This window comes from Pseudomonas putida, from assembly GCF_003228315.1.
Lineage (GTDB): Bacteria > Pseudomonadota > Gammaproteobacteria > Pseudomonadales > Pseudomonadaceae > Aquipseudomonas > Aquipseudomonas putida_S.
On record NZ_CP029693.1, the window covers coordinates 3147116 to 3204786 of the forward strand.

Sequence of the window (57671 nt, forward strand, 5' to 3'; positions counted from 1 at the left end):
TAGCGATACAACTCGCTGAGGGTCGGGTTGTGCGCGGCGTCCACCAGGCGGCGGTGGAACACCAGATCGCAGGCGATGTAGGTATCGAGATCGCCGTGATAGTGACTGCCGCTGACACCCAGCGCCTCGCGCAAGGCCACCAGGTCTTCCTCGGTTCTGCGCAAGGCAGCGAGTCCGATCGCCTCGACCTCAAGGATGTGCCGGGTCTCGCGGGCCTGCTCGAGGGAGCACTGCGACAACACTTTGAGGGTATCCAGTGGATCGACCACCGCCCGCAGGTAACTGCCGTCGCCCTGACGGATTTCGATCAAGCCGGAAAACGCCAGCACCCGCATGGCTTCGCGCACGGTGTTGCGGCTGATGCCCAGTTCGGCGGACAGCTCGGGTTCGGTGGGCAGGCGCTGGCCGACGACCCATACACCTTTATTGATGCGCTGACGCAACTGATCCAGGGCCTGATCGACCAACGATCGTTTCACTAATGGAGAAATGTCTGACATGGAATTCGCCCTTTCATCCAATCATAGGATGAATTTTCTGACATGTTAGTCAACATGATCCAGGACGGCAACCATCCCCGTAGGAGCGAGCATGCTCGCGATGGTCGTTAACGATAACTCTGGGCAACTGACACCCAGCGGCGTTCTTCAGTCCATCGCGAGCATGCTCGCTCCTACAGGGGGGCGTGTGCTTTTTCGGGCAAAAATAAACCCGGAACACAGTCCGGGTTTATTTCACTGCCGAGTTCAGATCAATGCAGGATCTGACTCAAGAACAACTTGGTCCGATCATTTTGCGGATTATCGAAGAAGTCGTTCGGCGCGGCCTGTTCGACGATTTCGCCCTTGTCCATGAAGATCACGCGGTTGGCAACTGTGCGCGCAAAGCCCATTTCGTGGGTGACGCAGAGCATGGTCATGCCGTCTTCGGCCAGGCCGATCATGGTGTCCAGCACCTCTTTCACCATCTCCGGATCGAGTGCCGAAGTCGGCTCATCGAACAGCATGATTTTCGGTTTCATGCACAGTGCGCGGGCAATCGCCACACGCTGTTGCTGACCGCCGGACAGTTGCCCCGGGTACTTGTGCGCCTGCTCCGGAATGCGTACGCGCTCCAGGTAATGCATGGCGATTTCCTCGGCCTTGCGCTTGGGCATCTTGCGCACCCACATCGGCGCCAGGGTGCAGTTCTGCAGGATGGTCAGGTGCGGGAACAGGTTGAAGTGCTGGAACACCATGCCGACTTCACGGCGGATCGCTTCGATCTGCTTGAGGTCGTTGGTCAGCTCTGTGCCATCGACCACGATGCGGCCCTGCTGGTGCTCTTCCAGGCGGTTGAGGCAGCGGATGGTGGTGGACTTGCCGGAACCCGACGGGCCGCACAGGACGATGCGCTCGCCCTGCTTGACGTTGAGGTTGATGTCTTTCAACACGTGGAACTGGCCGTACCACTTGTTCACGCCCTGCATCTGAATAATGCCTTCAGGGTTCACAGGCTGTTTGATTGCTTCGCTCATCGGAAAACTTCCTAAATTAGGTAGCGACTTAGCGCTTGTGGCCTGTGTCCAGCTTGCGTTCCAAATGCATGGAGTAGCGGGACATACCAAAACAGAAAATCCAGAACACCAGGGCGGCGAACACGTAGCCTTCAGTGGCCATGCCCAGCCATTTCGGATCGGCGGCGGCTTGCTTGACGCTGTTGAGCAGGTCGAACAGGCCGATGATGATCACAAGGCTAGTGTCCTTGAACAGCGCGATGAACGTGTTGACGATGCCGGGGATCACCAGCTTCAGGGCTTGCGGCAGAATCACCAGGCCCATGCTGCGCCAGTAGCCCAGGCCCATCGCCGCGGCTGCTTCGTACTGACCTTTTGGAATCGCCTGCAGACCGCCACGCACCACTTCGGCCACGTAGGCCGACTGGAACATGATCACGCCGATCAGCGCCCGCAGCAGTTTGTCGAAGTTCATGCCTTCGGGCAGGAACAGCGGCAGCATCACCGAGGACATGAACAGCACCGTGATCAACGGCACGCCGCGCCAGAACTCGATGAAGGTCACGCAGACCACGCGAATCGCCGGCATGTTCGAACGACGACCCAACGCCAGGACGATACCCAGCGGCAACGCACCGGCAATACCGACGGTGGCGATCACAAGGGTCAGCATCAGGCCGCCCCACTGGCTGGTCGCCACTTGCGTGATGCCGAACACGCCGCCGTGCAACAGGCACCAGGCGATGATCGGGTAGATCACCAGGAAGCTCAGGCCATACACCGCTTTGCGCGGGAAGCGCTTGATGAACAACGGTGCCGCGCCGAGGACCGCCAGCCACACGGTCAGGTCCACGCGCCAGCGCAGTTCCGGCGGGTAGTAGCCGTACATGAACTGGCCGAAACGCTGCTGGATGAACACCCAGCAGGCGCCTTCCTTGGTGCAGTCGGCGCGGGTGGTGCCGACCCAGTTGGCGTCGAGAATCGCCCAGTGAAGGATGGGTGGAACCACCAGGTAGATCAGGTAGAACGCGAACAGGGTCAGCAGGGTGTTGAGCCAGCTGGAGAACATGTTCGCGCGCATCCACGCCACCACGCCGATGCTGCTGCTCGGTGGGGGCATGTCGGGTTTGAATGTATGAGTGCTCATGCGCTTTTCCTTACCGCTCGATCAGCGCAATGCGCTTGTTGTACCAGTTCATCAGCAGGGAAATGCTGATACTGATCGCCAGGTACACGCTCATGGTGATCGCAATCACCTCGATGGCCTGGCCGGTCTGGTTCAGCACGGTCCCGGCGAACAGCGACACCATTTCCGGATAACCGATACCGGCGGCCAGCGAGGAGTTTTTCACCAGGTTCAGGTATTGGCTGGTCAGCGGCGGGATGATCACGCGCAGGGCTTGCGGGATGATCACCTTGCGCAGGGTCGGACCGTTGCGCAGGCCCAGCGAGTGCGCCGCCTCGGTCTGGCCGTGGCTGACCGACTTGATGCCCGAACGCACGATCTCGGCGATGAACGCCGCGGTGTACACGGTCAGGGCCAGGGTCAGGGCCAACAATTCCGGGATCAGCACCCAGCCACCAACGAAGTTGAAACCCTTGAGCACCGGCATTTCCCAGTGCACCGGCGCGCCGAAGATCAGGACGCACAGCGCCGGGATCACCAGGAACATCGCCAGGCCGACCCAGAACTTGTGGAACGGCTCGCCGGTTGCCTCGAAGCGCTTGGTCGCCCAGCGACTCATCAGCACGATGGCGACGATTGCCACGACGATGCTGACCACGAACGGCCAGAAACCGTCGGCCATCAGCGCGGCCGGCATGTTCAGGCCGCGGCTGCTGACGAAGAAGGTATCGCCGAAGTTGTGGCTGTTGCGCGGCCCCGGCATGGTCAGGAACACCGCGAAATACCAGAACAGGATCTGCAGCAGTGGCGGGATGTTACGGAAAACCTCCACATACACGGTCGCCAGTTTGGCGATGATCCAGTTCTTCGACAGGCGGGCCACGCCGATGATGAAGCCGAGGATGGTCGCCAGAACCACGCCGATGAAGCTCACCAGCAAGGTGTTGAGCAGGCCGATGACAAACACGCGGGCATAGCTGTCCGCTTCGGTGTAGTCGATCAGGTGTTGAGCGATGCCGAACCCGGCACTGCGCTCCAGAAAGTCGAAACCGGAGGTAATGCCCCGGTGCTGAAGGTTGGTCTGGGTGTTGTCGAACAGGTACCAGCCCATCGAGACCACCGCGACAATGGTGATGATCTGGAAAAGCCACGCACGCACTTTGGGATCGCTGAGGCTGAGCCTCTGCTTTGGTGCGCCGATTGAATTTTGCATGAAGTGCCCCGGAAATAATGGAACAGAACATCACCCGGCAGTTGGCCTGCCGGGTGATAGAACCATCAGCGCACTGGTGGTGCGTATTGAATGCCGCCGTTGTTCCACAGCGCGTTCAGGCCGCGGTCGATTTCCAGCGGAGTGCTCTTGCCGAGGTTTTTCTCGAACACTTCACCGTAGTTGCCGACCTGCTTGACGATCTGCACAACCCAGTCTTTCTTCACTTTCAGGTCTTTGCCGTATTCACCGTCGGTACCCAGCAGACGAGCGACGTCCGGGTTCTTGGTGGACTTGGCGTCGGCGTCGACAGTCTTGGAAGTCACACCGGCTTCTTCGGCGTTGAGCATGGCGTAGCCAACCCAGCGCACGATGGCCAGCCACTCGTCGTCGCCGTTACGCACGACCGGGCCCAATGGTTCCTTGGAAATGGTTTCCGGCAGAACGACGTAGTCCTTCGGCGCGGCCAGCTTGCTGCGCTGGGCGAACAGCTGGGATTTGTCGGAGGTCAGCACGTCGCAACGACCGGATTCCAGCGACTTGGCGCTTTCATCGGAGGTGTCGAAAGTGATCGGGGTGTATTTCAGGCCGTTGGCGCGGAAGTAGTCCGACACGTTCAGTTCGGTGGTGGTACCGGCCTGGATGCAGATGGTTGCGCCATCCAGTTCCTTGGCACTCTTCACGCCCAGCTTGTTGTTGGCCAGGAAGCCGATGCCGTCGTAGTAGGTGATGAAGCCCGGGAATTTCAGGCCCATGCCGGCGTCACGAGAGCTGGTCATGGTGGTGTTGCGCGACAGGATGTCGATTTCGCCCGACTGCAGCGCGGTGAAGCGCTCTTTGGCGTTCAACTGACTGAACTTGACCTTGGTCGCATCGCCGAATACGGCAGCGGCCACAGCGCGGCAGTAGTCAGCGTCGATACCCACGATCTTGCCGGTGGAGTCCGGAACCGAGAAGCCTGGCAGACCATCGCTGACGCCACACTGCACGAAACCTTTCTTCTGCACTGCATCCAGGGTTGCACCCGCCTGAGCGAACCCGCTGACACCGAGAACTGTTGCTGCAGTCACGATGGCCAGGGTGGATTTCAACATCTTCATTCAAACCTCCAGTTTTGCTCTTGTTGTGTCGGAGCGTGAGTCCTGCCGCACCCTTTTGAGGCGTTGTCGACCCGAGTTGGCTTGTTGTTGGGTCAACCGACGTAGAGACCGTAGCTATGAGTCTAGTAGGAGAAAATCCACATAATGGACAACTCACTTCTCACCAATCGGCCGAACGGGCTGTAGCCCTTTCACGTTCGCGAAGCCCGCAGCGGCCACTGGCGAACATCCATCACCGGATTCCTTGCTATCCCACCGCCACGAATGGCCTGATAGTGTTACCGCCAGATGTGGGATCGTCGTACCAGCTCCCCTATAGCAAGGCCCGTACCACACCGACCGTTTGCGCGAGAAAGCGACAGGTCAATAGCAAAACTTGTAACCTTGCGACATCTTCGTAACTGATCAACCAGACGCGCACTCAAGGCCCGCACTCAATGAGAGCGCACGCACACAATTGGAGCAGACATGACCGAGCCCTTGATTCTTCACCCCGCCAAGGCAGAAGACGCCTGCGTCATCTGGCTGCACGGCCTGGGCGCCGATCGCTATGACTTCCTGCCGGTGGCCGAAGCCCTGCAGGAAAGCCTGACCACCACCCGCTTCGTACTGCCCCAGGCACCGACCCGCGCCGTGACCATCAACGGCGGCTACGAGATGCCGAGCTGGTACGACATATTGGCCATGAGTCCGGCGCGGGCGATCGACCGCGATCAGCTGGAAGCCTCCGCCGACCGCATCATCGAACTGATCGAGCAACAGCGAGCCAGCGGAATAGACGCCTCGAGGATTTTCCTTGCGGGCTTTTCCCAAGGTGGTGCTGTGGTTCTACACACCGCGTTTTTGAAATGGCAGGGTCCATTGGGTGGCGTACTTGCCCTGTCGACCTACGCACCGACCTTCAGTGATGACCTTGAACTGTCCGCCAGCCAACAGCGTATTCCGGTGCTGTCGTTGCACGGCCAGTACGATGACGTGGTGCAAAACTCGATGGGACGGACCGCTTACGAGTACCTCAAGCAACATGGTGTCACCGTGACATGGCAGGAGTACCCAATGGCCCACGAAGTGTTACCCGAGGAAATTCGCGACATCGGAATCTGGCTTGCTGAACGTTTGCGTTAAACGTTTTACCGGCATTTTCCTGTTTAAAAGCGCCCTTTGATCCATCCCCCTACGCCGCGCCCGTTTCTTGCATTACACTGGCCGGCGTACATTCCTTAACCAATTGATGAGATGACCGTGCTCAAAGCACTCAAGAAAATGTTCGGTAAAAGCGAGACTGAGCAACTCGCGCCAGTCCCCAGTGTGCCGTCGCCCTCCCACGGCCATCGCGGTGACGCCAGCCAGGCCGGGCAATCTGCTCCCGCCGCCACACCGAAACGCGAACCTGAACCGGCGCCTGCCACCCCCGTAGCCGAACCGGCCCGCAACGAAACCCCGAAACCTGCCAGGCCGCGTCGCGAACCCAAGCCCAAGGCACCGGTCATTCCATGGAAGCTCGAAGACTTCGTCGTCGAACCCCAGGAAGGCAAGACCCGCTTCCACGATTTCAAACTCGCCCCGGAACTGATGCACGCCATCCAGGACCTGGGCTTTCCTTATTGCACGCCGATCCAGGCTCAGGTGCTGGGCTTCACCCTCGCGGGCAAAGACGCCATCGGCCGCGCCCAGACCGGTACCGGCAAGACCGCGGCGTTCCTGATTTCGATCATCACTCAACTGCTGCAGACCCCGCCGCCGAAAGAGCGCTACATGGGCGAGCCGCGGGCGCTGATCATCGCGCCGACCCGCGAACTGGTGGTGCAGATCGCCAAGGATGCCGCGGACCTGACCAAATACACCGGCCTGAACGTCATGACGTTCGTTGGCGGCATGGACTTCGACAAGCAGCTCAAGTACCTCGAAGCCCGTCACTGCGACATCCTCGTGGCCACGCCGGGCCGTCTGCTGGACTTCAACCAGCGCGGCGACGTGCACCTGGACATGGTCGAAGTGATGGTGCTGGACGAAGCCGACCGCATGCTCGACATGGGCTTCATCCCGCAGGTGCGCCAGATCATTCGCCAGACACCGCCGAAGTCCGAACGCCAGACCCTGCTGTTCTCCGCGACCTTCACCGACGACGTGATGAACCTCGCCAAGCAGTGGACCACCGACCCTGCCATCGTCGAAATCGAAGCCACCAATGTGGCCAGCGACAACGTCGAGCAGCACATCTACGCGGTGGCCGGCGCCGACAAATACAAGCTGCTCTACAACCTGGTCAACGACAACGGTTGGGAACGGGTGATCGTGTTCGCCAACCGAAAGGATGAAGTGCGCCGCATCGAAGAGCGCCTGGTGCGCGACGGCATCAACGCCGCGCAGCTGTCGGGCGACGTGCCGCAACACAAGCGCATCAAGACCCTGGAAGGTTTCCGCGAAGGCAAGATTCGCGTGCTGGTAGCCACCGACGTGGCCGGTCGCGGCATTCACATCGACGGCATCAGCCACGTGATCAACTTCACCCTGCCGGAAGTACCGGACGACTACGTGCACCGCATCGGCCGTACCGGTCGCGCGGGCGCTGACGGCGTGTCCATCAGCTTTGCCGGTGAAGACGACTCCTACCAGCTGCCGTCCATCGAGGCGATGCTGGGCAAGAAGATCAACTGTGAAACGCCACCCACGCACCTGCTGCGTGCGGTGGAGCGCAAGCGTCCATAACGGACCCGATGTGAAAAGAGGCGCAGCCGGAAACGGACTGCGCTTTTTTTTTGCCCGGCTATTTATCGGCAAGCGCTTGCGAGACAGAACTAAAAGTCCATAATAGACAAATTAGTTTATTCGCCGCTCCCGGAGCCGACCATGTCCAGCACCCCCTACGTGATCACCCAACCTCAGGCCCGCGAGCTATTGGCCCAGGTCGACGTGCCGCAGATCCTGCGCAAACTGTTCCGCGACCTGGCCGCCGGGCAAGCGGTACAACCTGCGCAGCAACTGGTCGAGTTTCCACAGGGCGCTGGCGACTTCATCAACTACTTGGGTGTACTGGCTGAAGATGGCGTGTACGGGGTCAAGACCTCGCCGTACATCGTGCGTGAACAGGGGCCGCTGGTCACCGCCTGGACCTTGCTGATGTCGATGCAGACCGGCCAGCCGCTAATGTTGTGCGATGCGGGCGAGTTGACCACCGCGCGCACCGCCGCGACCACCGCCGTGGCCGTCGATGCCCTGGCGCCGCTGAAAGCGTCTCGCCTGGCGATCATCGGCAGCGGCAAAGTGGCCCAGGCCCACGTGCATTACGTGAAGGGCCTGCGCGACTGGCAGAGCATCAGTCTGTACTCGCCGGGCCTGCGCGAAAGCAGCGCCGAGGAACAGGCCCACATCACAAGCCTCGACCCGCGCATGACCATCGCCGACAGTCGCGAGGCCGCGATGGCCGACGCCGATGTGATCATGCTGTGCACCTCGTCCGCCGGCCCGGTGATCGATCCGTCCACCTTGAGCAAACCGGCGCTGATCAGCTCCATCAGCACCAACGCCCCGCGCGCCCATGAAGTACCGCCCCGGAGCCTCAACGACATGCAGGTGTTCTGCGACTATCGCCTGACCACCCCAGGCTCGGCCGGTGAAATGTTGATCGCCGGCGAACAGCATGGCTGGAATTCGAGCGCCATCGTCGGCGACCTGCCCGACCTGCTCAGCGAAAAAGTGCAGCGTCCGGTCTACGACCGCCACGTGTTCTTCCGCTCGATCGGCCTGGGCCTGGAAGACATTGCGCTGGCCAATGCCATCTATCGCCTTCAGCACTAACGCCTCCCCTGTAGGAGCGAGCCTGCTCGCGAAACCGGTTCTTCATTCAACATTGATGTTGACTGACACACCGCCATCGCGAGCAGGCTCGCTCCTACAAAGGCATCATCTACATTGGTATTTGCGCTCTAAAGGAGACGTTCATGAGCCAGGCAGACTTCATCATCATCGGCGGCGGGATTGCCGGCGCTTCCACCGGTTTCTGGCTATCGCAGCACGGGCGCGTAGTCGTGCTCGAGCGCGAGTCCCATCCGGCCTATCACTCCACCGGACGCTCGGCGGCCCTGTTCACCGCAGCCTATGGCACCCCGCAGGTGCGTGCACTGACCCTGGCCAGCCGTGACTTTTTCGACGCCCCGCCCGAGGGCTTCTGCGAGCACCCGCTGCTGACCCCGCGCGGCGAAATGACCGTGGACTTCACCGGTGATCCGGATGAACTGAACAGCCAGTACCAGAGCGCAAAGTCCACGGTGCCGGAGATGCAACTGCTCAGCGCCGACGAAGCCTTTGAGCGCATGCCGATCCTGCGCCGGGAAAAAGTCCATGGCGCGCTGTACGACCCCACCGCCAGCGACATCGACACCGACGCCCTGCATCAGGGTTACCTGCGCGGTATCCGCCGCAATAAAAGCGAAGTGCATACCGACTGCGAAGTCCTGAGCCTGGCCCGCGATGCCGAGGGCCTGTGGCAAGTCAAAACCTCCACCGGAACCTTCAGCGCGCCGATCATCATCAACGCCGCCGGTGCCTGGGCCGACAAGATCGGTGAAATGGCCGGCGCCCGACCGCTGGGCCTGCAACCCAAGCGCCGCGCGGCGTTCATCTTCGCCGGCCCCGAGGGTGTGGATATCCACCATTGGCCGATGCTGGTCAGCCTCGATGAGTCCTTCTACATGAAGCCCGACGCCGGCATGTTCCTCGGCTCGCCGGCCAACGCCGACCCGGTCGAACCCCACGACGTGCAGCCTGAAGAGCTGGACATCGCCATGGGCATTTACCAGATCGAAGAAGCCACCACCCTGACCATCCGCCGTCCGACCCGCACCTGGGCCGGCCTGCGCAGCTTCGTCAGCGACGGCGACCTGCTGTCCGGTTTCGATCAGCAGGTGCCCGGCTTGTTCTGGGTCGCGGCGCAAGGCGGCTACGGCATCCAGACTTCGCCGGCCATGGGCCAGGCCAGCGCCGCTCTGGTGCGTGGCGAAGCCCTGCCCGAGCAACTGGTACGCTTCGGCCTGAGCCGCGAGATGCTCTCCCCTGCCCGCCTGGGTTGATTATCCCCCCGCGTGACGTGTCGACACGATTGCGTCACACTTTCAGAGCCCCGTTATCCGGGGCGCTGAAGCTGCCCGGAGCCCGCCGTATGAACGCCCCCGAAAAAGACCCGTACCAGAGCGATGTATCCCTGGATAACTTCCGGGCGATCGCCGATGCCATCGCCACGTTGTTTTTCCCTCACGCCGAAGTGGTGTTGCACGACCTGCGCACGCAAAAGGTCGATTACATCGCCAACAACCTCTCCAAGCGCGAAATCGGGGACGACTCCTCGCTGGAAGACATGCTCAGCGAAGAGGTCAGTGAACGAAACATCGGGCCGTACGAAAAGCTCAATTGGGATGGTCAGAAGATTCGCAGCGTCAGCACCGTACTGCGCGACGGCGAAGGTCATCCACTGGGCGTGCTGTGCATCAACCTGAATATTTCGCTGTTCGAGAACGCCAAGGCCGCGCTGGACCTGTTCCTCTCGCCAACCAAACTGATCCCGCAACCGGACTCACTGTTTCGCGACGACTGGCAGGAGCGGATCAACACCTTTCTCCACGCCTGGCTGCGCGAGCGGCAACTGAGCCTGAACCTGCTGACCCGTGATCACAAACGGGAACTGGTGCTGGCACTGCATGCGGAAGGGGCATTCAAGGGCAAAAGCTCGTCGAACTACGTGGCCAACGTGCTGAACATGGGGCGGGCGACGGTGTACAAGCATTTGAAGGAATTGAAGGGCTGAGCCTTTGGATTTCCATAGACGGGTCCGGCCTCATCGCGAGCAAGCTTTGCTCCCACAGGTTTTATGCCGCTCACAAAACCTGTGGGAGCAAAGCTTGCTCGCGATGGCGGTTGATCAATCGCCGTAGATATCAGACTTGAAATACTTCTCGGAAATCTTCTGATACTCGCCATTGGCGCGAATACCATCAATGGCCGAATTCAACTGGCTCACCAACTCGGTATTGCCCTTGCGCACTGCAATCCCGGCGCCCTCGCCCACGTACTTCGGATCCTTCAACTCAGGCCCGACAAAGGCATAGCCCTTGCCGCGCGGCATCGACAAAAAGTCATTGAGCGGGATGGTGTCGGCAAATACCGCGTCCAGACGGCCGGCCGCCAGGTCCATGTAGATCTCTTCATTGTTGCCGTAGCGCTTGACGACGACGCCCTTGGGTTCGAACACCTCGGTGGCGTAACGGTCGGTGGTGGTCGCACGCTGCACGCCGACGGTCTTGCCCTTGAGGCTGGCGTACTGGTCGTCCACCACCGCGCCTTCCTTCATCACCAGGCGCGAAGAGGTGAAGTAGTACTTGTGGGTGAAGTCCACCGACTTCTTGCGATCGTCGTTGATGGTCATGGACGACAGCGCCATGTCGATTTTCTTCACCTTCAGGGAAGGAATCAGACCGTCGAACTCACCTTCGACCCACACGCACTTGACCTTCATCTCGGCGCACAGGGCATTGCCGATGTCGTAGTCGAACCCGACGATCTCGCCCTTGTCGGTCTTGGAAGCAAACGGTGGATAAGCGGCCTCGATACCGATACGCAAGGTTTTCTCGGCGGCATACAGGCTGGAGCACGCCAACAGGCTCAGGGCCAGACCGGTGATGAGGGGGAACTTCTTCATATTCGTTCTCTCGCGGGTTGTTGTTGGTTTGGCAAGACAGAAGAAAAAGCGAAAACGGGGGAAAGGCCTTTTTTTGTACTTATAAATCCATATTGGACTTTTATGTATAAGGCGTCAATGAGGCAAATGCAGCCCGTGCCGGCCGATGGTCGGGTGGTGAGTTTTCAAGATATTTGGTGATGCAGATGACGCCATCGCGGGCAAGCCTTGCTCCCACAGGTTTTGAGTTGTTCCAAAAATAGGGAACGACGCAAATCCTGTAGGAGCAAGGCTTGCCCGCGATGGCTTACTTGAGAGCGATACAGGCCTTACTGCTTCCAGCGATCCGCCGCCGCATGATCACTGTCACGCCCTTCAACCCAACGCGGCCCATCGCTGGTGTTCTCTTTCTTCCAGAACGGCGCGCGGGTTTTCAGGTAGTCCATCACGAAGGCGCAGGCATCGAAGGCGGCCTGACGGTGGGCGCTGGCGGCACCCACGAATACGATCGGCTCGCCCGGCTCCAGGGCGCCGATGCGATGCAACACTTCCAGTTTGAGCAACGGCCAGCGCTGCTCGGCCTCGGTGGCGATCTTGCCGAGGGCTTTTTCAGTCATGCCCGGATAGTGTTCGAGAAACATCCCGGCCACATCGAGGCCGTCATTGAAATCACGCACGTAGCCGACAAAACTCACCACCGCGCCGACGCCGACATTGGCGGCGTGCATGGCGTTGACTTCGGCCCCTGGATCGAACGGCTCGGGCTGCACACGGATCGCCATGGTTCAGCCCCCGGTCACGGTCGGAAAAAAAGCCACTTCATCGCCATCGACCACCGGCTCGTCGAGCTGGCACAGGTCTTCGTTGCGCGCGCACATCAGGTTCTGCTCGCTCAGCACCTCGGCACCCTCTCGCCGGGCCAGCAGCGCCCGCACGTCGTCGACGGTGGCGAACGGGCCTTCGACCCTCACCGAATCCACACCCAGGGCTTCACGGTAACGGGCAAAAAACTTCACGGTGACGTTCATGGCTGCTCCGCCTGGAAATGGCCGCTCTTGCCGCCGAGCTTTTCCAGCAGCTTGACGCTTTCGATGGTCATGCCGCGATCCACGGCCTTGCACATGTCATAGATGGTCAGGGCCGCGACGCTGGCGGCGGTGAGGGCTTCCATTTCCACTCCGGTCTGTCCGGACAACTTGCAGCGCGCCACGATGCGCACGCTGTCGTCACCTTCGGCACTAAGCTCGACCTTGACCCCGGTCAGCATCAGCGGATGGCACAGCGGAATCAGATCACTGGTTTTCTTCGCCGCCTGAATGCCGGCAATGCGCGCCACGGCAAACACATCACCCTTGGGGTGACCGCCGCTGACGATCATCTGCAGGGTTTCGGGCAGCATGCGCACCAGCGCTTGGGCCGTCGCTTCACGGAACGTCACGTCTTTATCGGTGACGTCGACCATGTTGGCGCGACCTTGGGAATCGAGATGAGTCAGCACGGGATTACTCCTGATCAGGAGCGTCGATTGTAAACCTGCGGGTCAATTTTCCGCACGCGCGATTATCGGGTCACACATCCCCCTGTAGGAGCGAGCCTGCTCGCGAAAAACGTCCAGACAACACGGGCATCCAGACAGCACGCGTTATCGTTGACGTCCATCGCGAGCAGGCTCGCTCCTACAAGGGTTTTATGTCGGGCACAAAAAACCGGGCGGTTTTGAGGCCGCCCGGTTCTGATGAAGCAGTTACAGATGCGATTCGGCGTATTCGGCCAGAATCGAACGAGGCACCCCTTGCAGGGTGATGTGCACGCCGTTCGGGAAGTCCTTGAAGCGTTCGGTCAGGTACGTAAGCCCGGAGCTGGTCGCGGACAGGTAAGGGGTGTCGATCTGCGCCAGGTTGCCCAGGCACACCACTTTGGAACCGGCGCCGGCACGGGTGATGATGGTTTTCATCTGGTGCGGTGTCAGGTTCTGGCATTCATCGATCAGGATCAAACTCTGCTGGAAGCTTCGGCCCCGGATGTAGTTGAGGGATTTGAACTGCAACGGCACCTTGCTGAGGATGTAGTCGACGCTGCCATGGGTGCTTTCGTCATCCATGTGCAAGGCTTCGAGGTTGTCGGTGATCGCGCCCAGCCAGGGCTCCATTTTTTCCGCCTCGGTGCCGGGCAAAAAGCCGATCTCCTGGTCCAGGCCCTGCACGCTGCGGGTAGCGATGATACGGCGATAACGCTTGCTGACCATGGTCTGCTCGATCGCCGCAGCCAGGGCCAGGATGGTTTTACCGGAGCCGGCGGCACCGGACAGGTTCACCAGGTGGATGTCCGGATCGAGCAAGGCGAACAGCGCCAGGCTCTGGTAGATGTCACGGGGCTTCAGGCCCCAGGCTTCCTGGTGCAGCAGCGGTTCCTGGTGCAGGTCGAGAATCAGCAGCTGGTCATTTTCGATCTCCTTGATCCAGCCGACAAAGCCCTGCTCGTCGATGATGAACTCGTTGACATGCACCGCCGGCAGGTTGTCGATCAGCTTCACCTGATGCCAGGTGCGACCGTGACCCTGACGGGTTTCAACCTTGCTCACCAGATCCCAGAACGAACCCTTCATCTCGTGATAGCCGTTGGGCAGCAACGAGACGTCGTCTACCAGTTGGTCAGTGCTGTAGTCCTCGGCCGAGATCCCGCAGGCACGGGCCTTGAGGCGCATGTTGATGTCTTTGGTGACCAGTACCACCGACTTCTTCAGATGCCGGGCCTGCAGGTCGATCAACTGGTTGATGATGATGTTGTCGTTCAGGTGCTCGGGCAGAATGATGTTCGGCTCGGTGCGCTTGCTCATCAGAATTGACAGCAAACCTTTCGGGCCACTCTTGCCCCGCTGGATCGGCACGCCCTGTTCCACATCCTCGGGCGTGGCATCGCCCAGGGTCTTGTCGATCAGCCGAATGGCCTGGCGGCATTCGGCGGCAACGCTGTGATGCCCGCTCTTGAGCTTGTCCAGCTCTTCGAGCACGGTCATCGGGATGGCGACGTGGTGTTCTTCGAAATTGAGCAGCGCGTTTGGATCGTGAATCAATACGTTGGTATCGAGTACATAAAGGATTGGCTGGTTGGAAGAAGAGCTACGTCCGTGATCATCCATACTCGGTCACCTTTGTCAGAGCCAGTGGACGCAATACCTGGGCGGTGCTGCGCCTCGAAGTGGCCGCCGAGCTCACCTACGGAGACTTAAGTGACTGCAAACAAACGGGTCTTGGAAGACGCCACCTGTGTTGCAGGTTTCGGCGGTCTGTCTTCGTAATACTCCAAAACACATGACAGAAAAAAGCACTTTGACGCTTTTTTGAAGTTTATTTTTCAGAGTGACGAAAAGCGCTTGGCGGACTGCCACCATCCGTTTACAGTCGGAAATCAACCTGTTGCAAAATCTCTCCAAAAATCGCCTCTCGCCCAGTGTTTACGGGCCTTCCCTGATTTTCCCGTCACTTTATTGAAACCCGCTCTGACAATCTTCCCAACCGATGCCGCTTTGCGACGTCTGTGTCAGCAGCCAGGGCAATGCCGTTTTCACCCCCTCCTGCTTCGCATTGAAATTGATCACGCCATGACGCCACAGCAGCATCAGGGTCAGCACCCGCTGTGCGCTCTGCGGGCCCTTGAGTTTGCCAGCGCCGTCCTGGGCATCGATGTCCCACAACGCCACCTGCAAGCCCTGGGACTTGAAGAACGTCCCGGCGTCCGGCCGTCGCTGGCCATCGGGCGGGCGGAACAGCGGCACATAGTTTTCCGGCAGTTTGCCTTTGACCAACTCGACACTGCGGCGCACCGAGTCCTGCCAATCCTGCCAATGGCTGTGGGAGCGGAACTCCCAGCCCTGAACCCCGACGCACTGGGTTGAATAGGCCGATTGCAAGCTGGCGACCGAACCCTGCGCCAGACGCGCCTGGATGTCCTTGCCGAGCACGAAGAAGGTGCCGCTCAGGTTCGCCTTGCGCAGGTACTCGGCCACCCAGTCGGTGTTGTCCGGTGCGGCATTCGCGGCGCTGTCGAAAGTCAGCAGGAACAACCGATCGTGCATGTCATCGCCATTGCGCTCGTAGTCGCCGAATTGATCGATTTCACTAGCGGTTTGCGGAAACAGCGCCGCCTTGCGCAGTTGCTCGTCCAGATACTGGGTATGGAACAACCGGCTCGGCTCGGCCCATTTGATGTAGTAGCTGTCTTCGCCGACCTGAAATTTACCGGCTTGCTCGCGCAGGGTCGGCATGTCCTCCACCAGAAAACAGAAGGACGCATCCTGGTCGCAGCTCTGCTGGGCAAAATTGAAGCTGCTCAGCAAGCGTTGCCACATACGCTCACGAACACGGTTGACCGATTCCATATTGACCGTGCGCAGGCCCAGGCGCTGGGCCAATGCGGGCTCGTCCAGGGCTTCGCTGGCCAGCAGTACCCGGGAGAACATGAGGATTTCGGCGCGCGATGCCACGTCGAACAACGTCGGGCTGCCGAGTTTTTCCGGCCAGGTGCCGCGATCGAGTGTCGCCACCTCATTCGGCGCCGCCATGGCACCCAGGCTCAGCAGCCAGGCCGTGAATAGAAAAGCGATACGCAATGGGATGTCTCCATAACAAAACCCGGGCGGCACTATAGCTGATCCACTCCACATTCCTGCAGCAACACAGATCCCCCTGTAGGAGCGAGCCTGCTCGCGATAGCAATATTTCAGGCACCACCTTTGTTGAATGTCATATCGCAATCGCGAGCAGGCTCGCTCCTACAGGGTTTTGTGCAAGGCCACCGGCCATCACCTATTACCCCTATAGCTGGAGTCAACAAGGACAACCCCCTAGAATCGCCCCCACGATTAAAGGAGACGACTTCATGCTGATGGTGATTTCACCCGCCAAGACCCTCGATTACGAAACACCGCCGGCGACCCAGCGCTTTACCCAGCCGCAGTACCTCGACCATTCCCAGGAGCTGATCCTGCAATTGCGCGATCTGACGCCCGCACAGATCAGCGAGTTGATGCACGTCTCCGACAAGATCGGCGGCCTGAACGCCGCGCGTTTCGGCAGCTGGACGCCGGCATTCACTCCGGAAAACGCCAAACAGGCATTGCTGGCGTTCAAGGGCGATGTGTACACCGGGCTGAATGCGCAGACTTTCAGCGAAGCCGATTTCGATTACGCCCAGCAACATCTACGCATGCTCTCGGGCCTCTACGGCCTGCTGCGCCCGCTGGACCTGATGCAGCCTTACCGACTGGAAATGGGCACCAAACTGGCCAACGCCCGTGGCAAGGACCTGTATGCCTTCTGGGGTACGCGCATCAGCGAATGGCTGAACGAAGCCCTGGCCGATCAAGGTGATGACGTGCTGCTGAACCTGGCCTCCAACGAGTACTTCTCGGCGGTCAAACGCAGCGCCCTGAACGCGCGCATCATCAATACCGAATTCAAGGACCTGAAAAACGGCCAGTACAAGATCATCAGCTTCTACGCGAAAAAGGCCCGGGGCCTGATGAGCCGCTTTGTCATTGAAGAACGCATCAATAATCCCGACACCCTCAAACAGTTCGACGTGCAGGGCTATCGTTTCTGCGCCGAGCAATCCAAACCGGACAACCTGGTTTTCCTGCGCGATCACGCGCCCGAGTAATTCCGGCAACCGGCGCAGGAGCGGAAAATCCGACCTGCGCCGCTCTGTTGATACCGCTATATACCCCGCCAAATTAGCCATTTTTATGGCGCCATAAATATGCCAGTCAAATTTCTAACTTTAGTTTCATTCGACTTCGATCATTTTTTTCAGTAGTGGCACTGAAAATTTTTATCGGTAGTGGCAAATAACTATCCCCTCTGATAATCCGCCTATATATAAAGGGCGAAACGGCAAGTGCTATCAATTTGAGAGCAGTGCCATCTTTCTCAATATTTCAAGAAATTTCAGATTTCGTGATGAGCGGATCGGAACTATGTCCAAATGCACCGCTCATACCACCGGTAACGATATTCTCGGAGATTGTGCGAGATAACTTACGCAGAACAGAGATACATGTAGCGAGGTTGTCACACCAACTTGCGCAGACTAATCCCTGATTTGGACAACACACGATGGACAGGAGATAACCGATGACGACTATCCCCTGCCGGGCCACGGCAGCGCCCCTATAGCGTGCTCACCTGAGCGCCCAACCGCTTGATATTGCTGGCTTTGTGCCTGACATCGAGCGCGCATGACCCATGCACGGATATCTTCAAAAAAGTACACCGACTGCATTACAGGGCAAGTCATAACAATAAGTCCCGGTTACGCACACCTTGAGTGAACTTATTTAGACACTCGTAACTTATATGCCATAACACGGCGTTGTTGCGCCTGCACGCCGCACTTTCGAGTGCACTTTAAACGCTGAACACCATGAACTATGGCCATCTAATGGCTTGAAGTTATTACAGGCTTGATAATAGAGAGGTAATTGCGATGCGCATCAGCATATTTGGTTTGGGTTACGTGGGCGCAGTCTGTGCCGGCTGCCTGTCTGCACGGGGTCATGACGTCGTTGGCGTCGATGTTGCCAAAGACAAGATCGATATGATCAACGCGGGCAAATCGCCAATCGTTGAACCGGGCCTGGGCGAACTTCTGGCGCAAGGTATTCAAACCGGTCGCCTGCGTGGCACCACCAACTTCTCCGAAGCGATTCGCGACACTGACCTGTCGATGATCTGCGTGGGTACGCCGAGCAAGAAAAACGGCGACCTGGAACTGAACTACATCGAAGCCGTTTGCCGCGAAATCGGCTTTGTCCTGCGCGACAAGACCACCCGCCACACCATCGTCGTGCGCAGCACCGTGTTGCCGGGCACCGTGGCCAACGTGGTCATCCCGATTCTCGAAGACTGCTCCGGCAAGAAAGCCGGTGTCGATTTCGGTGTCGCGGTGAACCCTGAGTTCCTGCGTGAAAGCACCGCCATCGCCGACTACGACCAGCCGCCAATGACCGTGATCGGTGAGTTCGACAAGGCCTCGGGCGACGTTCTGCAATCGCTGTACGAAGAGCTCGACGCGCCGATCATCCGCAAGGACATCGCCGTTGCCGAAATGATCAAGTACACCTGCAACGTCTGGCACGCCGCCAAGGTGACCTTCGCCAACGAGATCGGCAACATCGCCAAGGCTGTCGGCGTCGATGGCCGTGAAGTGATGGACGTGGTCTGCCAGGACAAGACCCTGAACCTGTCCCAGTACTACATGCGCCCGGGCTTCGCCTTCGGCGGTTCCTGCCTGCCAAAGGACGTGCGTGCCCTGACCTACCGCGCCAGCTCCCTGGACGTGGAAGCCCCGCTGCTCAACTCGCTGATGCGCAGCAACGAGTCCCAGGTGCAGAACGCCTTCGACATCGTTTCCAGCCACGACAAACGCAAAGTCGCCCTGCTGGGCCTGAGCTTCAAGGCCGGCACCGATGACCTGCGTGAAAGCCCGCTGGTCGACCTGGCGGAAATGCTGATCGGCAAGGGCTACGACCTGAGCATCTACGACAGCAACGTCGAATACGCCCGTGTTCACGGCGCGAACAAGGACTACATCGAGTCGAAGATCCCTCACGTCTCCTCCCTGCTCAACGCCGACTTCGACGACGTGATCAACAACTCAGACGTGATCATCCTGGGCAACCGTGACGAGAAGTTCCGCGCCCTGGTGCAGGACGTCCCGCATGGCAAGCAAGTGATCGACCTGGTGGGCTTCATGTCTCAGGCCACCAGCGCGACAAGCCGCGCCGAAGGCATTTGCTGGTAAGGCACAAAGCTGCGCGTGGCCGCGAACCGACTTCGTGGCAACACGCACTGACTGTGTGAACCCTTTGTAGGAGCTGACGAGTGAAACGAGGCTGCGATCTTTACCCGGGCCGCTTGAGTCTCGAGTGAACCGGCAAAGATCAAAAGATCGCAGCCTGCGGCAGCTCCTACAGGGATTCTGGCGTTATCCAAATCAGGTGGCGCCGGTTTTCACAAATCTGCCTTAACCCAATCGGGCCCCGCCCGAGATCGAAACGGATCAGATTATGCTCAGGCTAAAGCACGGCCTGCTCCAGGCCGCCGGTTGGCTGTTTTACTTAAGTTTGTTGATGGGCCTCGCCGTGGCGTTGCCCGTGTCCACGTTCGACCCCGAGTCGAAGGACTTCATTTTCCTGATCGGTATCGTCGGCATCTGGCGCTACTCGATGGGGGCCACGCACTTTCTGCGCGGCATGCTGTTTCTGTACGTGGTCTACCCGCACCTGCGGCGCAAAGTGCGCAAGCTGGGCAAGGCGGCGGACCCGTCCCACGTATTTTTGATGGTCACCAGCTTCCGTATCGATGCGCTGACCACCGCGCAGGTCTACAGCTCGGTGATTCGCGAAGCCATCGACTGCGAACTGCCGACCACCGTGGTCTGCTCCATCGTGGAAATGTCCGATGAGCTGCTGGTCAAGAGCCTGTGGAAGCGGATGAACCCGCCGGCCCGGGTCAAGCTCGACTTCGTGCGCATTCCCGGCACCGGCAAGCGCGATGGCCTGGCCTATGGCTTCCGCGCCATCTCCCGTCACCTGCCGGACGACCGCGCCGTGGTGGCCGTGATCGATGGCGACACCGTGCTCGGCGAAGGCGTGGTGCGCAAGACCGTGCCGTGGTTCCAGCTGTTCGGCAACGTTGGCGGCCTGACCACCAACGAGTTCTGCGAAGTGCGCGGCGGCTACATCATGAGCGAATGGCACAAGCTGCGTTTCGCCCAGCGTCACATCAACATGTGCTCGATGGCCCTGTCCAAGCGCGTGCTGACCATGACCGGGCGGATGTCGGTGTTCCGCGCCACCGTGGTCACCAACCCGGAATTCATCGCCGACGTGGAAAGCGACTCGCTGCAACACTGGCGCCTGGGTCGTTTCAAATTCCTGACCGGTGACGACAAGTCCAGCTGGTTCAGCCTGATGCGCCTGGGCTACGACACCTTCTACGTGCCCGATGCCGCGATCAATACCGTGGAGCACCCGCCGGAAAAGAGCTTCATCAAGGCCAGTCGCAAGCTGATGTTCCGCTGGTACGGCAACAACCTGCGTCAGAACTCCCGCGCCCTGGGCCTGGGGATCAAGCGCCTCGGTGCGTTCACTTCGGTGGTGCTGTTCGATCAGCGCGTATCGATGTGGACCTCCCTGCTGGGCCTGACCGTGGCGCTGATCGCCAGCTTCAAGTACGGCACCGCGTTCATCCTGGTGTACCTGCTGTGGATCGGCATCACCCGCCTGATCCTGACCCTGTTGCTGTCCTGCTCCGGCCACCGGATCGGCCCGGCCTACCCGGCGATTCTCTATTACAACCAGATCGTCGGCGCGCTGGTGAAGATCTACGTGTTCTTCCGCCTCGACCAACAGTCCTGGACTCGCCAACCCACTTCTCTGTCCCGTGATCTCGCCAGCTTTCAACGTTGGTTCAACACCTGGTCGTCTCGGACCATGACCTTCTCCGCCGGCAGCATTTTCGTCGCCGTGCTGCTGATGATGGTCTGAACGCCCCCTTTTTGAATTAACCAGGAAAACGCCCTTATGAATACCGCCGTCAACGCCAACGTAGTGCACGAATCCGAAGCCCAGCGCCAACACGCCCGGGTCAAAATCCCGGCCAAGCTGCGTTTCTTCGGTCCCGACCGTACGCCGGTCGAAGCCCGCGTGATCGACCTGTCCGCCGGTGGCCTGGCCTTCAATGCCGGGCAACTGCCACTGAACATCGGCGACAAGTACAAGGCCCGCCTGCAATTCGTCATCGATAACCTCGGCCTGGCCATGGACGTCGAATTGCAGGTGCGCTCCTACGACCGCCAGACCGGCCGCACCGGCTGCCAGTTCCAGAACCTGGAACCGCAAGACATCTCGACCCTGCGTCACCTGATCACTTCGCACCTGGCCGGCGACATCGTCACCATCGGCGAAGTGCTGGCGACCCTGCAGCGCGACAACTTCACCAAGGCGCGCAAAAACAAGGATGGCGGCCATGGCATGAGCGCTTTCGGACGCATGAAAGCCGTGACCTTCAGCCTGGGGATTTTCGTCGTCGGCCTGGCCGCGTTCGGGTTCATTTTCAAATCGGTGTACGGCATGTACTTCGTCAGCCATGCCCAGGCCGGCCTGGTCAGCGTGGCGGGCGTGAACATCACCATGCCTCGCGATGGCACCGTACAGAGCCTGATCAAAGCCGACGGCGTCGCCGCCAAGGGCGCCCCGCTGGCGACCTTCAGCACCAGCATGCTCGACGTGCTCAAGGGTCACCTGGATGACGATCAACTGGCACCGGCCAAGGTCGAGGAACTGTTCGGCAAGCAAATGACCGGCACCCTGACTTCGCCGTGCGATTGCACCGTGGGCCAGCAACTGGTCGCCAACGGTCAGTACGCCAGCAAGGGCGACGTGATCTTCCAGTTGGTGCCGCGCAACACCGAAGCCAATGTCGAAGCACGCTTCTCCTACCGTCAATTCGGCGACGTGCTGCCAGGCACCGCCGTGCGCTTCCAGATCGCCGGTGAAGACAAGACCCGCACCGGCAAGATCGTCAGCAGCACCAGCCTGAAAAGCGAAGACCTGTCCTCCGACATCCGCGTCCTGATACAGCCGGACGAAGCCCTGGACAGCACCCTCGCCGGCCGCCCAGTGGAAGTGAACAGCGACCGTGGCCCGAACCTGAACTGGCTGATCGACAAAGCCATGGCAGCTGGTCTGTAACCGGAGGACATGCCTGTGACGACTCCTATCCTCAACACACCGCCGACCCTGTGGGAGCGAGCCTGCTCGCGATGGGATCAGCGCGGTTTGTCTGATGCACCGCAGCGTCTGCATCGCGAGCAGGCTCGCTCCTACAATGGATTTGCGGTGTGTGCGCTGGCACTGGCAGTGAGCCTCAGCGGCTGCGCCGGCCTGCCCGACCAGCGCCTGGCCAACGAAGCCCTCAAGCGTGGCGACACCGCCACCGCCGCGGCTAACTACCAGCAACTGGCGGACCTGGGCTACAGCGAAGCCCAGGTCGGTCTGGCCGACATTCAAGTCGACAGCCGCGATCCGGCGCAAATGAAACAGGCCGAGGCGACGTATCGCGCTGCGGCTAGCGTTTCGCCGAGAGCACAAGCACGTCTGGGCCGCCTGCTGGTGGCCAAGCCCGGCGCTACCGAAGCCGAACATCTGGAAGCCGAAGGCCTGCTGAAAAAGGCCTCCGCCGCTGGTGAAGGCAACACCCTGATCCCGTTGGCGATGCTGTACCTGCAATACCCGCACAGCTTCCCCAACATCGACGCGCAGAAGCAGATCAGCCAATGGCGCGCCGAAGGCAAGCCGGAAGCGGGCCTGGCGCAAGTGCTGCTGTATCGCACCCAGGGCACCTACGACCAGCACCTGGATGACGTGGAGAAAATCTGCAAGGCCGCGCTCAACACCACCGACATCTGCTACGTCGAACTGGCCACGGTCTATCAGAAAAAGGCCCAGCCAGAGCAACAGGCCGAGCTGATCAAGCAGCTGCAGGCCGCGCACAGTCGCGGCACCGTTTCCGCTCAGCGAGTGGACAGCGTCGCCCGTGTGCTGGCCGATCCGACCCTGGGCCAGACCGACGAAAAAACCGCGCAGTCGCTGCTCGAGCCCATTGCTCCCGGCTACCCGGCGTCGTGGGTCACCCTCGCGCAACTGATCTACGACTTCCCCGAACTGGGCGACGTCGACCAGATGATGAAGTACCTGGACAACGGCCGCGCCGCCGACCAGCCCCGCGCCGAGCTGCTGCTGGGCAAGCTCTACTACGAAGGCAAGATGGTCCCGGCCGACGCCAAGGTCGCCGAAGAACACTTCCAGAAAGCCGTCGGCCGCGAAGTCGCCGCCGATTACTACCTCGGCCAGATCTATCGCCGAGGCTATCTGGGCAAGGTCTATCCGCAAAAGGCTCTCGACCACCTGCTGACCGCTGCGCGCAACGGCCAGAACAGCGCCGACTTTGCGATCGCTCAGTTGTTCTCCCAGGGCAAAGGCACCAAGCCTGACCCGCTGAACGCCTACGTGTTCAGCCAGCTCGCCAAAGCCCAGAACACCCCGCAAGCCACCGAGCTTGCCCAAACACTCGAAGCCCAACTGCCGCCTGCGCAAATGGCCGAGGCCCAACGCCTGTTGAAACAGGAACAGTCCGTTCGTGGTGCCTTGAGCCAGAACACTCCGCAACTGCAGGCCCTGCAAGAAGACGGCGAGGAAGCCCTATGAAGTTGAATCCATTCATGAAGGCCGGCATCGGCCTGACGTTCGCATTGATCTGGTCGTGCCCGACATTGGCGGCGATGACTGAAGCACCGAAGAACTTCGGCCTTGAAGTGAAAATCACCGGCCAGTCCGAAGACGACCGCGACCTGGGCACCGCCCCTGGCGGTGACGTCAACGGTGTCGGCCTTGACCTGCGCCCTTGGGTGTATGGCGAAAGCGGCGCGTGGAGCGCCTACGCCATGGGCCAGGCGGTGACGTCCACCGACATCATCGAGACCGACACCCTGCAGCAGTCCGATGGCGCCGAGACCAACGACAACGGTGATCGCCAAACCAAGAAAAACTACCTGGCCATGCGCGAGTTCTGGGTCGGCTACAGCGGCTTCACGCCCTACCCCGGCGAGATCCTCAAGTTCGGTCGCCAGCGCCTGCGCAACGACGACGGCCAATGGCGCGACACCAACATCGAAGCCCTGAACTGGACCTTCGACACCACCCTGCTGCGGGCCAACGCCGGTGTCGCCGAACGCTTCAGCGAATACCGCACCGACTTGAAGGAACTGGCGCCGAAAGACAAGGACCGCCTGCACGCCTACGCCGATGCCGCCTACCAGTGGACACCGGGCAACTGGGTCGGCATTCGCGGTCATCACACCCATGACAACGGCAAGCTCGACTACCCGCAGCCGGGTGTACCGGCCGATACCCTGGACAAGAAGCAGAACGGTGACATCAGCTGGCTGGGTCTCACCGCCGACAGCGACGCCTACAACTGGCGCAACACCAACCAGGTCAATTACTGGGGCAGCATCACCGGCATGAGCGGCGATACCGACACGGTCAACCCACTCAATGCCGACGGCACTCGTCCAGCCGAAGCCAAGCGCGGTCAAGACCTCAACGGTTGGGCTACCGATATCGGCGTGCGCCTGCGCCTCGATCCGCAATGGCAAGTGGGTGCCGCCTATGCCCGCGCCAGCGCCGAGTACGAACAGAACGGCCTGGAAAGCAACCGCTCGAACTACACCGGTACCCGCTCGCGGGTTCATCGTTTCGGCGAAGCCTTCCGTGGCGAAATGAACAACCTGCAAACCGCCACCCTGTTCGGTTCGTGGATGCTCAACGACGAGTACGACGCCAGCCTGATCTACCACAAGTTCTGGCGCGTGGACGGCAACAAGCCGGTGGGCAGCAACGGCATCAATGCCGTCGAAAACAACACCGACGACGTGACCGGCGCAGTGCTGTCGAGCACTTCGCTGCCGCTCAACGATGGTGAAAAAGACATGGGTCAGGAAATGGACCTGGTGGTCACCAAGTACTTCAAGCAAGGCCTGTTGCCGGCGGCATTGAGCCAGTCGATCGACGAGCCTTCGGCCCTGGTGCGCTTCCGTGGCGGTGTGTTCAAGCCGGGTGATGCCTATGGCAAAGAAGTCGATTCGTACATGCACCGCGCGTTCATCGACGTGATCTGGCGCTTCTGATGCACATTGCGAAGGGAGTCTCCCGGATGAACCATCAAGCCTCTAAGGGCTCGATCAGCCTGCTGGCCGGCGCGATGCTGCTGGCCAGCGCCGCTGCCTTCGCCAATGTGGAGCCGGCAGCCAAGCCAGCCACCATGGCCAAGGAACTGCAGCAGGCCAAGACCTACACCGTCAGCAGCGCACCGACCGCGCCGCTGGAACTGGCTACGCCGAAACTGCCGGACCTCTCGGGCTACACCGCCGAGGCTGTCGCCGCGAAAATCGTGCGCAGCAAGGCCGGCAAGGTCAGCGTGCGCCGGATGATGCAGGAAGACGCCCTGAAGGACTTCATCGGCGGCGACAACAAGATGGCCGAATGGGTGGTGCGCCAACACGGCATCCCCCAGGCGATCTTCGTCGACGACGGCTACATGAACCTCAAGGACCTGGCGAAGAAGCAGCCCAAGTACCTCATCGAAACCGCGCCCGGCGTGTACCTGGCGAAGTTGCCGATCGTGGTCGGCCGTCACGGCATCCTCGAAATCGACAAGCAGACCCAGGAACTGCGCCTGTCCCAGGAGGCCGGTTCGTTCCTGGTCAACGACGGCCAGCTGTTCGTGCGTGACACCAAAATCACCGGCTGGCGCGAGAAGGACAACGGCCCGGCCACGTTCAACTCGCCCAAGGAATTCCGCCCGTTCCTGCTGGCCTGGGGTGGTACCGAGACCTACATCGCCAACAGCAAGATGGCCAGCTTCGGCTACGCCAACAGTAAGTCTTACGGCGTGAGTATTTCCCAGTACACGCCGAACATGGCCAAGGTGCTCAAGCGCCCTGAACCGACCGGCTGGATCATCGGTTCCGAGTTCTCGGACATGTGGTACGGCTTCTACTGCTACGAAACCAGCAACTTCGTGGTCAAGGGCAACACCTACAAGGACAACATCGTCTACGGCATCGACCCCCACGACCGTTCCCACGGCCTGATCATTGCCGAGAACACCGTGCACGGGACCAAGAAGAAGCACGGGATCATCATTTCCCGTGAGGTGAACGACAGCTTCATCTTCAACAACCGCACCTTCGACAACAAGCTGTCCGGCATCGTGATCGACCGTAATAGCGTGAACAACCTGATCGCCCACAACGAGGTCTACCAGAACCACACCGACGGCATCACCCTCTACGAGAGTGCCGACAACCTGTTGTGGGGCAACAAGGTGCTGAGCAACCGTCGCCACGGCATCCGCATTCGTAACAGCGTGAACATTCGCCTGTACGAAAACGTCGCCATGGCCAACGGCCTGACCGGCGTCTACGGCCACATCAAGGACCTCACCGATACCGACCGTGACATCAAGCTCGACCCGTTCGACGCCCAGGTGTCGCTGATCGTGGTCGGCGGTGAACTGGCGGCCAACGGCAGCGGCCCGCTGTCCATCGACTCGCCGTTGAGCGTGGAGCTGTATCGCGTGTCCATGCTCGCCCCGACCAAATCCAGCGGCATCAGCTTCTCGGGGATTCTCGGCGAGCGCCAGGATGAAATTCTCGACCTGCTGGTGCGCCAGCAGAAAGCCGTGCTGATCGACCCTGTCGAACGCCAGACCGAAATGCGGGACTGAGGATAATTTTATGCACCCACACCTGATCAAATTACTCAGCCTGTCGGCCCTGACCGCCGGCATTCTCGCCGCCAGCACCGGTGCGCGCGCCGAAGAAGTGCAAGCGCCAAAATTCAGCGCCGAACCGTGCTGCAGCCTGTGCCCGGCCGCCCATGACGCGAAGAACTACACCACCCGCTACCAGCAGAACTTCACCACGCTGGTGCAGGCCCAGGGCGACTGGCTGTTCCGTACTCAGGAAGATTTGCGTACTGAGTTCGATACCACCCCTGCCGGCTACAAACGCATGAAGCAACTGCACGATGCGTTCAAGAGCAAAGGCGTGGAACTGGTGGTTGTGTATCAACCGACCCGTGGCCTGGTGAACCGCAACAAGTTGAATCCGGCAGAAAAAGCCAGCTTCGATTTCGACAAGGCGCTGCGCAACTACAAGACCATGCTCGGCCGTTTCGCCGCCATGGGTTACGTGGTGCCGGACCTGTCGCCGCTGACCAACGAGTCGCTGCCCGACACCCTGCCGGCCCACGATTTCTACTTCCGCGGCGACCAACACTGGACGCCGTACGGCGCCCAGCGCACAGCAAAAATCGTCGCCGAAAAGGTCAAGCAGATCCCGGCCTTCGCCGACATTCCCAAGCGTGAATTCGAGACCCACAAGTCGGGTCGCATGGGCAAGACCGGAACATTGCACAACATGGCCGGTCAACTCTGTGGCACCAGCTACGCGATCCAGTACATGGATCAATTCACCACCGAGCCCAAGGGTGAGGCAGGCGATGGCGATCTGTTCGGCGATTCCGGCAACCCGCAGATCACCCTGGTCGGCACCTCCCACAGTGGCAAGAACTACAACTTCGCCGGTTTCCTCGAAGAGGCCATCGGCGCCGACATTCTCAATGTGGCGTTCCCCGGCGGCGGCCTGGAAGGTTCGATGCTGCAATACCTGGGCAGCGACGAGTTCCAGAAGAACCCGCCGAAGATTCTCATCTGGGAATTCTCGCCCCTCTACCGCCTGGACCAGGAAACCATCTACCGCCAGATGATGGCGCTGCTGGACAACGGTTGCGAAGGCAAGGATGCACAGATGTCCGGCAGCACCACCCTGAAGCCGGGCAAGAACGAACTGCTGGTCAACAGCAAAAACCTGAACCTGCAAAACAGCAGTCACCAGGTCGACATCCGCTTCGCCGACACCTCGGTGAAAACCCTGCAAGCCACCCTCTGGTACATGAACGGGCGCCACGAGGACATCAAGATCGAAAAACCGGAAACCTCCGAAACCGACGGGCGTTTCGCCTTCGAGTTGCGCACGGACGAAGACTGGGCCTCGCAGAATCTGCTGGCCGTCGAAGTCCAGGGCCCTGAACAAGCCGGTGCCGCGCCGCAGAAAGTCGAAGCGAAAATCTGCAAACGCAACGTATTCCCCGGCGCCGAGCAGCGTACTGCTTCGGTCGGGCAATGAGGTCTGCCATGCGAAATCCGAAACTTGCAACACTGACGCTGCTCAGCCTGGCGATGTTCGCCGGCGCGACACAAGCGGCGGCGCCACTGCGTCCGCCCCAGGGTTACTTCGCGCCGATCGAGAAAGTCAAAACCGGCGACAGCGGCGAAGGCTGCGATGCCATGCCGACGCCTTACACAGGCTCCCTGCAATTTCGCAGCAAGTACGAAGGCTCGGACAAGGCCCGCGCGACCCTGAACGTGCAATCGGAAAAAGCCTTCCGCGACAGCACCGCCGACATCACCAAGATCGAGCGCGGCACCAGCAAGCGGGTGATGCAGTTCATGCGCGACGGTCGCCCGGAACAGCTGGAGTGCACGCTCAATTGGTTGACCGCCTGGGCCAAGGCCGATGCGCTGATGTCCAAGGACTTCAACCACACCGGCAAGTCGATGCGCAAATGGGCGCTGGGCAGCATGGCGTCTGCGTACGTTCGCCTGAAGTTTTCCGACTCCCATCCACTGGCCAACCATCAACAGGAGTCGCAACTGATCGAAGCATGGTTCAGCAAGATGGCCGATCAGGTGGTCAGCGACTGGGACAACCTGCCGCTGGACAAGACCAACAACCACTCGTACTGGGCCGCCTGGTCGGTGATGGCAACCTCCGTCGCCACCAACCGTCGCGACCTGTTCGATTGGGCGGTGAAGGAATACAAGGTCGGCGCCAACCAGATCGACGCCGACGGCTACCTGCCCAACGAACTCAAGCGCCAGCAACGGGCGCTGGCCTACCACAACTACGCCCTGCCGCCGCTGGCGATGATCGCCAGTTTCGCCCAGGTCAACGGTGTGGATCTGCGCCAGGAAAACAACGGCGCGCTGAAACGCCTGGGTGACCGCGTGCTCGCCGGGGTCAAAGACCCGGATGAGTTCGAACAGAAGAACGGCAAGAAACAGGACATGACCGACCTGAAGGAAGACATGAAATTCGCCTGGCTCGAACCGTTCTGCACGCTCTACACCTGCTCGGCGGATGTGCTTGAGAAGAAGCACAAGATGCAGCCGTTCAAGACCTTCCGCCTGGGGGGTGACCTGACCCGTGTCTACGACCCGGCCAACGAGAAGGGCAATAAAGGTTCTTGAGAACAGACATAGAACCTGTAGGAGCGAGCCTGCTCGCGATCGCGGTCTGAGATCCAACATCGATGTCGACTGACAGGGCCTCATCGCGAGCAGGCTCGCTCCTACAGGGGCGGTGTCGGGATTGAGTTTTGTGTGTTTGCCCCCCGGTTTTCTGTGGGGGGTTTGGGGGGGCCGTTGGCCCTTGACTGTTGGTTAAACAAGGAGAGATCGGGATGGTTTTTTCATCCAACGTGTTCCTGTTTTTGTTCTTGCCGATCTTTCTCGGCTTGTACTACCTGAGCGGGCAACGCTATCGCAATCTGCTGCTGCTGATCGCCAGCTACGTGTTCTATGCCTGGTGGCGTGTGGACTTCCTGGCGCTGTTCGCCGCCGTCACATTGTGGAACTACTGGATCGGCCTGCGCGTCGGTGCCGCCGGGGTCAAGACCAAGCCGGCGCAGCGCTGGCTGTTGCTGGGCGTGGCTGTCGACCTGTGCATCCTCGGCTACTTCAAGTACGCCAACTTCGGCGTCGACAGCATCAACGCGATGATGACGTCGGTCGGTCTTGAACCGTTCATCCTGACCCACGTGCTGTTGCCGATCGGGATCTCGTTCTACATCTTTGAGTCCATCAGCTACATCATCGACGTCTACCGTGGCGACACCCCGGCGACCCGCAACCTGATCGACTTCGCGGCGTTCGTGGCGATCTTCCCGCACCTGATCGCAGGTCCGGTATTGCGTTTCCGCGACCTGGCCGATCAGTTCAACAACCGCACCCACACCCTCGACAAGTTCTCCGAGGGCTGCACGCGGTTCATGCAGGGTTTCATCAAGAAAGTCTTCATCGCCGATACCCTGGCGGTGGTGGCCGACCATTGCTTCGCCCTGCAAAACCCGACCACGGGCGATGCCTGGCTCGGCGCCCTGGCGTACACCGCGCAACTGTATTTCGACTTCTCCGGTTACAGCGACATGGCCATCGGCCTGGGCCTGATGATGGGTTTCCGCTTCATGGAAAACTTCAAGCAGCCCTACGTCAGCCAGTCGATCACCGAGTTCTGGCGGCGCTGGCACATCAGCCTGTCGACCTGGCTGCGTGACTACCTGTACATCACTCTGGGCGGCAACCGCAAAGGCACGTTGATGACCTATCGCAACCTGTTCCTGACCATGTTGCTCGGTGGTCTGTGGCACGGCGCGAACATCACCTACATCGTCTGGGGTGCGTGGCACGGCATGTGGCTGGCAATTGAAAAAGCCATCGGCCTGAACACCACGCCACGCAGTTTCAACCCGATTCGCTGGGCGCTGACCTTCCTGCTGGTGGTGATGGGCTGGGTGATCTTCCGTGCGGAAAACCTGCACGTCGCCGGGCGCATGTACGGCGCGATGTTCAGCTTCGGCGACTGGTCGCTGTCGGAACTCAACCAGGCCAGCCTCACCGGCCTGCAAGTGGCGACCCTGATCGTGGCCTACGTGACCCTGGCGTTCTTCGGCCTGCGTGATTTCTACACCAATCAGCCGCCGGTCAAGACCAAGCCTGAAGTGAATGTCGATGTCGACGGCCCGGCCGCTGCAACCAGCGGCACGATCAAGGCCGTGCCTGGGGATAACCCGGCCAGCATCCACCAGCCTGGCTACACCGTCGGCGTCGAAGCCCAGGTGCAACCGGCCTACTGGAGCGCTGACTGGTCGCGCTACGTGATGCGTGCCCTGGTGTTGCTGCTGTTCATCGCCTCGATTCTCAAACTCTCGGCGCAAAGCTTCTCGCCGTTCCTTTACTTCCAGTTCTGAGGGATCTGACCATGACCCGCTCATTACGCATCTTCTACATCGCCCTGTTTCTGGTGACGCTGCTGGCCCTGGGCCTGTGGTCGGTCCGCAGCTTCCTGGGCTTCAGTACCAACGCCGACGCGACGGTGCTCAACGGCCGCTGGACCAAGGCGGTGGAGACCCACTACGACGACGAGTTCCCGATCAAGCGCCTGGGTACCAACCTCTGGGCGGCGCTGGATTTCAAACTGTTCAACGAAGGTCGTCCGGGCGTGGTGCTCGGTCGCGACCAGTGGTTGTACAGCGATGAAGAATTCCATCCGGTGGTCAACGAAGAGCTGAACCTGCAAGGCAACTACGCGCTGGTCGAAGGCGTGCGCCAGACCCTGAAAGCCAAAGGCGTGCAACTGGTGATGGCGGTGGTACCGGCCAAGGTGCGCCTGTACCCGGAACACCTCGGCGAGGTGAAACCGGCGAGCATTCACGCCAACCTCTACCAGGACTTCCACAAGCGCCTGGCCGCCGACCGGATCCCGGCGCCTGACCTGCTGGGCCCGCTGCAAGCGGCCAAGAACGACGGCAAGCAAGTGTTTCTGCGCACCGACACCCACTGGACCCCGGAAGGCGCCGAGATCGCCGCCAACCGCCTGGCGAAAACCATCGCCGACAAATTCCCGCTGAGCGGCGAACCGCAGAACTTCGTCACCGAGCCTGCGGAAAAAGTTACCCACAAGGGCGACCTGCGTCTGTTCCTGCCGCTGGACCCGCTGTTCGAAAACCTGATGCCGGCGCAAGAACCTTTGCAAAAGCGCAACACCGTGGCCGCCGGCGATCAACCTGCCGGTGACGACGCTTTGTTCGCCAACACTGAAGTCCCGGTAGCGCTGATCGGCACCAGCTACAGCGCCAACCCCAACTGGAACTTCGTCGGCGCGCTCAAACAAGCCCTGCGCAGCGACGTGGTCAATTACGCCGAAGACGGCCACGGCCCGATCCTGCCGATGCTCAGTTACCTCAAAAGCGACGCTTTCAAGAACAGCCCGCCCCAGGTGCTGATCTGGGAGTTCCCTGAACGATATCTGCCTGTGAACAACGAAATCGGCGACGCCGACCCGCAGTGGGTCGCAGAGCTTAAACAAGCCGGCGCGCGCCAACAAAACGTAGCTGTAAACACTAAATCCGAGACGCCCGACCGGGCGCAAAACTGAAAGAGAGAGGTATCCCCATGACTTTCAAGACTACTCCTCGTCGTCTCGCCAAGACCTTTGCTTTGGTTGCTGGTATGAGTGTGCTCTCGATGCAGGCCTTCGCCGGCGGCGACGCGGCGCTGTACGGCCCGACCGCCCCGAAAGGCTCGACCTTCGTGCGCATCTACAACGCCAGCAACGCCGAAGTCAGCGCCACCGTCGGCAGCACCAACCTGAGCGATGTCGCACCGCTGTCGAGCAGTGATTTCAGCTTCATGCCGGGTGGTGATTACAGTGCCAAGGTCGGCAGCCAGTCCCTGCCGGTGAAACTGGCCGGCGACCACTATTACACCCTGGTCAACAACGCCAGCGGCGCGCCGCAACTGATCGAAGAGCCGCCGTTCAAGAACAAACAGAAATCCCTGGTCCGTCTGCAGAACCTCAGCGACAAATCACTGACCCTGAAGACCGCCGACGGCAAGACCGACGTGGTGCCGAACGTGGCCGCCAAGGGCCGTGGCGAACGTGAAATCAACCCGGTGAAAGTCAGCCTGGCGCTTTATGACGGCGCAACCAAAGTCGGCGACGTGAAACCGGTCGCCCTGGAGCGCGGTGAAGCCGCCGTGCTGTACGTCACCGGCAGCGGCAGCAGCCTGTCGCCAGTCTGGGTAAAACGCCCGGTGTCGACGCGCTAAACATTTTTCCGGATTGACCACGCTCCTGTAGGAGCACGGCTTGCCGGCGATGGGGCCTTTGAGATCGCCATCGCGGGCAAGCCTTGCTCCTACAGGGACCGAGGTGTCAGTTGGGACACGAAACAAAAACAAGAGTGAAACGACACATCGTTCGTCGCTCTAACCAAACGATTTGCAAGGAGTAACACCATGATTCCAGTGATCTTGTCCGGTGGTAGCGGTTCACGTCTTTGGCCGCTTTCGCGCAAGCAATTCCCGAAACAGTTCCTGGCCCTGACCGGCGAGCACACCTTGTTCCAGCAAACCCTGGAGCGCCTGGTGTTCGAAGGCATGGACACGCCGATCGTGGTCTGCAACAAAGACCACCGCTTCATCGTCAACGAGCAACTGGCCGCCCGCAAACTGGAAACCCAGCGCATCCTGATGGAACCGTTCGGCCGCAACACCGCGCCGGCGGTGGCCCTGACCGCGATGATGCTGGTCAATGAAGGCCGTGACGAGTTGATGCTGGTGCTGCCCGCCGACCACGTACTGGAAGATCAGAAAGCCCTGCAACGTGCCCTGGCCCTTGCCACCGTCGCCGCCGAAAACGGCGAAATGGTGCTGTTCGGCGTCCCGGCCACCAAACCGGAAACCGGCTACGGCTACATCAAGTCGACCAACGATTCGCTGCTGCCTGAAGGCGTCAGCCGCGTCTCCCACTTCGTGGAAAAACCCGACGTGAAGCGCGCCACCGAATACGTCCAGTCCGGCGGTTACTTCTGGAACAGCGGCATGTTCCTGTTCCGCGCCAGCCGCTTCCTGGAAGAACTGAAAAAGCATGACCCGGACATCTACGACACCTGCCTGCTGACCCTGGAACGCAGCGAGCAGGACGCCGATTCCGTCACCTTCGACGAAGCCACCTTCGCCTGCTGCCCGGACAACTCCATCGACTACTCGGTGATGGAAAAGACCCAGCGTGCCTGCGTCGTGCCGCTGACCGCCGGCTGGAGCGATGTCGGCTGCTGGTCGTCGCTGTGGGAAGTGAATGCAAAAGACGCCAATGGCAACGTCACCAAGGGTGATGTGGTGGTTCAGGACAGCCGCAACTGCATGATCCACGGCAACGGCAAACTGGTGTCGGTGATCGGCCTGGAAAACATCGTGGTCGTGGAAACCAAGGACGCCATGATGATTGCGCACAAGGACAAGGTCCAAGGCGTGAAACAGATGGTCAACACCCTCAACGAACAGGGCCGCAGCGAAACCCAGAACCACTGCGAAGTCTACCGTCCGTGGGGTTCCTACGATTCGGTGGACATGGGCGGGCGCTTCCAGGTCAAGCACATCTCGGTCAAGCCGGGCGCGTGCCTGTCGCTGCAGATGCACCACCACCGCGCCGAGCACTGGATCGTCGTCAGCGGCACCGCTGAGGTGACCTGCGACGAAAACGTGTTCCTGCTGACCGAAAACCAGTCGACCTACATCCCGATCGCTTCGGTTCACCGCCTGCGCAATCCGGGCAAGATCCCGCTGGAAATCATCGAAGTGCAATCGGGCAGCTACCTGGGCGAGGACGATATCGAGCGGTTTGAAGACATCTACGGCCGCACCACCCCGATCGAGCGTGGCGTGTCGGTGAAGACCATCGCGCAATAAGCTTCTGTAGACCTTGAGCCCCTGACCGGCCTGCTGCGTTCCCTATCCGCAGTGGGTTGGCCGGGGGCTTTTTTTGTGATCGTTCCCACGCTCTGCGTGGGAATGCAGCCGGGGACGCTCTGCGTCCCATTGGAACGCAGAGCGTCCCTTGAGGCATTCCCACGCGGAGCGTGGGAACGATCAATCAAGCCCATCGCCAATCGCCATCGCGCTTAGGTAGGATGACCCTCTCTAATCCCGAGGTCTGCACCCCATGCTCATCGGCATCCTGCTGGTCATCACCTGGGTGATCCTGTTGCTGCGCTATCCGGCCAAGGCCTTGCCGGTTTCCCTGGCCGCCGCCGTCGGCCTGGGCGTCGTCGCCACTTGGGTGGTCTGGTTGGATCACCGTGAACTCAAGCAGCTGCAGCGCCTGGAACTGCGCATCAGCTACACGCCGCAGCAGTGCCCCGCCGACCGCCCGCTGAAACTCACCCTGAAGAACGGCAACGATGTACCGCTGACCGAACTGCGCTGGCGCGTGGCCGCCTATGCACCGGGCGACACCGTCAACCTGGCCGACAATCAGTACACCGCCCCACGCTACCGTGGCCCCGGCGAATTGCAGGCCGGCGACAACTGGGAAGACTGTTTGCCGCTGCCACCCCTGCGCCCCGGCTACCGCCCGGACACCCTGGAGTTTCGCGCCGAGCGTTTGCAGGGTAGCTTCTCCGATTGAGTTTTCCCCACCCCACTGATTGCACAAGGACCGCGCCATGCCCGTTGCGTTGATTACCGGTTGTTCCAGCGGCATCGGCCGCGCCCTCGCCGATGCGTTCAAGGTGGCCGGCTATAAAGTCTGGGCCAGTGCCCGCAAGCCTGAAGATGTGGCCGTGCTGGCCGCCGCCGGTTTCACGGCCGTGCAACTGGACGTCAACGACACCCAGGCGCTCGATCAGTTGAGCGAACGAATCAACCGGGAACATGGTGGCCTCGACATACTGATCAACAACGCCGGCTACGGCGCCATGGGGCCGTTGCTCGATGGCGGCGTACCGGCGATGCAGCGCCAGTTCGAAACCAATGTCTTCTCCATCATTGGGGTTACCCGCGCCCTGTTCCCGGTGTTGCGCCGGGCGAAAGGGATCGTGGTCAACGTCGGCAGCGTGTCCGGCGTGCTGGTCACACCTTTCGCCGGTGCCTACTGTGCCTCCAAGGCTGCCGTGCATGCCTTGAGCGACGCCTTGCGCATGGAACTGGCGCCGTTTGGCGTGCGGGTCATGGAAGTGCAGCCAGGCGCCATCGCCTCAAGCTTTGCGAAAAATGCCGGCCATGAAGCCGAGCAACTGATCAGTGAACAATCGCCCTGGTTCCCCCTGCGCGAAGGCATTCGTGCGCGGGCCAAGGCATCCCAGGACAACTCGACGCCCGCCAGTGAGTTCGCTGCCGGGTTGCTCAAGGCCGTGCAGCAAAGCAAGCCACCACGACTGATTCGCCTGGGCAATGGCAGCCGCGCGCTGCCGTTGCTGGCGGGGTTGGTACCCAAAGGGTTGCTGGAATCGGCGTTGATGAAGCGGTTCGGGTTGCGGGGGCAGCTCTGACACCGCGCCGACCCAATCGCGAGCAGGCTCGCTCCTACAGTTGGAATGCATTCCCCTGTAGGAGCGAGCCTGCTCGCGAAGACGCCAGTACAGACACCACAGAATTACAGGAACCAACATGACCGATTTCACCGACTACTTCGACGAAGTGATCCAGGCCCACGTCGCCATCGAAAAATGGCTGGCCGAGGAGCAGGATCCATCCGAACTCGATCACCTGCTAAGCCGTTTCTCGCCACAGTTTTCCATGGTCTCGCCTCTGGGCCGGGTACTGGACTTCGACGCGCTGAACGAACTGTTCACCCTGGCAGGCGGCAAGAAGCTCGGCTTTCGCATCGAACTCAGCGAGCTGCGCGGCATCGCGCTGCATGAAGCTGGCGCGACCGTCAGCTACCGCGAACAACAGACCGACGCCACCGGCCTGCATTCGGATCGCCGCTCGACCGTGGTGTTCGAGAAGGTGCAAGGCAGGATCCTTTGGCGGCATTTGCAGGAGACGTTTTGCTGAGCACTGCAATCACCCGCCCCCTGTAGGAGCGAGCCTGCTCGCGATGAACGACAGAACACCACGGGGCGTCAGGTTTCCAGCGTTATCGTTGACGTCCATCGCGAGCAGGCTCGCTCCTACAGGGGGCAGGGTTAAATCGGTTTTACCACCACCGTGCAAGTAATCCCCGCCGCCAACAGCACCCCTTCCGGCACTTCATCGATGTGAATCCGCACCGGCACTCGCTGCGCCAGGCGCACCCAGTTGAACGTCGGGTTCACGTCGGCAATCAGCTCGCGGCTTTCCGGGTTGTCGCGGTCGTAGATGCCTCGGGAAATGCTTTCCACATGGCCCTTGAGCACTTCGCCGCTCATCAGTTGCATGTCGGCCTGATCGCCCACCTTCACATGGGGCAGTTTGGTTTCTTCGAAGAAGCCGTAGACCCAGAACGAGTTCATGTCGACCACGGCCATTTTCGCCTCGCCGATACGCGCATAGTCGCCACGATGAACATTCAGGTTGGTCACGTAACCGTCCACCGCCGCCCGAACTTCAGTGCGTTTCAGGTTGAGTTCGGCAGCTTCCAGTTGCGCCTGGGCCTGTTGATAGTCGGCCAGCGCCGAGTCGGCGATGTTGCTGGCGTCGTCGCGGTTTTCCTTGGAGATCACCAGGTTGTCCAGGTCCGCGCGGCGATGGGCGTTGACCTTGCGCATCTCCCAGGTGGCCTTGCGCGAGGCCACCAGCGACTGCGCCTGCTTTACCGCCAGACGATAGTGCTCGGGGTCGATCTGCATCAGCAGGTCGCCCTTCTTCACCAACTGGTTGTCGCGCACCGGCACGTTTACCACTTCGCCGGTCACGTCGGCGGCGACGTTGATGATGTCGGCGCGCACACGGCCGTCACGGGTCCACGGAGTTTCCATGTAGTGCACCCAGAGGGTGCGACCGATCCAAATCGCCAGGGCCAATACCAACAGCGTGGCGAGCAGGCTGAAAAACTTTTTCATCGTGGGTGCTCTCAACGGTAGACCGTCAGCGCCATGGCGCCGAACAGACAGATAAACAGACTCAGGCGCAGCAGCGCCGGGTGCCAGAAGAAGCGGTACAAATCGAAGCCGGAGAGGAACCGGTCCAGCCCCCAGGCCAGCACGGCGGCGATCAGAAACATCAGGGTCACGGTCGGCATGTACACGCCGTGGAAGGCGATTTCACGGGGCATGTGCAAGTCCTTGGGGCTTGGCAGCTTGGGCGTAGTTGGACAGCGGTGATTGCGGATCCAGCAGCGAGGTGCGGATGAAGTGCAGGTAGCTCTTCACCCGGCGCAGCGCCGAGGTATCGAAGTGCGGGGCGAAAGGCTCATCGGTGGCCTGCACGCGGCTGATCGCATGATCGACCGCCACCAGGGCGCGCTCCAGATTGCTTTGCCCCGGTTGCAGGAACAGCCGCACCAGCGCACGGCCCATCACGCGGATCGACTGGCGCCAGGGCTGGGATTCGGCATAGGCCGGATGCACCGGCAGCGTCGCTTGCTCCTTGCGCAGTTCGATGATCGCGTGCCCCACCTCCAGCACCACGAACATCCAGCGCAGCAAATTGCGTTGCACCTGCGGCTGTCCTGCCGCAAAGCCGTAGGCCTGATGCACCAGGTCGCGGGTGCGGCTTTCAAAACTCGACGCCAGGCCCTTGAGCTTGCCGCTGATGGCGTACACCACCTGCCCACGCAGATCCTGCTCCAGCCGGCGCCACAACCAGCGGCTGTTGGGCGGCAGAATGATTGCCCCCGCCGCCGCGCACACCAGCATGCCGATCACCATGGCGATGTAGTCGTTGATGAAGGTGTAGGGGTTGTAGACCGTGAGGTTGTCCGGCACCGAACCGATGCTGAAGAAGATCAGCAACCCGACCCCGACCCCGGCGTATTGCGGCCGCGAGGCGAGGAACGCGCCGAGCACGAACACCGGTGCGAGCACCACGCACAGCAACGGAAAACCATCGATCCACGGGTAGATGAAAAACATCTCGGCGAAACCGATCAGCGCCCCGAGGAAGGTGCCGCAGGCCATCTGAAATGACATGCGTTTGGGGTTCGGCGTGGCGGCGGACAGGCCCACGGTGGCGGCGGCCACAAGTGTCATGGTCGCCCCGCTCGGCCAGGCGGTGGCCACCCAATAGCTGCCCAGCACCAGCAGGATGAACGACGCCCGAATGCCCGAAGCGGCAGCCGCCAGCCAGTTGGTTTGCGGGGTGAACGGCTCATCCCACTGTTCGCGTTCATGGCTGTGATCGGCCAGCGAGGCGTGGGTCTGTGCATAGCTGTGCAAGTCGTCGACGAAGCGATAGAGCAGTTCGTAGGCGGTGTGGAAATCCAGTAGTTCAGCGTCGCTCGGCTGGCTCGCCTGAAAGGTCGCCCGCAGGCTGCGCACCCGCGCCGGCAAGCCTGTCTTGTAAGCTGTAAGCGCTGTAACCAATCGCGCCGCGTCGGCGTTGGTCAAGGCACGACCGCTGTAGCCATCGAGCAATTCGGCCAAATCCTGCAAGCCCGGCTTGATCGCCGCTTCCACATGGTCGGCACCATTGCTGCGCAGGCGTTCGAGCAACTGATGCAAGGCATTGAAGCGGGTGCTGATGCTCATGAACTCGCTGTTCAGCCGGCTGAGTCGACCGTTACGCCGGCGCATGTGCGGGTCTTCGAACACGGTGACGCTGCGCAGGCTTTCCAGGCCCACCGCTTCGGCGATGAAGCGCACGTTGCCGGCTTCGAATGCCTCCTGCTTGCTGCGCCCGCGCAAGCCGTCGGTGACGAACAGGGCGAACACACCGAAGCGCTGGTACAAAGCATTGCGCATGGCAGCGCTGGAGGTTTGCGGCAGGATCGCGGCGCTGACCAGGGTCGAGCAAAGAATGCCCAGGGAAATTTCCAGCACCCGCCAGACCGCCGCCATGAACGCGCCGTCGGGATGGGCCAGCGCCGGCAAGCCGACCATCGCCGCGGTGTAACCGGCCAGCACAAAACCGTAGGCGCGGAAGTTGCGAGAGCGTGCCGCACCGGCCGTGCAGATACCCACCCAGATCGCCAGCGCGCCGAGGAACAGCTCGGTGTTCTGCGCAAACAAGGCGATCAATGCCACCATCACCGTCGACCCGGCCAGGGTGCCGAGGAAGCGGTAAAAACTCTTGGCGAACACCTGGCCGCTTTGCGGCTGCATGACGATGAATACAGTGATCATCGCCGTGCGCGGCTGCGGCAACTCCAGGCGCATGGCCAGCCACAGCGTGAGGAAGGCGGCGATCAGCACCTTGAAGATATAGACCCAGGTCACGCCATCGCTGCGTGCCCAGTCGAAGAAGCCTCGGCGCCATTCGAGGGAGTACAGCCAGCGCAGCGGGGCGGGCAAAGGCGTCATGAAAACGTGCTCATTGGGTATGGGGCCAGACTCGAAACCTGTGGGAGCGAGCTTGCTCGCGATTGCGGTCTGATATTCAACATTGATGGCGACTGACATGCCCTCATCGCGAGCAGGCTCGCTCCTACAGGGTTTGTGTTCAACGCAGGAGGACCGGGGTTTTCGGCGCGGCGGTCTGGCTGTCTTTCGGCACGTCGTTACCTGCACCGAGCCCGCCGCCGAGCGCCGTCACCAGCTCGGCATGGGCACTCAACCGCGCCGCCTGCACCTGCTGCTGCACCTGCTGCTGCTTGAACAACAGGGTCTGGGCATTGAGCACGTTGAGGTAGTCGGTGAGCCCGCGCTGGTAGGCGATCATCGCGATGTCGTAGGTCTTCTGCGCCGTGGCCACCGACTCGGCGGCGAAAGCTTGCTGCTTGTCCATCGACTCGCGACGAATCAACTGGTCTGAGATGTTCTTCAGCGCGTTGACCAGCGTCTGGTTGTATTTGGCCACGGCCATGTCATACCCGGCCGAGGCTTCGCCCAACTCGCCGCGCAAGCGGCCGCCATCGAAGATCGGCAGGGAAATCGCCGGGCCCACGCTGTAGTTGAGTTTCTTGCCGGTCAGGAACTCCAGCGCTCCGCCGCCGGTGGCCATGTAGCCCAGGCTGCCCACCAGATCGACGTTGGGATAGAAACCGGCATGGGCCACATCGATACCCCGGGCCTGCGCCGCCACTTGCCAGCGACTGGCGACCACGTCCGGGCGTTGGCCGAGCAATTGCGCGGGCAGCGAGGACGGCAGCTTCACGGGCGCGCCAAGCGACAGGGTCGGCCGCTGCAATTGCGCGCCCTCCCCCGGCCCTTTGCCTGCCAGGGCGGCCAGTTGGTTGCGGCTCAGGGCGATTTCTTCGTCCAGCGCGTCGATCTGACGATGGGTTTCCGGCAGTGGCGTCTCGGCCTGACTGACTTCGAAATGGGTGCCGATGCCGCCGTTCAGGCGCTTTTGCGCCAGATCGAGGATTTGCTGTTGCTGCTTGAGGGTCGCTTCGACAATGTCGCGCTGCGCGTAATGCAACGAGAGTTCGATGTAGACGCGCACGATGTTGTTCTGCAACTCGAGCTGGGCCTGGCGTGCTTCGGCGACAGTCATGTGGGCCAAGTCCACCGCGCGCTCGGTGTTGTTGCTTTCGCGTCCCCAGAGGTCGAGGGCGTAGCTGAAGCCCAGCGCCGCGTTGTTGTCCCAGGTGGTGCTGTTGGCCAGATCACCGGGGCCGTAGAACTGATCCGTGGGCCAGTTGTGGCGCTTGAGGGTGGACTCGCCGTTGATCTGCAGCGATTCGGCAGATTCGGCAACGCCGGCCATGGCCTTGGCCTGGCGCACCCGCGCGGCGGCCATGGCCAGGCTCGGGCTGCCTTGCACGGCGAGGTCGATCCAGCGGTTCAGTTGCGGGTCGCCATAAGCCTGCCACCATTGCGCGGTGGGCCAGTGCGCATCCTGGGCTGCGCTCTGGATGGCTTCGTCGGTGGCCAGTGAATTGGCCTCCAGCGCCTTGCCCTGCGGGGCAATACCTCCGGTTCCGATGCAGCCGCTGATTGCCAGGGTTAAAGCCAGAATACTGAGCGGCGAAAGCGCTCTGCTGATGCGACGCGGCACTGCTGCGATTTCCTGAAATGAGGGAGGCTCCTGTAGGAGCAAAGCTTGCTCGCGATGACGGTCTGTCAGCCGACGATGATGTTGCCTGACCCGACGCTTTCGCGAGCAAGCTTTGCTCCTACAGGGATCGGCGCAATTCTAGGGGTGGGTATTGCAGGCGATAAGCTGGGATTCCTGTGAATCTTTGTTACCGTTAACGCGATAATCCCTTGGTCGGGGTCTCAGACCCTGAAACTTCGTGTCACAATTTGCCATCGAACCCGAGAGCACCCCATGGACACATTGCAAAACATGCGCGCCTTCAGTTACGTGGCCGAGGCCGGCAGCTTCACCGCCGCCGCCGTGCAACTGGACACCACCACCGCCAACGTCTCGCGCGCGGTCTCCAATCTGGAAGCCCACCTGCAAACCCGTCTGCTCAACCGAACGACCCGACGCATCGCCCTGACCGAGGCCGGCAAGCGCTATCTGCTGCGCTGCGAACAGATCCTCGCCTACGTCGAGGAAGCGGAAGCCGAGGCCAGCGACGCCCACGCGCGCCCGGCCGGGCAACTGAAAGTGCACACCATGACCGGTATCGGCCAGCACTTCGTCATCGACGCCATCGCCCGCTACCGCAAGACCCACCCGGACGTGACCTTCGACCTGACCCTGGCCAACCGCGTCCCGGACCTGCTGGACGAGGGCTACGACGTGTCCATCGTGCTCGCCAGCGAACTGCCGGACTCGGGCTTCGTCTCCCAGCGCCTGGGCATCACCTACAGCATCGTTTGTGCCTCCCCGGCCTACGTCAAAGCCAATGGCTGCGCACAGAAGCCGAGCGACCTGCTCAATCACAACTGCCTGCGCCTGGTGAGCCCGGTCATTCCTCTGGAAAAGTGGGCGTTCGACGGCCCCGATGGCCAGGAAATGGTCACCATCAACAGTTCGCCGTTTTTGGTGAACTCCGCCGATGCGATGAAAACCGCGATCATCAGCGGCATGGGCGTTGGCGTGCTGCCGCTGTACGCGGCGATCGACGGCCTGCGCAACGGCTCGCTGGTACGGATGATGCCCAAGTACCGCTCGCAGGAATTGAACCTGTACGCGATCTACCCGTCCCGGCAGTACCTGGATGCGAAGATCAAGACCTGGGTGGAATACCTGCGCGGATCGCTGCCGGAGCTTTTGGCGGCGCATCAGGCGGAGTTGGCGGCTTATGAGTTGAGCGGAAGCCTAGCGGGGGCTCGGCTGGCGAATTGATCGCCTGAGCCTTTGTAGGAGCAAAGCTTGCTCGCGATAGCGGTGTATCAGGCGCCATCATTATTGGCTGGGCCGACGTCATCGCGAGCAAGCTTTGCTCCCACAGGTGCCGGCCCAGAGGTCGCCAAGTCAAAGCGTGTACGAAACTGACAGCGCCGTCAGTTAGCCGTCACCTTCCTGACCGCCAAACAGGTTTATAAAGGAAGATACAATTTTCCCGATCCCCTGCCCTGGCGCTTCCCTCGCATGCGAATCCAGCACAAACCCGTCCTGCTCGTCGCCCTTCTGATTCTCCTGGCAGCGCTGGGCCTGTGGTATGCCACCAAGCCCGCCAAGGCCCGGCTCGCGGCACCCAGCGCCATCCCCGTGCGGGTGGTGGCGGTCACGGAAAAAGACGTCCCTCGCTACGTCAGCGGCATCGGCTCGGTGCTGTCGCTGCACAGCGTCGTGGTCCGTCCGCAGATCGACGGCATTCTGACCAAAATCATGGTCAAGGAAGGTCAGTTGGTGAACAAAGGCGACCTGCTGGCGACCATTGACGACCGCACCATCCGCGCCAACCTCGACCAGGCCCGTGCGCAACTGGGCCAGAGCCAGGCGCAGTTGCAAGTGGCGCTGGTCAACCTCAAGCGCTACAAGCTGCTGAGCGTCGACGACGGCGTATCGAAACAGACGTACGACCAGCAACAGGCGCTGGTCAATCAGCTCAAGGCCACCGCCGAAGGCAACCAGGCCTCGATTGATGCGGCTCAGGTGCAGCTTTCCTACACGCAGATTCGCTCCCCGGTGACCGGCCGCGTCGGCATTCGCACGGTGGATGAAGGCAACTTCCTGCGCATGGCTGATGCTCAGGGCCTGTTCACCGTGACCCAGATCGACCCGATCGCCGTCGAGTTCTCCCTGCCGCAACAGATGCTGCCGACCCTGCAAGGCCTGATCAACGACCCACAACGCGCCAGGGTCAAGGCCTACATCGGCGCCGACACCGACGGTGAAACCGGCAACCTGCTGGGCGAAGGCCACCTGACCCTGATCGATAACCAGATCAACGCCAACACCGGGACCATCCGCGCCAAGGCCGAATTCGACAACGCCGGGCAAAAGCTCTGGCCGGGCCTGCTGGTGACGGTAAAGATTCAGACGGCTCTGGATAAGGATGCCTTGGTCGTACCGCCCACCGTCGTACAGCGCGGCCTCGATCAGCCTTTCGTTTACCGGGTCCAGGGCGACAAGGTGGAAACAGTGCCGGTCGAGATGGTTTACCAGAGCAGCGGCCAGAACATCATCAAGGGCGTGAAACCCGGTGACGTGCTGGTCAGCGACGGCCAGTCGCGGCTCAAGCCCGGTTCCACCGTTCAGGTGCTGACCGAGCCTGCACAAGTGGTGCAATCGGAGGCCGAGCAATGAAAGGCCACGGTTCGGTATCCGCCTGGTGCATCGACCATCCGGTCGCCACGGTACTGCTGACATTTGCCCTGGTGCTGCTGGGTGTCATCGCCTTCCCGCGCCTGCCGGTGGCGCCACTGCCCGAAGCGGAATTCCCGACCATCCAGGTGGCGGCGCAACTACCTGGCGCCAGCCCGGAAACCATGGCCTCTTCAGTGGCCACGCCCCTTGAGGTGCAATTCAGCGCCATCCCCGGCGTGACCCAGATGACGTCGAGCAGTGCCCTGGGCTCGACCAACCTGACCCTGCAATTCACCCTCGACAAGAGCATCGACACCGCCGCCCAGGAAGTGCAGGCGGCGATCAACACCGCCGCCGGCAAGCTGCCCAAGGACATGCCGAACCTGCCGACCTGGCGCAAGGTCAACCCGGCCGACAGCCCGGTATTGATCCTCAGCGTCAACTCGTCGCTGATGCCCGGCCCGGAACTCAGTGACCTCACGGAAACCCTGTTGTCCCGTCAGATCAGTCAGATCGACGGTGTAGGCCAGGTCAACATCACCGGCCAGCAACGTCCGGCGATTCGCGTTCAGGTCTCGGCGGACAAACTCGCGACCATCGGCCTGACGCTGGCGGACATTCGCCTGGCGATCCAGCAGACCAGCCTCAACCTGGCCAAGGGCGCGCTGTACGGCGAGTCGAGCATTTCGACGCTGTCGACCAACGACCAACTGTTCCATCCCGAGGACTACAGCCAACTGATCGTTTCCTACAAGGACGGGGCACCGGTCCATCTCAAGGACGTGGCCAAAGTGGTCAACGGTTCGGAAGATGCCTACGTCCAGGCCTGGGCTGGCACGCAGCCGGGGGTCAACCTGGTGATCTTCCGCCAACCGGGGGCCAACATCGTCGAGACCGTGGACCGCATCCAGGCGGCGCTGCCGGGCCTGACGGCGATGCTGCCGGCCTCGGTCCAGGTCAAGACACTGATCGACCGCACCCAGACCATCCGCGCCTCGCTGCATGAAGTGGAAATTACCCTGCTGATCGCGATCATGCTGGTGGTGGCGGTGATGGCGCTGTTCCTGCGCCAGTTGTCGGCGACCCTGATTGTGTCGGCGGTGCTCGGCGTTTCGCTGGTCGCCAGTTTCGCCCTGATGTACGTCATGGGCTTCAGCCTGAACAACCTGACGCTGGTGGCGATCGTGGTGGCCGTGGGGTTCGTGGTCGACGATGCGATTGTGGTGGTGGAGAACATTCACCGGCATCTGGAGGCCGGCGACGGCATGCGCGAGGCCGCGATCAAAGGCGCTGGGGAAATCGGCTTCACCGTGGTGTCGATCAGTTTCTCGCTGGTGGCGGCGTTCATTCCGCTGCTGTTCATGGGCGGTGTGGTCGGGCGTCTGTTCAAGGAATTCGCCCTGACGGCCACCTCGACCATTCTGATTTCGGTGGTGGTCTCGCTGACACTGGCGCCCACCCTGGCGGCGCTGTTCATGCGCGCCCCGGTGCATGACGCCCATGGCAAAAAAGGCTTTGGCGAGCGCCTGTTGGACCTTTATGAAAAAGGCCTGCGCCGTGCCCTTCTCCATCAGAAACTGATGCTCGTCATCTTCGGCCTGTCGGTGGCGCTGGCCGTTGGCGGATATGTGTTCATCCCCAAGGGTTTCTTCCCGGTGCAGGACACCGGTTTCGTCCTCGGCACCACCGAAGCGGCTGCCGATATTTCCTACGGCGACATGGTGAAAAAACACCTGGCGATGGCCGAAATCGTCGCCGCCGATCCCGCGGTCGAGGCGTTTTCGCACTCGGTCGGCGTATCGGGCAGCAATCAGACCATCGCCAACGGCCGTTTCTGGATCGCCCTGAAAAAACGTGGCGATCGTGATGTCTCCGCCAGCGAGTTCATCGACCGGATTCGCCCGCAACTGATGAAAGTCCCGGGCATCGTCCTGTACTTGCGCGCCGGCCAGGACATCAACCTCAGTTCCGGCCCGAGCCGTGCCCAGTACCAGTACGTGCTCAAGAGCAACGACGGCGCCGTGCTGAGCACCTGGACCCAGCGCCTGACGGAAAAACTGCGCGGCAACCCGGCGTTCCGCGACGTGTCCAACGACTTGCAACTGGGCGGCAGCATCACCCACATCAGCATCGACCGCAGCGCCGCGGCCCGCTTCGGCCTGACCGCCAGCGATGTCGACGAAGCGCTGTACGATGCCTTCGGCCAACGGCAAATCAACGAATTCCAGACCCAGGTCAACCAGTACAACGTGATCCTGGAGCTGGACACCAAACAGCGCGGCAAGGCGGAAAGCCTCAATTACTTCTACCTGCGCTCGCCACTGAGCGGCGAGATGGTGCCGCTGTCGGCGCTGGCGCGGTTCGATGCGCCCACCGTCGGCCCGCTGTCCATCGCCCATGACGGCATGTTCCCGGCCGCCAACCTGTCGTTCAACCTGGCGCCCGGCGTGGCCTTGGGCGATGCGGTGATCATGCTCAATCAGGCCAAGGCCGACATCGGCATGCCGGTGGCGATCAGCGGCAATTTCCAGGGCGCTGCACAGGCCTTCCAGAGTTCGCTGGCCAGCCAGCCCTGGCTGATTCTTGCGGCGCTGGTGGCGGTGTACATCATTCTCGGTGTGCTCTATGAGAGCTTCGTCCATCCGCTGACCATCATCTCGACCCTGCCTGCGGCGGGGCTTGGGGCGGTGATCATGCTCTGGGCCTGCGGCCAGGACTTTTCGATCATGGCGCTGATCGGCCTGGTGCTGCTGATCGGTATCGTCAAGAAAAACGGCATCCTGATGATCGACTTCGCCCTGGAAGCGCAGCGCAAAGGCGGCTTGCCACCGGAAGAAGCGATCTTCCAGGCCTGCCTCACGCGGTTCCGGCCGATCATCATGACCACCCTCGCCGCCCTGCTTGGCGCGCTGCCACTGATGCTGGGCTACGGCACTGGCGCCGAACTGCGCCAACCCCTGGGGATCGCGGTGGTAGGCGGTTTGCTGGTGAGCCAGATGCTGACGTTGTTCACCACGCCGGTCATATACTTATGGCTGGAGCGGCTATTCCACAGACCCAAAAAAGCGGCGCCCGTAGCGGCGCTGGCGACCACAGACTGAGGCGGGGTCATGCGCGTTCTGATTATCGAAGACGAGGAAAAAACCGCGGACTACCTGCACCGCGGCCTGACGGAACAGGGCTACACCGTGGACCTGGCCCGCGACGGCGTGGAAGGCCTGCACCTGGCGCTGGAAAGCGACTACGCGGTGATCGTCCTCGACGTGATGCTGCCGGGCCTCGACGGCTTCGGCGTACTGCGCGCCCTGCGTGCGCGCAAGCAAACCCCGGTGATCATGCTCACCGCCCGCGAGCGGGTCGAAGACCGCATCAAGGGCCTGCGCGACGGTGCCGATGATTACCTGGGCAAACCCTTCTCCTTCCTTGAACTGGTGGCGCGCCTGCAGGCGCTGACCCGCCGTAGCGGCGGCCACGAACCGGTGCAGGTGAGCATCGCCGACCTGTGGATAGATTTGATCAGCCGCAAGGCCACCCGCGCTGGCACCCGCCTGGACCTGACCGCCAAGGAGTTCTCGCTGCTCAGCGTGCTCGCGCGCCGCCAGGGTGAAATCCTCTCGAAAACGGCGATTGCCGAAATGGTCTGGGATATCAATTTCGACAGCGACGCCAATGTCGTCGAGGTCGCGATCAAGCGTCTTCGGGCCAAGCTCGACGGGCCGTTCGATGAAAAGCTGCTGCACACGATCCGTGGCATGGGTTATGTGCTGGAGAGCCGTGGTGTCCAGTAACTCCATCGCGCTGCGCCTGAGCGGGATGTTCACGCTGGTCGCGCTAGTGGTGTTCCTGTTGATCGGCTGGGCGCTGTACCAGCAGGTCGATAAGGGCTTGGGCCTGCTGCCCGAAGCGGAGCTGGACGCGCGCTACAGCGTGCTCGAATCCACGGTCGGCCGTTACGGTACGCCGGAGCATTGGGTCAAGATCAACAACAAGCTCAAACTGCTGGGCGAGGAAGACAAGCGCATCAGCTTCTGGATCACCAGCGGCGATCCGCATTACGAATACGGCAACCTGACACCGCAGATCCGCGCCTTTGCCGAAGGGCCGCTGGGCATGCGTGACATGAAGTTGCCTGACCAGCCCTACCCGTTGAAAGTGCTGGTCAGCCAGTTCCCAGCCAAGGACGAGCGTCCGCCACTGCGTTTCATGATCGGCATCGACACCGAGACCTTTTATCAGACTCAGCATCAGTTGCTGATCGCCTTGATCAGCCTGGCGATTGTCGGCGTGCTACTGGCTTCGGCCTTGGGTTACTGGGTGGCGCGGATCGGTCTGAAGCCTTTGATCAAGCTGTCCCAGGAAGCCCAGCGCCTGGCGCCGCCGTTACGTTCGGGGCGCTTGCGAATGTCGTCGCTGCCGCCGGAGCTGAACCAGTTCGTCAACTCGTTCAATGCCACGCTGGAACGGGTCGAGCAGGCTTACTCACGGCTGGAATCCTTCAACGCCGATGTCGCCCATGAACTGCGCTCGCCACTGACCAACCTGATCGGCCAGACCCAGGTGGCGCTGACCCGTGGACGCTCGGCGGAGCACTATTTCGAGGTCCTGCAATCGAACCTCGAAGAGCTGGAACGACTGCGTTCGATCATCAACGACATGCTGTTCCTCGCCAGCGCGGACCAGGGCAGCAAGGCCACCAAACTCACCTCCACGTCCCTGGCCGACGAGGTGGCGACGACCCTGGAGTACCTGGATTTCATCCTTGAGGATGCTCAGGTTCAGGTGCAGGTCAGCGGTGACGCGCAAGTGCAGATCGAAATCGCGCATCTGCGCCGGGCGTTGATCAATCTGCTGAACAATGCGGTGCAGCACACCGAGCCGGGGCAGGTGATTCAGGTGCGGATCGAAACCCAAGGACATCAGGTCAGTATCGGTGTTGCCAACCCGGGTTCGCCGATTGCCCGCGAGCACCTGTCACGTTTGTTCGAACGCTTTTATCGGGTCGATGCCTCGCGCAGCAACAGCGGCCACAATCATGGGCTGGGGCTGGCGATCGTCAAGGCGATTGCGTTGATGCACGGCGGGGATGTGTTTGTGCGCAGTGACCATGGGATGAATACCTTTGGCATCCATCTACCGGTTTGAGCCTGCCTTTTGTGGGAGCGAGCTTGCTCGCGATGAGGTCTTACATTGATCGTTCCCACGCTCCGCGTGGGAATGCAGCCCGGGACGCTCCGCGTCCCATTCAAAGCCGAACGCAGAGCGTCCGTTGAGGCATTCCCACGCAGAGCGTGGGAACGATCCGTGAGTAACTTTTGCTTTTTGCGTAACAGTCCTTTCATGAATCCGCTCTTTTTCCCATCGCCCGACATCCTTATCTTTGCTCGCACCAAACAGCACTTGCCAAGCAAGAAGGTTTTTAAAGATGTCCAACAGTATGGGTATTGCCAGCGCTTTCGTTTTGACCGCCTTGATCGGTTCTCCTTTCGCCATGGCTGAAGAGTCGCAGGCATTCGTGGCGCAGAACACCGCACGCGCCGCGGCTTACGAGGAACACCAGAACGAGATGACGGCCAAGGCGCAGCAAGCCACTCAGGCTCCGCAAGCCTCCAGCGCCCAGTCCAGTGCCGAGGCTCTGAAAGACAGCTGATCCACGTACATCGCACCTGTTTCTCCTGACATTTTCATTGGCTCTTTCCCATGAAAAATTGTCCACCAGGCCGCTCCCGTCAGCGGCCTTTTTTTGTCTGTTATTACTGTCGGCGCAATGATTCACCTCTCCTGTAGGAGCGAGCCTGCTCGCGATGGTCGTCAACGCTGACGCTGGAAGCCTGACACCCCGCGGCGCGCCGTCCTCCATCGCGAGCAGGCTCGCTCCTACAGAAATGGGGGTATGGGACTACGCTTACTCAGTCACTCCCGCAGACATCAGCCCCATGACCGTACGCCGTACCCCACATCGCTCAGTCAGCCCCGGTCGGCCCGAGCTCCTGGTGATCCTCGGTAGCAGCCTGACCGTCATCGCGATTCTCGCCATCGTCACCTTTCTGCTGATCCGCGAACACGCCAACGCCCAACAGGCAGCGACGCGCAGTGCGACCACCATCGCCCAATTGATCGACGCCGATGTGCTGCGCACGGTCGAGCTCTATGACCTGACCCTGCAAGGCCTGATTGCCGCCTCGCAACGGGATGATCTCAAGCAAGTGTCGGCGCAGATCCGCCAACTGGTACTGTTCGACCGCTCCGCCACGGCACGCTACAAGAGCGACATCCTGTTACTGGACAAGCATGGCGAGGTGCTCGCCGACTCCTCATTGATCGAACCCAAACCGGGCAACTTTGCCGATCGGGAATATTTCCTCGCCCACGCCTTCAACCGCGACGTCGGCCTGTTCATCAGCCGCCCGTACAAGACTCGCTGCGACTGCGAGTTCAACGACGAATGGCAGATGAGTTTCAGCCGGCGTATTTCCTCCGAGAGCGGTGAGTTTTTGGGGGTTGCGGTGGCCTCGATGCGCCTTGAGTACTTCGAACAGCTATTCAACAGCCTGGACATTGGCACCGACAGTACCCTGGCGATCATCAATGACGATGGCCTGCTGCTGGCTCAGAAGCCTTTTCTGCAAGGCAGCTCGATCGGCAAAAGCTACGCTGGCCGGCCCAATGTCGTGCGCATGTTGCGCGAGCGTAGCGGCAGCTTTGACAGTGTCTCGAGCGTTGACCACAGGCAGCGCCTGTACACCTTCAGCCGGGTCGGCAACCTGCCGTTGACGGTGATCGTCGCCTTGTCCGGTGATGAGGTATTCGCGGCCTGGAAGCGCACCGCGATTGTGATCAGTGGCGCCACCGGGGTGCTGTGCCTGGCGTTGCTGTGGCTGACCTGGCTGCTGTGCCGCGAGCTGCGCCTGCGCCACTGCATCGAGAAGGAATTGGAGCAGCTGGCCGCCACCGATGCCCTGACCGGCGTGGCCAATCGCCGGACCCTGGATCAGACCCTGCGCCACGAGTGGTTCCGTGCACAACGTTCCGGCAAGCCGATATCGGTGTTGATGATCGATGCCGATCACTTCAAGGCCTTCAATGATCGCCACGGGCATCCGGCTGGCGACGAGGCCTTGCGCTCGCTGGCCGAGGTCATTCGCACCAACGTACATCGCCCGACCGACCTGGTCGCCCGCTACGGCGGTGAAGAGTTTTCGGTGATTCTGGCGGAAACTGACAATGATGGCGCAAGGCAGATCGCCGAACGTATCCGCGAACAGGTGGAACAGTTGCCATCGGTGGCAGGCGATGAGCAGCCGATGACTGTCAGTATCGGGATCAGCACCTGGACCACCGCCAGTGACATCAGCCTGGAGCAGTTGCTGTTTGCGGCGGACAAGGCGTTGTATCAGGCCAAGGACGGGGGACGGAATCGGGTGGTGAGTGGTGCCTGAAAAAGCAAAAGATCGCAGGCTTCGGCAGCTCCTGCATTGGAATACGTATCCTGTAGGAGCTGCCGAAGGCTGCGATCTTTTTCGATTCACCATAAAAAAAGGCCACCCGAAGGTAGCCTTTAAAAAACTAGAGAGGTTTTTTACTTACACGGCCGCAACAGGGCGCATGTAAGAAATCGGTGCAGTGCTGGCGTCTTCAAAGGTCACGACTTCCCAGGCATCTGTCTGCTCAATCAACTTGCGCAGCAGCTGGTTGTTCAGTGCGTGGCCGGACTTGAAGCCCTTGAACTCACCAATCAGGCTATTGCCCAGCAGGTAGAGGTCACCAATTGCATCGAGGATTTTGTGCTTCACGAATTCGTCTTCATAGCGAAGGCCGTCTTCGTTCAGTACGCCATCCGAATCGACCACGATCGCGTTTTCAACGCTGCCGCCGAGTGCGAGGTTGTGCTTGCGCAGGTACTCGATGTCACTCATGAAACCAAAGGTACGGGCGCGGCTGACTTCTTTTACGAACGAAGTGCTGGAAAAGTCCACGCTTGCACTTTGGGTGCGGTTACGGAAAACCGGGTGATCGAAATCGATCTCGAAACTCACCTTGAACCCTTCGAAAGGGACGAAAGTGGCGCGCTTGTCGCCGTCTTCCACTGTCACTTCCCGCAGGATACGGATGAACTTCTTGGCTGCGTCCTGTTCTTCCAGGCCAGCCGATTGAATCAGAAATACGAAGGGTCCAGCGCTACCATCCATGATCGGGACTTCGGACGCGGAGAGCTCGACGTAGGCGTTATCGATGCCCAGGCCAGCCATGGCCGAAAGCAAGTGCTCAACCGTATCCACTTTCACGTCACCGTTGACCAGCGTCGTCGACATGGTTGTCTCGCCGACGTTGGCTGCACGAGCCGGGATCTCGACCACAGGATCGAGGTCGGCACGGCGAAAGACGATTCCGGTGTCGATCGGTGCGGGCTTGAGGGTCAGGTATACCTTCTCCCCGGAATGCAGGCCTACACCTGTGGCACGGATAATATTTTTCAGTGTGCGTTGTTTAATCATGGCTTGGGCCGCTTCAGCGCAATTTGCGAACTGGTATCAACAAAGGCTGGCGATGATAGCAGACCATGCCTTTGCTGAACACCAATCACCTTCATAGCCCTGATACATTTCATCAATCGGCCTGACGACGCAGGAAAGCCGGGATGTCCAGGTAGTCCAGATCATCCTGCGGATTCATCTTCGCGGCAGCCGCAGCACCGGCCTGAGCCTGGTTGCGCATGACGGTCGGACGGTCCAGGTCACGGTAGTTCACCGCTGGAGCTTCCTGACGAACAGGGGCCTGTTGTTGTGGCTGTGGAGCCATGGTGGTGTGAACGGTGTTGTCGATGACCTTCACAGGCTTCTCGATCTTCGCGCCCAGACCGGTCGCAACCACAGTGACGTGCAGCTCATCGCGCATGTCCGGATCGATAACGGTACCGACCTTGACCATGGCGTGCTCGGAAGCGAAGGCTTCGATGATGCTACCCACGTCGGAGTACTCACCCAGGGACAGGTCAGGACCGGCGGTGATGTTCACCAGGATGCCGCGTGCGCCTTGCAGGTTCACGTCTTCGAGCAGCGGGTTGCGGATGGCCGCTTCGGTGGCTTCGCGTGCACGGTTCGGACCGCTGGCGCAGCCGGTACCCATCATCGCCATGCCCATTTCGCTCATCACGGTGCGTACGTCGGCAAAGTCGACGTTGATCATGCCCGGACGCTTGATGATGTCGGAGATACCGCGAACGGCACCAGCCAGTACATCGTCAGCCTTGGCGAACGCGGACAGCAGGCTTGCGTCCTTGCCGAGGATGGTCAGCAGCTTCTCGTTGGGAATGGTGATCAGCGAGTCGACGCTTTCGGACAGCAGACGAATGCCTTCGTCGGCCAGTTGCATGCGCTTGCGGCCTTCGAACGGGAAAGGACGGGTCACCACCGCAACGGTGAGGATGCCCAGTTCCTTGGCCACTTCGGCGATGATCGGCGCAGCACCGGTACCGGTACCGCCGCCCATACCAGTGGTGATGAACACCATGTTGGTGCCCTGCAGGACTTCGGCGATGCGCTCACGGTCTTCGAGAGCGGCCTGACGACCTACTTCAGGGTTGGCGCCAGCGCCCAGACCTTTGGTCACGCCGGTACCCAATTGCAGGATGGTCCGCGCGCTGATGCTCTTCAGCGCCTGGGCATCAGTGTTGGCGCAGATGAATTCGACGCCTTCAATGTTGCTCTTGACCATGTGATTCACGGCGTTGCCGCCGCCACCGCCTACACCGATAACTTTAATGACCGGGCTTGCGGGGATGTTGTCTACGAGTTCGAACATTTTCCCTCTCCTTTACGTTCTCTAGTTTTTTCGCCTACTGCTTTTGTTGCGGTACTGCGGTGCTGCGGTAAATCAGAAATTGCCCTGGACCCAGCTCTTGATGCGATCGAGCAAGGCGCCTTTCGGCTCTTCGCTGCTGTAGTTGTCGCGGCTGCCAATACCCGAGAACGAAATGCCATCGGATTGCTTCTGCAGGCCGTACATCAACAGGCCAACGCCAGTGGAATAAATCGGGTTGCGTACTACGTCATCCAGACCGTTCACGCCATGAGGTACGCCCAGGCGTACCGGCATGTGGAAGATTTCCTCGGCCAGTTCGGTGGCGCCTTCCATCTTCGCGGTACCACCGGTGAGCACGATGCCGGCCGGGATCAGGTCTTCGTAACCGCTGCGACGCAGTTCGGCCTGGATCAGCGTGAACAGTTCGTCGTAACGCGGCTCGACCACCTCGGCCAGGGCCTGGCGGGACAGTTCGCGCGGTGGACGGTCGCCAACGCTTGGCACCTTGATGGTTTCGCCGGCGCCGGCCAGCTTGGCCAGGGCGCAGGCGTAGCGGATCTTGATTTCCTCGGCGTACTGGGTCGGGGTACGCAACGCCATCGCGATGTCGTTGGTGACCTGATCGCCGGCAATCGGGATCACGGCGGTGTGACGGATCGCACCCTCGGTGAAGATCGCGATGTCGGTGGTGCCGCCGCCGATGTCGACCAGGCACACGCCCAGCTCTTTTTCGTCGTCGGTCAGTACCGAGTAGGCGGACGCCAGTTGCTCGAGAATGATGTCGTCGATTTCCAGGCCGCAGCGGCGCACGCATTTTTCAATGTTCTGTGCGGCGTTGACGGCGCAGGTGACCACGTGGACCTTGGCTTCCAGACGCACGCCGGACATGCCCAAGGGCTCGCGAACGCCTTCCTGGTTATCGATCACGTAATCCTGCGGCAGGGTGTGCAGCACGCGCTGGTCAGCCGGAATCGCCACGGCCTGTGCGGCGTCGAGGACGCGCTCGAGGTCGGCGGAGCTGACTTCGCGATCACGAATCGCCACGATGCCGTGGGAGTTCAGGCTGCGGATGTGATTGCCGGCCACGCCAACGAACGCGGAGTGGATGCGGCAACCGGCCATCAGCTGCGCTTCTTCGATGGCGCGCTGGATCGACTGCACGGTGGACTCGATGTTCACCACCACGCCTTTCTTCAGGCCACGGGACGGGTGCGTACCGATCCCGACGATATTCAGCGTGCCGTTATCCTCGACCTCGCCTACCAGCGCCACCACTTTGGAGGTGCCGATATCGAGACCGACGATCATTTTGCCGCTTTGCACGTTTGCCATGGGTCCTGCCTCTTCTCAATTCTTCGCGACAGCGGGTTGGGCTGCCGGGGGCGCTACAGGTTCCCGCCAGCCAACAGCGAGGCCGTTGGCGTAGCGCAGATCGATGCGCGCAATGTTCGTAATCTGTTCTTTAAGCGTCTTGTCGTAGATGGCAATGAAGCGGCGCATCTTTTCCACCAGGTTGCCGCGTCCAAGCAGCAGCTCGATGCCAGGGCCCGCGCTGCCGGGGCCGGTGGTCAGGAACCAACTGCCTCGTTCACGCAACTCCAAACGTGCGATGGAGAAGCCCAGTGGCCTGAGCATCTGACTCAGCACCTGATATTGCTGCATCACCTGCTGCTGAGCCCGTTGTGGGCCGAACAGCTGCGGCAGGTGTTCGTAATTGGCCAGCTCACGCGGGGTGAATGCCTGACCCTGGTTGTTCAACAGCGATTCATCACCCCAGCGAGCCACCGGCAGTTGCTCTTCCAGGCGAATCATCACCTGATCCGGCCAGACCCGCCGAACTTCGGCGTGGGCGATCCATGGCATCTGTTCCAGCTCGGTGCGCATGCTCTCAAGGTCGATGGTGAAGAAGCTCGACGCCACGTACGGAGCGATCCGCTGCTGCACCGCCTGCTGGCTGATGTAACTCAAGTCGCCCTGGACATTGATCTTGGTGATCGGCCGGTCGGCGTACGGCAGCAAACGCTGTGCGCCTTCATAGGTACCGAACCCCAACACAACCAGCAGAACCGGCCAGAACAGACTTTTCAGAAAACCGAAATTGGCTTTCGGCAGGCGCACGGACATCGGCTCTTTGGCCACCATTCGGCTCGCACCTCGCGGCACCGGCTTGCGGCCGGGTGCGGGTGGCTGATGTCTCAACTGTGCGCCTTGCATGGTCTTAACCTCGCGGCTCTTGCTTGCTGGCAGCATTGCGGCCAACGCTCTCGGCCAGAATGGCCAGAACCAGTTGCTGGAAATCCAGGCCGGCGGCACGGGCCGCCATCGGCACCAGGCTGTGATCGGTCATGCCGGGCGCCGTGTTGACTTCCAGGAACCAGAACTGCCCGTCGGCATCCTGCATTACGTCCGCCCTGCCCCAACCGGCAATACCCAGCGCCTCACAGGCTTTCGCCGTGAGATCCATGAGTTCCTTTTCCTTGGCACTGTCCAGCCCGCACGGAATGCGGTACTGGGTATCGTTGGCGATGTACTTGGCGTCGTAGTCGTAGAAGCTGTGGGTCGTGCCCAGGGCAATCGGAGGCAACACCTGGTCACGCAGGGTGGCGATGGTGAACTCCGGACCTTGAATCCATTGCTCGACCAACACTTGCGAATCGTAGGTACTGGCCGCTTTCCAGGCGTCGATCAATTCGGACGCGGAAGTCACTTTGGCCATACCGATACTTGAACCTTCATGGGCCGGTTTGACGATCAAAGGGAAGCCCAGTTCCGCAGCCGCGGAAATACAATCGGACTCGCTGCTGAGTACAGCGTGACGTGGCGTCGGAATACCCAGGCTGTGCCAGACCTGTTTGGTGCGCAGTTTGTCCATGGCCAGCGCCGAAGCGAGGATGCCGCTGCCGGTGTATGGAATGCCCAGGCATTCGAGCAGGCCCTGCATGCTGCCGTCTTCACCACCACGACCGTGGAGAATGATGAAGGCGCGATCGATTTTTTCGTTCAGCAAACGCTGCAGCAGGTCGTCACCGACGTCGAGACCGAACGCATCCACGCCGGCACTTTTCAGCGCGTCGAGGACAGCGTTGCCCGATTTCAGGGACACTTCGCGCTCGGCACTCTTGCCGCCGAACAGCACGGCGACGCGGCCGAAATCCTTCGGCGCGACAGTGGAGACGAGGTTGGCGTAGGCAGCAGTCATTTCAACTTCCCCTCGACCGGCGCAGCCACGGCGCCGGTGAACAACGGACTCTTCAACAGGCTCGGGGCGAGGCCGCCAACGTCACCGGCACCCTGGCA

The 57671-nt window shown here is 60.9% G+C and carries 49 protein-coding genes (2 of these 49 running past the window's edge); 28 read left to right on the forward strand and 21 right to left on the reverse strand.

The window, feature by feature from the left end; translation table 11 throughout:
• From DKY63_RS14615 to DKY63_RS14640, 5 genes are all read right to left on the reverse strand, one after another.
• A protein-coding gene (locus DKY63_RS14615; RefSeq protein ID WP_110964752.1) for a FadR/GntR family transcriptional regulator crosses the window boundary here: on the reverse strand, window positions 1–500 show its 5' portion. Its footprint begins 160 nt before the window's first position; only the first 500 of its 660 coding nucleotides appear in the window; its start codon is at window positions 498–500; its stop codon lies off the left edge, out of view.
• Between the two features lie 251 nt (window positions 501–751).
• Window positions 752–1516, reverse strand: a complete 765-nt coding sequence (locus DKY63_RS14625) for an amino acid ABC transporter ATP-binding protein (protein ID WP_110964754.1) — start codon at window positions 1514–1516, stop codon at window positions 752–754.
• A gap of 28 nt (window positions 1517–1544) precedes the next feature.
• Window positions 1545–2642, reverse strand: a complete 1098-nt coding sequence (locus DKY63_RS14630) for an amino acid ABC transporter permease (protein WP_110964755.1) — start codon at window positions 2640–2642, stop codon at window positions 1545–1547.
• A gap of 10 nt (window positions 2643–2652) precedes the next feature.
• Window positions 2653–3834, reverse strand: coding sequence for an amino acid ABC transporter permease (locus DKY63_RS14635; RefSeq protein WP_110964756.1), 1182 nt, complete (start codon window positions 3832–3834; stop codon window positions 2653–2655).
• Window positions 3835–3899: 65 nt separating this feature from the next.
• Entirely contained in the window at window positions 3900–4931 is a 1032-nt protein-coding gene (locus DKY63_RS14640; RefSeq protein WP_110964757.1) for an amino acid ABC transporter substrate-binding protein, read from the reverse strand.
• 468 nt (window positions 4932–5399) lie between these two features.
• On the opposite strand from DKY63_RS14640, the gene DKY63_RS14645 reads away from it, so the two are divergent.
• From DKY63_RS14645 to DKY63_RS14665, 5 genes are all read left to right on the forward strand, one after another.
• On the forward strand, window positions 5400–6056 hold the full coding sequence (locus tag DKY63_RS14645) for an alpha/beta hydrolase (RefSeq protein WP_110964758.1): 657 nt from the start codon (window positions 5400–5402) through the stop codon (window positions 6054–6056).
• A 111-nt stretch (window positions 6057–6167) separates the two neighbouring features.
• On the forward strand, window positions 6168–7640 hold the full coding sequence (gene rhlB / locus DKY63_RS14650; protein WP_110964759.1) for an ATP-dependent RNA helicase RhlB: 1473 nt from the start codon (window positions 6168–6170) through the stop codon (window positions 7638–7640).
• 141 nt (window positions 7641–7781) lie between these two features.
• A complete protein-coding gene (locus DKY63_RS14655) occupies window positions 7782–8729 on the forward strand; it encodes an ornithine cyclodeaminase family protein (protein ID WP_110964760.1) in 948 nt (315 codons plus the stop codon).
• 143 nt (window positions 8730–8872) lie between these two features.
• Window positions 8873–10000 carry an NAD(P)/FAD-dependent oxidoreductase gene (locus tag DKY63_RS14660; protein ID WP_110964761.1) on the forward strand — a complete coding sequence of 376 codons (1128 nt, stop codon included), beginning with the start codon at window positions 8873–8875 and terminating at the stop codon, window positions 9998–10000.
• An 89-nt stretch (window positions 10001–10089) separates the two neighbouring features.
• Window positions 10090–10731 carry a helix-turn-helix transcriptional regulator gene (locus DKY63_RS14665; protein ID WP_110964762.1) on the forward strand — a complete coding sequence of 214 codons (642 nt, stop codon included), beginning with the start codon at window positions 10090–10092 and terminating at the stop codon, window positions 10729–10731.
• A gap of 114 nt (window positions 10732–10845) precedes the next feature.
• Here the strand turns inward: DKY63_RS14665 and DKY63_RS14670 are convergent, their stop codons facing one another.
• The 6 genes from DKY63_RS14670 to DKY63_RS14695 all read right to left on the reverse strand — a co-directional run bounded on the left by DKY63_RS14670 (window position 10846) and on the right by DKY63_RS14695 (window position 16210).
• Window positions 10846–11622: an ABC transporter substrate-binding protein gene (locus DKY63_RS14670; RefSeq protein ID WP_110964763.1), complete on the reverse strand. Its 777-nt coding sequence runs from the start codon at window positions 11620–11622 to the stop codon at window positions 10846–10848.
• 308 nt (window positions 11623–11930) lie between these two features.
• The gene (gene moaE / locus DKY63_RS14675) at window positions 11931–12383 is read right to left on the reverse strand and encodes a molybdopterin synthase catalytic subunit MoaE (RefSeq protein ID WP_110964764.1); all 453 of its coding nucleotides are present in this window, start codon (window positions 12381–12383) and stop codon (window positions 11931–11933) included.
• Between the two features lie 3 nt (window positions 12384–12386).
• On the reverse strand, window positions 12387–12629 hold the full coding sequence (locus DKY63_RS14680; RefSeq protein WP_110964765.1) for a MoaD/ThiS family protein: 243 nt from the start codon (window positions 12627–12629) through the stop codon (window positions 12387–12389).
• Window positions 12626–13099, reverse strand: coding sequence for a cyclic pyranopterin monophosphate synthase MoaC (gene moaC / locus DKY63_RS14685; protein ID WP_110964766.1), 474 nt, complete (start codon window positions 13097–13099; stop codon window positions 12626–12628). Before moaC ends, DKY63_RS14680 begins: the two co-directional genes overlap by 4 nt.
• A 246-nt stretch (window positions 13100–13345) precedes the next feature.
• Window positions 13346–14740, reverse strand: coding sequence for a PhoH family protein (locus DKY63_RS14690; protein ID WP_110964767.1), 1395 nt, complete (start codon window positions 14738–14740; stop codon window positions 13346–13348).
• Window positions 14741–15085: 345 nt separating this feature from the next.
• A complete protein-coding gene (locus tag DKY63_RS14695) occupies window positions 15086–16210 on the reverse strand; it encodes a polysaccharide deacetylase family protein (RefSeq protein WP_110964768.1) in 1125 nt (374 codons plus the stop codon).
• A gap of 269 nt (window positions 16211–16479) precedes the next feature.
• Here DKY63_RS14695 and yaaA point away from each other — a divergent pair, with 269 nt between their 5' ends.
• The 16 genes from yaaA to DKY63_RS14780 all read left to right on the forward strand — a co-directional run bounded on the left by yaaA (window position 16480) and on the right by DKY63_RS14780 (window position 36905).
• Window positions 16480–17259 carry a peroxide stress protein YaaA gene (gene yaaA / locus DKY63_RS14700; RefSeq protein WP_110964769.1) on the forward strand — a complete coding sequence of 260 codons (780 nt, stop codon included), beginning with the start codon at window positions 16480–16482 and terminating at the stop codon, window positions 17257–17259.
• A gap of 825 nt (window positions 17260–18084) precedes the next feature.
• A complete protein-coding gene (locus DKY63_RS14705) occupies window positions 18085–19401 on the forward strand; it encodes a nucleotide sugar dehydrogenase (protein ID WP_110964770.1) in 1317 nt (438 codons plus the stop codon).
• 265 nt (window positions 19402–19666) lie between these two features.
• The gene (alg8, locus tag DKY63_RS14710) at window positions 19667–21148 is read left to right on the forward strand and encodes a mannuronan synthase (protein ID WP_110964771.1); all 1482 of its coding nucleotides are present in this window, start codon (window positions 19667–19669) and stop codon (window positions 21146–21148) included.
• A gap of 36 nt (window positions 21149–21184) precedes the next feature.
• Window positions 21185–22354 carry an alginate biosynthesis protein Alg44 gene (locus DKY63_RS14720; RefSeq protein ID WP_110964772.1) on the forward strand — a complete coding sequence of 390 codons (1170 nt, stop codon included), beginning with the start codon at window positions 21185–21187 and terminating at the stop codon, window positions 22352–22354.
• Between the two features lie 15 nt (window positions 22355–22369).
• A complete protein-coding gene (algK, locus tag DKY63_RS14725) occupies window positions 22370–23869 on the forward strand; it encodes an alginate biosynthesis TPR repeat lipoprotein AlgK (RefSeq protein ID WP_110967927.1) in 1500 nt (499 codons plus the stop codon).
• The gene (locus DKY63_RS14730) at window positions 23866–25350 is read left to right on the forward strand and encodes an alginate export family protein (protein ID WP_110964773.1); all 1485 of its coding nucleotides are present in this window, start codon (window positions 23866–23868) and stop codon (window positions 25348–25350) included. The genes algK and DKY63_RS14730 overlap by 4 nt, the downstream gene beginning before the upstream one ends.
• A gap of 26 nt (window positions 25351–25376) precedes the next feature.
• Window positions 25377–26951, forward strand: a complete 1575-nt coding sequence (gene algG, locus DKY63_RS14735) for a mannuronan 5-epimerase AlgG (protein WP_110964774.1) — start codon at window positions 25377–25379, stop codon at window positions 26949–26951.
• Between the two features lie 10 nt (window positions 26952–26961).
• Window positions 26962–28413, forward strand: coding sequence for an alginate O-acetyltransferase (locus DKY63_RS14740; protein ID WP_110964775.1), 1452 nt, complete (start codon window positions 26962–26964; stop codon window positions 28411–28413).
• 8 nt (window positions 28414–28421) lie between these two features.
• A complete protein-coding gene (locus tag DKY63_RS14745; RefSeq protein ID WP_110964776.1) occupies window positions 28422–29537 on the forward strand; it encodes a mannuronate-specific alginate lyase in 1116 nt (371 codons plus the stop codon).
• 212 nt (window positions 29538–29749) lie between these two features.
• A complete protein-coding gene (locus DKY63_RS14750; protein WP_110964777.1) occupies window positions 29750–31315 on the forward strand; it encodes an MBOAT family O-acyltransferase in 1566 nt (521 codons plus the stop codon).
• 11 nt (window positions 31316–31326) lie between these two features.
• Complete coding sequence (locus tag DKY63_RS14755) at window positions 31327–32502, forward strand: alginate O-acetyltransferase (RefSeq protein ID WP_110964778.1); 1176 nt, start codon at window positions 31327–31329, stop codon at window positions 32500–32502.
• 17 nt (window positions 32503–32519) lie between these two features.
• On the forward strand, window positions 32520–33176 hold the full coding sequence (locus tag DKY63_RS14760) for an alginate O-acetyltransferase AlgF (RefSeq protein ID WP_110964779.1): 657 nt from the start codon (window positions 32520–32522) through the stop codon (window positions 33174–33176).
• 189 nt (window positions 33177–33365) lie between these two features.
• Window positions 33366–34817 carry a mannose-1-phosphate guanylyltransferase/mannose-6-phosphate isomerase gene (locus tag DKY63_RS14765; RefSeq protein ID WP_110964780.1) on the forward strand — a complete coding sequence of 484 codons (1452 nt, stop codon included), beginning with the start codon at window positions 33366–33368 and terminating at the stop codon, window positions 34815–34817.
• Between the two features lie 253 nt (window positions 34818–35070).
• The gene (locus DKY63_RS14770) at window positions 35071–35535 is read left to right on the forward strand and encodes a multidrug transporter (protein ID WP_110964781.1); all 465 of its coding nucleotides are present in this window, start codon (window positions 35071–35073) and stop codon (window positions 35533–35535) included.
• Window positions 35536–35572: 37 nt separating this feature from the next.
• Entirely contained in the window at window positions 35573–36397 is an 825-nt protein-coding gene (locus tag DKY63_RS14775; RefSeq protein WP_110964782.1) for an SDR family oxidoreductase, read from the forward strand.
• 118 nt (window positions 36398–36515) lie between these two features.
• Complete coding sequence (locus DKY63_RS14780; RefSeq protein WP_110964783.1) at window positions 36516–36905, forward strand: DUF4440 domain-containing protein; 390 nt, start codon at window positions 36516–36518, stop codon at window positions 36903–36905.
• Window positions 36906–37036: 131 nt separating this feature from the next.
• On the opposite strand, the gene DKY63_RS14785 is transcribed toward DKY63_RS14780, so the two are convergent.
• The 4 genes from DKY63_RS14785 to DKY63_RS14805 all read right to left on the reverse strand — a co-directional run bounded on the left by DKY63_RS14785 (window position 37037) and on the right by DKY63_RS14805 (window position 41927).
• Window positions 37037–37891, reverse strand: a complete 855-nt coding sequence (locus DKY63_RS14785; protein WP_110964784.1) for an efflux RND transporter periplasmic adaptor subunit — start codon at window positions 37889–37891, stop codon at window positions 37037–37039.
• An 11-nt stretch (window positions 37892–37902) separates the two neighbouring features.
• Window positions 37903–38103 (reverse strand): DUF1656 domain-containing protein, encoded by a 201-nt coding sequence (locus DKY63_RS14790; RefSeq protein ID WP_110964785.1) that lies wholly within the window; start codon window positions 38101–38103, stop codon window positions 37903–37905.
• A complete protein-coding gene (locus DKY63_RS14795) occupies window positions 38093–40288 on the reverse strand; it encodes an FUSC family protein (protein ID WP_110964786.1) in 2196 nt (731 codons plus the stop codon). Before DKY63_RS14795 ends, DKY63_RS14790 begins: the two co-directional genes overlap by 11 nt.
• Before the next feature lie 139 nt (window positions 40289–40427).
• Window positions 40428–41927: an efflux transporter outer membrane subunit gene (locus tag DKY63_RS14805; RefSeq protein WP_110964787.1), complete on the reverse strand. Its 1500-nt coding sequence runs from the start codon at window positions 41925–41927 to the stop codon at window positions 40428–40430.
• 273 nt (window positions 41928–42200) lie between these two features.
• Here DKY63_RS14805 and DKY63_RS14810 point away from each other — a divergent pair, with 273 nt between their 5' ends.
• The 7 genes from DKY63_RS14810 (at window position 42201) to DKY63_RS14840 (ending at window position 52012) form a co-directional block, all read left to right on the forward strand.
• The gene (locus DKY63_RS14810; protein ID WP_110964788.1) at window positions 42201–43169 is read left to right on the forward strand and encodes a LysR family transcriptional regulator; all 969 of its coding nucleotides are present in this window, start codon (window positions 42201–42203) and stop codon (window positions 43167–43169) included.
• A 246-nt stretch (window positions 43170–43415) separates the two neighbouring features.
• On the forward strand, window positions 43416–44576 hold the full coding sequence (locus DKY63_RS14815; protein WP_110964789.1) for an efflux RND transporter periplasmic adaptor subunit: 1161 nt from the start codon (window positions 43416–43418) through the stop codon (window positions 44574–44576).
• Window positions 44573–47677, forward strand: coding sequence for a multidrug efflux RND transporter permease subunit (locus tag DKY63_RS14820; protein ID WP_110964790.1), 3105 nt, complete (start codon window positions 44573–44575; stop codon window positions 47675–47677). The genes DKY63_RS14815 and DKY63_RS14820 overlap by 4 nt, the downstream gene beginning before the upstream one ends.
• 9 nt (window positions 47678–47686) lie before the next feature.
• On the forward strand, window positions 47687–48364 hold the full coding sequence (locus DKY63_RS14825) for a heavy metal response regulator transcription factor (RefSeq protein ID WP_007916978.1): 678 nt from the start codon (window positions 47687–47689) through the stop codon (window positions 48362–48364).
• On the forward strand, window positions 48354–49718 hold the full coding sequence (locus tag DKY63_RS14830) for a heavy metal sensor histidine kinase (RefSeq protein WP_110964791.1): 1365 nt from the start codon (window positions 48354–48356) through the stop codon (window positions 49716–49718). Before DKY63_RS14825 ends, DKY63_RS14830 begins: the two co-directional genes overlap by 11 nt.
• A 280-nt stretch (window positions 49719–49998) precedes the next feature.
• The gene (locus tag DKY63_RS14835) at window positions 49999–50223 is read left to right on the forward strand and encodes a hypothetical protein (RefSeq protein ID WP_110964792.1); all 225 of its coding nucleotides are present in this window, start codon (window positions 49999–50001) and stop codon (window positions 50221–50223) included.
• A gap of 286 nt (window positions 50224–50509) precedes the next feature.
• The gene (locus DKY63_RS14840) at window positions 50510–52012 is read left to right on the forward strand and encodes a sensor domain-containing diguanylate cyclase (RefSeq protein WP_110964793.1); all 1503 of its coding nucleotides are present in this window, start codon (window positions 50510–50512) and stop codon (window positions 52010–52012) included.
• Window positions 52013–52156: 144 nt separating this feature from the next.
• Here DKY63_RS14840 and lpxC read toward each other — a convergent pair whose 3' ends face one another.
• The 6 genes from lpxC to murC all read right to left on the reverse strand — a co-directional run.
• Entirely contained in the window at window positions 52157–53068 is a 912-nt protein-coding gene (lpxC, locus tag DKY63_RS14845) for a UDP-3-O-acyl-N-acetylglucosamine deacetylase (protein ID WP_110964794.1), read from the reverse strand.
• 112 nt (window positions 53069–53180) lie between these two features.
• On the reverse strand, window positions 53181–54374 hold the full coding sequence (ftsZ, locus tag DKY63_RS14850) for a cell division protein FtsZ (RefSeq protein ID WP_110964795.1): 1194 nt from the start codon (window positions 54372–54374) through the stop codon (window positions 53181–53183).
• 72 nt (window positions 54375–54446) lie between these two features.
• Window positions 54447–55706: a cell division protein FtsA gene (gene ftsA / locus DKY63_RS14855; protein WP_110964796.1), complete on the reverse strand. Its 1260-nt coding sequence runs from the start codon at window positions 55704–55706 to the stop codon at window positions 54447–54449.
• Window positions 55707–55721: 15 nt separating this feature from the next.
• Complete coding sequence (locus DKY63_RS14860; protein ID WP_110964797.1) at window positions 55722–56588, reverse strand: cell division protein FtsQ/DivIB; 867 nt, start codon at window positions 56586–56588, stop codon at window positions 55722–55724.
• Window positions 56589–56592: 4 nt separating this feature from the next.
• Complete coding sequence (locus DKY63_RS14865; RefSeq protein ID WP_110964798.1) at window positions 56593–57573, reverse strand: D-alanine--D-alanine ligase; 981 nt, start codon at window positions 57571–57573, stop codon at window positions 56593–56595.
• Window positions 57570–57671, reverse strand: the end of a protein-coding gene (gene murC / locus DKY63_RS14870) for a UDP-N-acetylmuramate--L-alanine ligase (RefSeq protein ID WP_110964799.1). It continues 1359 nt past the right edge of the window; the window shows 102 of its 1461 coding nt (coding positions 1360–1461); its start codon lies beyond the right edge, outside the window; its stop codon occupies window positions 57570–57572. Before murC ends, DKY63_RS14865 begins: the two co-directional genes overlap by 4 nt.

Bases quoted from the DNA above. Each gene is read 5' to 3' on its own strand.
- DKY63_RS14625 (WP_110964754.1), bottom strand. From the start codon at position 1,516: ATGAGCGAAGCAATCAAACAGCCTGTGAACCCTGAAGGCATTATTCAG.
- DKY63_RS14630 (WP_110964755.1), bottom strand. From the start codon at position 2,642: ATGAGCACTCATACATTCAAACCCGACATGCCCCCACCGAGCAGCAGC.
- DKY63_RS14635 (WP_110964756.1), bottom strand. From the start codon at position 3,834: ATGCAAAATTCAATCGGCGCACCAAAGCAGAGGCTCAGCCTCAGCGAT.
- DKY63_RS14640 (WP_110964757.1), bottom strand. From the start codon at position 4,931: ATGAAGATGTTGAAATCCACCCTGGCCATCGTGACTGCAGCAACAGTT.
- DKY63_RS14645 (WP_110964758.1), top strand. From the start codon at position 5,400: ATGACCGAGCCCTTGATTCTTCACCCCGCCAAGGCAGAAGACGCCTGC.
- rhlB (WP_110964759.1), top strand. From the start codon at position 6,168: ATGACCGTGCTCAAAGCACTCAAGAAAATGTTCGGTAAAAGCGAGACT.
- DKY63_RS14655 (WP_110964760.1), top strand. From the start codon at position 7,782: ATGTCCAGCACCCCCTACGTGATCACCCAACCTCAGGCCCGCGAGCTA.
- DKY63_RS14660 (WP_110964761.1), top strand. From the start codon at position 8,873: ATGAGCCAGGCAGACTTCATCATCATCGGCGGCGGGATTGCCGGCGCT.
- DKY63_RS14665 (WP_110964762.1), top strand. From the start codon at position 10,090: ATGAACGCCCCCGAAAAAGACCCGTACCAGAGCGATGTATCCCTGGAT.
- DKY63_RS14670 (WP_110964763.1), bottom strand. From the start codon at position 11,622: ATGAAGAAGTTCCCCCTCATCACCGGTCTGGCCCTGAGCCTGTTGGCG.
- moaE (WP_110964764.1), bottom strand. From the start codon at position 12,383: ATGGCGATCCGTGTGCAGCCCGAGCCGTTCGATCCAGGGGCCGAAGTC.
- DKY63_RS14680 (WP_110964765.1), bottom strand. From the start codon at position 12,629: ATGAACGTCACCGTGAAGTTTTTTGCCCGTTACCGTGAAGCCCTGGGT.
- DKY63_RS14690 (WP_110964767.1), bottom strand. From the start codon at position 14,740: ATGGATGATCACGGACGTAGCTCTTCTTCCAACCAGCCAATCCTTTAT.
- yaaA (WP_110964769.1), top strand. From the start codon at position 16,480: ATGCTGATGGTGATTTCACCCGCCAAGACCCTCGATTACGAAACACCG.
- DKY63_RS14705 (WP_110964770.1), top strand. From the start codon at position 18,085: ATGCGCATCAGCATATTTGGTTTGGGTTACGTGGGCGCAGTCTGTGCC.
- alg8 (WP_110964771.1), top strand. From the start codon at position 19,667: ATGCTCAGGCTAAAGCACGGCCTGCTCCAGGCCGCCGGTTGGCTGTTT.
- DKY63_RS14720 (WP_110964772.1), top strand. From the start codon at position 21,185: ATGAATACCGCCGTCAACGCCAACGTAGTGCACGAATCCGAAGCCCAG.
- DKY63_RS14730 (WP_110964773.1), top strand. From the start codon at position 23,866: ATGAAGTTGAATCCATTCATGAAGGCCGGCATCGGCCTGACGTTCGCA.
- algG (WP_110964774.1), top strand. From the start codon at position 25,377: ATGAACCATCAAGCCTCTAAGGGCTCGATCAGCCTGCTGGCCGGCGCG.
- DKY63_RS14740 (WP_110964775.1), top strand. From the start codon at position 26,962: ATGCACCCACACCTGATCAAATTACTCAGCCTGTCGGCCCTGACCGCC.
- DKY63_RS14745 (WP_110964776.1), top strand. From the start codon at position 28,422: ATGCGAAATCCGAAACTTGCAACACTGACGCTGCTCAGCCTGGCGATG.
- DKY63_RS14750 (WP_110964777.1), top strand. From the start codon at position 29,750: ATGGTTTTTTCATCCAACGTGTTCCTGTTTTTGTTCTTGCCGATCTTT.
- DKY63_RS14755 (WP_110964778.1), top strand. From the start codon at position 31,327: ATGACCCGCTCATTACGCATCTTCTACATCGCCCTGTTTCTGGTGACG.
- DKY63_RS14760 (WP_110964779.1), top strand. From the start codon at position 32,520: ATGACTTTCAAGACTACTCCTCGTCGTCTCGCCAAGACCTTTGCTTTG.
- DKY63_RS14765 (WP_110964780.1), top strand. From the start codon at position 33,366: ATGATTCCAGTGATCTTGTCCGGTGGTAGCGGTTCACGTCTTTGGCCG.
- DKY63_RS14770 (WP_110964781.1), top strand. From the start codon at position 35,071: ATGCTCATCGGCATCCTGCTGGTCATCACCTGGGTGATCCTGTTGCTG.
- DKY63_RS14775 (WP_110964782.1), top strand. From the start codon at position 35,573: ATGCCCGTTGCGTTGATTACCGGTTGTTCCAGCGGCATCGGCCGCGCC.
- DKY63_RS14780 (WP_110964783.1), top strand. From the start codon at position 36,516: ATGACCGATTTCACCGACTACTTCGACGAAGTGATCCAGGCCCACGTC.
- DKY63_RS14785 (WP_110964784.1), bottom strand. From the start codon at position 37,891: ATGAAAAAGTTTTTCAGCCTGCTCGCCACGCTGTTGGTATTGGCCCTG.
- DKY63_RS14790 (WP_110964785.1), bottom strand. From the start codon at position 38,103: ATGCCCCGTGAAATCGCCTTCCACGGCGTGTACATGCCGACCGTGACC.
- DKY63_RS14795 (WP_110964786.1), bottom strand. From the start codon at position 40,288: ATGACGCCTTTGCCCGCCCCGCTGCGCTGGCTGTACTCCCTCGAATGG.
- DKY63_RS14810 (WP_110964788.1), top strand. From the start codon at position 42,201: ATGGACACATTGCAAAACATGCGCGCCTTCAGTTACGTGGCCGAGGCC.
- DKY63_RS14815 (WP_110964789.1), top strand. From the start codon at position 43,416: ATGCGAATCCAGCACAAACCCGTCCTGCTCGTCGCCCTTCTGATTCTC.
- DKY63_RS14820 (WP_110964790.1), top strand. From the start codon at position 44,573: ATGAAAGGCCACGGTTCGGTATCCGCCTGGTGCATCGACCATCCGGTC.
- DKY63_RS14825 (WP_007916978.1), top strand. From the start codon at position 47,687: ATGCGCGTTCTGATTATCGAAGACGAGGAAAAAACCGCGGACTACCTG.
- DKY63_RS14835 (WP_110964792.1), top strand. From the start codon at position 49,999: ATGTCCAACAGTATGGGTATTGCCAGCGCTTTCGTTTTGACCGCCTTG.
- DKY63_RS14840 (WP_110964793.1), top strand. From the start codon at position 50,510: ATGACCGTACGCCGTACCCCACATCGCTCAGTCAGCCCCGGTCGGCCC.
- lpxC (WP_110964794.1), bottom strand. From the start codon at position 53,068: ATGATTAAACAACGCACACTGAAAAATATTATCCGTGCCACAGGTGTA.
- ftsZ (WP_110964795.1), bottom strand. From the start codon at position 54,374: ATGTTCGAACTCGTAGACAACATCCCCGCAAGCCCGGTCATTAAAGTT.
- ftsA (WP_110964796.1), bottom strand. From the start codon at position 55,706: ATGGCAAACGTGCAAAGCGGCAAAATGATCGTCGGTCTCGATATCGGC.
- DKY63_RS14860 (WP_110964797.1), bottom strand. From the start codon at position 56,588: ATGCAAGGCGCACAGTTGAGACATCAGCCACCCGCACCCGGCCGCAAG.
- DKY63_RS14865 (WP_110964798.1), bottom strand. From the start codon at position 57,573: ATGACTGCTGCCTACGCCAACCTCGTCTCCACTGTCGCGCCGAAGGAT.